The sequence below is a fragment of the Lacisediminihabitans sp. FW035 genome, assembly GCF_054880895.1.
This window is the reverse complement of record NZ_CM142187.1, coordinates 1128896-1185908: the sequence shown is the minus strand read 5'-3', so window position 1 is coordinate 1185908 and position 57013 is coordinate 1128896. Positions and strand designations below refer to the sequence as shown.

The 57013-nt window shown below is 67.4% G+C and carries 53 protein-coding genes and 1 pseudogene (2 of these 54 cut by a window edge); 11 read left to right on the top strand and 43 right to left on the bottom strand.

From position 1 onward, the window contains the following. The 8 genes from gatA to ACVXZ4_RS05645 all read right to left on the bottom strand — a co-directional run. Positions 1-69, bottom strand: the beginning of a protein-coding gene (gene gatA, locus ACVXZ4_RS05680) for an Asp-tRNA(Asn)/Glu-tRNA(Gln) amidotransferase subunit GatA (protein WP_461797263.1). Its footprint begins 1446 nt before the window's first position; only the first 69 of its 1515 coding nucleotides appear in the window; its start codon is at positions 67-69; its stop codon lies off the left edge, out of view. Continuing rightward, a complete protein-coding gene (gene gatC, locus ACVXZ4_RS05675) occupies positions 69-386 on the bottom strand; it encodes an Asp-tRNA(Asn)/Glu-tRNA(Gln) amidotransferase subunit GatC (RefSeq protein WP_461797262.1) in 318 nt (105 codons plus the stop codon). Before gatC ends, gatA begins: the two co-directional genes overlap by 1 nt. A gap of 82 nt (positions 387-468) precedes the next feature. Then, positions 469-2244 (bottom strand): alkaline phosphatase family protein, encoded by a 1776-nt coding sequence (locus tag ACVXZ4_RS05670; RefSeq protein WP_461797261.1) that lies wholly within the window; start codon positions 2242-2244, stop codon positions 469-471. 17 nt (positions 2245-2261) lie between these two features. After that, positions 2262-3719, bottom strand: a complete 1458-nt coding sequence (locus ACVXZ4_RS05665) for an alpha/beta hydrolase (RefSeq protein ID WP_461797260.1) — start codon at positions 3717-3719, stop codon at positions 2262-2264. A gap of 149 nt (positions 3720-3868) precedes the next feature. After that, positions 3869-6166, bottom strand: a complete 2298-nt coding sequence (ligA, locus tag ACVXZ4_RS05660) for an NAD-dependent DNA ligase LigA (RefSeq protein WP_461797259.1) — start codon at positions 6164-6166, stop codon at positions 3869-3871. A gap of 68 nt (positions 6167-6234) precedes the next feature. Continuing rightward, a complete protein-coding gene (mnmA, locus tag ACVXZ4_RS05655; protein WP_461797258.1) occupies positions 6235-7344 on the bottom strand; it encodes a tRNA 2-thiouridine(34) synthase MnmA in 1110 nt (369 codons plus the stop codon). Positions 7345-7509: 165 nt separating this feature from the next. Next, on the bottom strand, positions 7510-8046 hold the full coding sequence (locus ACVXZ4_RS05650) for a hypothetical protein (RefSeq protein ID WP_461797257.1): 537 nt from the start codon (positions 8044-8046) through the stop codon (positions 7510-7512). After that, entirely contained in the window at positions 8039-9247 is a 1209-nt protein-coding gene (locus ACVXZ4_RS05645) for a cysteine desulfurase family protein (RefSeq protein ID WP_461797256.1), read from the bottom strand. The genes ACVXZ4_RS05650 and ACVXZ4_RS05645 overlap by 8 nt, the downstream gene beginning before the upstream one ends. Positions 9248-9314: 67 nt before the next feature. Here ACVXZ4_RS05645 and glgX point away from each other — a divergent pair, with 67 nt between their 5' ends. Next, positions 9315-11405, top strand: coding sequence for a glycogen debranching protein GlgX (gene glgX / locus ACVXZ4_RS05640; RefSeq protein WP_461797255.1), 2091 nt, complete (start codon positions 9315-9317; stop codon positions 11403-11405). Further along, positions 11402-11875 carry a Cys-tRNA(Pro) deacylase gene (gene ybaK / locus ACVXZ4_RS05635; protein WP_461797254.1) on the top strand — a complete coding sequence of 158 codons (474 nt, stop codon included), beginning with the start codon at positions 11402-11404 and terminating at the stop codon, positions 11873-11875. The genes glgX and ybaK overlap by 4 nt, the downstream gene beginning before the upstream one ends. Before the next feature lie 13 nt (positions 11876-11888). On the opposite strand, the gene ACVXZ4_RS05630 is transcribed toward ybaK, so the two are convergent. The 5 genes from ACVXZ4_RS05630 to ACVXZ4_RS05610 form a co-directional block, all read right to left on the bottom strand. Continuing rightward, positions 11889-12533, bottom strand: coding sequence for a signal peptidase I (locus ACVXZ4_RS05630; RefSeq protein WP_461797253.1), 645 nt, complete (start codon positions 12531-12533; stop codon positions 11889-11891). After that, positions 12526-13221 carry a hypothetical protein gene (locus ACVXZ4_RS05625; protein ID WP_461797252.1) on the bottom strand — a complete coding sequence of 232 codons (696 nt, stop codon included), beginning with the start codon at positions 13219-13221 and terminating at the stop codon, positions 12526-12528. The genes ACVXZ4_RS05630 and ACVXZ4_RS05625 overlap by 8 nt, the downstream gene beginning before the upstream one ends. Next, on the bottom strand, positions 13221-14522 hold the full coding sequence (locus ACVXZ4_RS05620) for an RICIN domain-containing protein (protein ID WP_461797251.1): 1302 nt from the start codon (positions 14520-14522) through the stop codon (positions 13221-13223). The genes ACVXZ4_RS05625 and ACVXZ4_RS05620 overlap by 1 nt, the downstream gene beginning before the upstream one ends. Continuing rightward, positions 14522-15136 (bottom strand): hypothetical protein, encoded by a 615-nt coding sequence (locus tag ACVXZ4_RS05615; RefSeq protein WP_461797250.1) that lies wholly within the window; start codon positions 15134-15136, stop codon positions 14522-14524. The genes ACVXZ4_RS05620 and ACVXZ4_RS05615 overlap by 1 nt, the downstream gene beginning before the upstream one ends. 107 nt (positions 15137-15243) lie before the next feature. Then, positions 15244-15810 carry an alternate-type signal peptide domain-containing protein gene (locus ACVXZ4_RS05610; RefSeq protein ID WP_461797249.1) on the bottom strand — a complete coding sequence of 189 codons (567 nt, stop codon included), beginning with the start codon at positions 15808-15810 and terminating at the stop codon, positions 15244-15246. A gap of 440 nt (positions 15811-16250) precedes the next feature. Between ACVXZ4_RS05610 and ACVXZ4_RS05605 the strand changes: the two genes are divergently transcribed. Continuing rightward, positions 16251-16565 (top strand): hypothetical protein, encoded by a 315-nt coding sequence (locus ACVXZ4_RS05605; RefSeq protein ID WP_461797248.1) that lies wholly within the window; start codon positions 16251-16253, stop codon positions 16563-16565. A 79-nt stretch (positions 16566-16644) separates the two neighbouring features. On the opposite strand, the gene ACVXZ4_RS05600 is transcribed toward ACVXZ4_RS05605, so the two are convergent. Beyond that, complete coding sequence (locus ACVXZ4_RS05600; RefSeq protein ID WP_461797247.1) at positions 16645-16908, bottom strand: endonuclease domain-containing protein; 264 nt, start codon at positions 16906-16908, stop codon at positions 16645-16647. Between the two features lie 931 nt (positions 16909-17839). Continuing rightward, positions 17840-20398, bottom strand: a complete 2559-nt coding sequence (gene glgP, locus ACVXZ4_RS05595) for an alpha-glucan family phosphorylase (protein ID WP_461797246.1) — start codon at positions 20396-20398, stop codon at positions 17840-17842. 150 nt (positions 20399-20548) lie between these two features. On the opposite strand from glgP, the gene ACVXZ4_RS05590 reads away from it, so the two are divergent. Then, a complete protein-coding gene (locus tag ACVXZ4_RS05590) occupies positions 20549-22525 on the top strand; it encodes an alpha-1,4-glucan--maltose-1-phosphate maltosyltransferase (RefSeq protein WP_461797924.1) in 1977 nt (658 codons plus the stop codon). Beyond that, the gene (gene glgB / locus ACVXZ4_RS05585) at positions 22526-24901 is read left to right on the top strand and encodes a 1,4-alpha-glucan branching protein GlgB (protein ID WP_461797245.1); all 2376 of its coding nucleotides are present in this window, start codon (positions 22526-22528) and stop codon (positions 24899-24901) included. A gap of 626 nt (positions 24902-25527) precedes the next feature. Here glgB and ACVXZ4_RS05580 read toward each other — a convergent pair. Then, positions 25528-26448 (bottom strand): co-chaperone YbbN, encoded by a 921-nt coding sequence (locus ACVXZ4_RS05580; protein WP_461797244.1) that lies wholly within the window; start codon positions 26446-26448, stop codon positions 25528-25530. Continuing rightward, positions 26445-28211: a hypothetical protein gene (locus tag ACVXZ4_RS05575; protein ID WP_461797243.1), complete on the bottom strand. Its 1767-nt coding sequence runs from the start codon at positions 28209-28211 to the stop codon at positions 26445-26447. Before ACVXZ4_RS05575 ends, ACVXZ4_RS05580 begins: the two co-directional genes overlap by 4 nt. A 335-nt stretch (positions 28212-28546) precedes the next feature. On the opposite strand from ACVXZ4_RS05575, the gene ACVXZ4_RS05570 reads away from it, so the two are divergent. After that, positions 28547-30499: a DivIVA domain-containing protein gene (locus tag ACVXZ4_RS05570; protein ID WP_461797242.1), complete on the top strand. Its 1953-nt coding sequence runs from the start codon at positions 28547-28549 to the stop codon at positions 30497-30499. A 41-nt stretch (positions 30500-30540) separates the two neighbouring features. Then, positions 30541-31593, top strand: coding sequence for an AI-2E family transporter (locus ACVXZ4_RS05565; protein ID WP_461797241.1), 1053 nt, complete (start codon positions 30541-30543; stop codon positions 31591-31593). A 220-nt stretch (positions 31594-31813) separates the two neighbouring features. Here ACVXZ4_RS05565 and ACVXZ4_RS05560 read toward each other — a convergent pair whose 3' ends face one another. From ACVXZ4_RS05560 to rpsB, 10 genes are all read right to left on the bottom strand, one after another. Then, positions 31814-32539, bottom strand: coding sequence for an alpha/beta hydrolase (locus ACVXZ4_RS05560; protein ID WP_461797240.1), 726 nt, complete (start codon positions 32537-32539; stop codon positions 31814-31816). After that, the gene (locus ACVXZ4_RS05555; protein WP_461797239.1) at positions 32536-32835 is read right to left on the bottom strand and encodes a hypothetical protein; all 300 of its coding nucleotides are present in this window, start codon (positions 32833-32835) and stop codon (positions 32536-32538) included. Before ACVXZ4_RS05555 ends, ACVXZ4_RS05560 begins: the two co-directional genes overlap by 4 nt. Before the next feature lie 38 nt (positions 32836-32873). Continuing rightward, a complete protein-coding gene (locus ACVXZ4_RS05550; protein ID WP_461797238.1) occupies positions 32874-34670 on the bottom strand; it encodes a cation:proton antiporter in 1797 nt (598 codons plus the stop codon). Positions 34671-34713: 43 nt separating this feature from the next. Beyond that, positions 34714-35346, bottom strand: coding sequence for an aggregation-promoting factor C-terminal-like domain-containing protein (locus tag ACVXZ4_RS05545; protein ID WP_461797237.1), 633 nt, complete (start codon positions 35344-35346; stop codon positions 34714-34716). Between the two features lie 46 nt (positions 35347-35392). After that, positions 35393-35944, bottom strand: coding sequence for a DivIVA domain-containing protein (locus ACVXZ4_RS05540; protein WP_461797236.1), 552 nt, complete (start codon positions 35942-35944; stop codon positions 35393-35395). Between the two features lie 35 nt (positions 35945-35979). Continuing rightward, on the bottom strand, positions 35980-36960 hold the full coding sequence (locus ACVXZ4_RS05535; RefSeq protein ID WP_461797235.1) for a phosphatidate cytidylyltransferase: 981 nt from the start codon (positions 36958-36960) through the stop codon (positions 35980-35982). Further along, positions 36961-37515 carry a ribosome recycling factor gene (gene frr, locus ACVXZ4_RS05530; protein ID WP_461797234.1) on the bottom strand — a complete coding sequence of 185 codons (555 nt, stop codon included), beginning with the start codon at positions 37513-37515 and terminating at the stop codon, positions 36961-36963. A 54-nt stretch (positions 37516-37569) separates the two neighbouring features. Then, the gene (pyrH, locus tag ACVXZ4_RS05525) at positions 37570-38283 is read right to left on the bottom strand and encodes a UMP kinase (RefSeq protein WP_354574788.1); all 714 of its coding nucleotides are present in this window, start codon (positions 38281-38283) and stop codon (positions 37570-37572) included. 341 nt (positions 38284-38624) lie between these two features. Then, a complete protein-coding gene (tsf, locus tag ACVXZ4_RS05520; RefSeq protein WP_461797233.1) occupies positions 38625-39452 on the bottom strand; it encodes a translation elongation factor Ts in 828 nt (275 codons plus the stop codon). A gap of 14 nt (positions 39453-39466) precedes the next feature. Beyond that, complete coding sequence (rpsB, locus tag ACVXZ4_RS05515) at positions 39467-40567, bottom strand: 30S ribosomal protein S2 (RefSeq protein WP_461797232.1); 1101 nt, start codon at positions 40565-40567, stop codon at positions 39467-39469. 197 nt (positions 40568-40764) lie between these two features. Here rpsB and ACVXZ4_RS05510 point away from each other — a divergent pair, with 197 nt between their 5' ends. Further along, a complete protein-coding gene (locus ACVXZ4_RS05510) occupies positions 40765-41481 on the top strand; it encodes a M23 family metallopeptidase (protein WP_461797231.1) in 717 nt (238 codons plus the stop codon). A gap of 56 nt (positions 41482-41537) precedes the next feature. Next, positions 41538-41897 (top strand): hypothetical protein, encoded by a 360-nt coding sequence (locus ACVXZ4_RS05505; RefSeq protein ID WP_461797230.1) that lies wholly within the window; start codon positions 41538-41540, stop codon positions 41895-41897. A gap of 91 nt (positions 41898-41988) precedes the next feature. Here the strand turns inward: ACVXZ4_RS05505 and ACVXZ4_RS05500 are convergent, their stop codons facing one another. Both ACVXZ4_RS05500 and ACVXZ4_RS05495 read right to left on the bottom strand, forming a co-directional pair. Beyond that, positions 41989-42948 (bottom strand): tyrosine recombinase XerC, encoded by a 960-nt coding sequence (locus tag ACVXZ4_RS05500; RefSeq protein ID WP_461797229.1) that lies wholly within the window; start codon positions 42946-42948, stop codon positions 41989-41991. An 88-nt stretch (positions 42949-43036) separates the two neighbouring features. Further along, a complete protein-coding gene (locus ACVXZ4_RS05495; protein WP_461797228.1) occupies positions 43037-43996 on the bottom strand; it encodes a metallophosphoesterase in 960 nt (319 codons plus the stop codon). Positions 43997-44132: 136 nt separating this feature from the next. On the opposite strand from ACVXZ4_RS05495, the gene ACVXZ4_RS05490 reads away from it, so the two are divergent. Further along, positions 44133-44372 carry a hypothetical protein gene (locus ACVXZ4_RS05490; RefSeq protein WP_461797227.1) on the top strand — a complete coding sequence of 80 codons (240 nt, stop codon included), beginning with the start codon at positions 44133-44135 and terminating at the stop codon, positions 44370-44372. 19 nt (positions 44373-44391) lie between these two features. On the opposite strand, the gene dprA is transcribed toward ACVXZ4_RS05490, so the two are convergent. The 9 genes from dprA to ACVXZ4_RS05445 form a co-directional block, all read right to left on the bottom strand. Continuing rightward, the gene (gene dprA / locus ACVXZ4_RS05485; protein ID WP_461797226.1) at positions 44392-45612 is read right to left on the bottom strand and encodes a DNA-processing protein DprA; all 1221 of its coding nucleotides are present in this window, start codon (positions 45610-45612) and stop codon (positions 44392-44394) included. A gap of 41 nt (positions 45613-45653) precedes the next feature. Then, positions 45654-47183 carry a YifB family Mg chelatase-like AAA ATPase gene (locus ACVXZ4_RS05480; protein ID WP_461797225.1) on the bottom strand — a complete coding sequence of 510 codons (1530 nt, stop codon included), beginning with the start codon at positions 47181-47183 and terminating at the stop codon, positions 45654-45656. Continuing rightward, positions 47183-47539, bottom strand: a complete 357-nt coding sequence (locus ACVXZ4_RS05475) for a YraN family protein (protein ID WP_461797224.1) — start codon at positions 47537-47539, stop codon at positions 47183-47185. The genes ACVXZ4_RS05480 and ACVXZ4_RS05475 overlap by 1 nt, the downstream gene beginning before the upstream one ends. A 451-nt stretch (positions 47540-47990) precedes the next feature. Continuing rightward, complete coding sequence (locus ACVXZ4_RS05470; RefSeq protein ID WP_461797223.1) at positions 47991-50018, bottom strand: prolyl oligopeptidase family serine peptidase; 2028 nt, start codon at positions 50016-50018, stop codon at positions 47991-47993. Positions 50019-50154: 136 nt separating this feature from the next. Next, positions 50155-50478, bottom strand: a complete 324-nt coding sequence (locus ACVXZ4_RS05465; protein WP_097061390.1) for a DUF2469 family protein — start codon at positions 50476-50478, stop codon at positions 50155-50157. A gap of 17 nt (positions 50479-50495) precedes the next feature. Then, a complete protein-coding gene (locus ACVXZ4_RS05460) occupies positions 50496-51155 on the bottom strand; it encodes a ribonuclease HII (protein WP_461797222.1) in 660 nt (219 codons plus the stop codon). Beyond that, positions 51156-51914: a signal peptidase I gene (gene lepB / locus ACVXZ4_RS05455; protein WP_461797221.1), complete on the bottom strand. Its 759-nt coding sequence runs from the start codon at positions 51912-51914 to the stop codon at positions 51156-51158. It lies immediately after the preceding gene. A 69-nt stretch (positions 51915-51983) separates the two neighbouring features. Beyond that, positions 51984-52334: a 50S ribosomal protein L19 gene (gene rplS, locus ACVXZ4_RS05450; RefSeq protein WP_185201164.1), complete on the bottom strand. Its 351-nt coding sequence runs from the start codon at positions 52332-52334 to the stop codon at positions 51984-51986. A 121-nt stretch (positions 52335-52455) separates the two neighbouring features. Next, entirely contained in the window at positions 52456-53022 is a 567-nt protein-coding gene (locus tag ACVXZ4_RS05445; RefSeq protein ID WP_461797220.1) for a hypothetical protein, read from the bottom strand. Between the two features lie 72 nt (positions 53023-53094). Between ACVXZ4_RS05445 and map the strand changes: the two genes are divergently transcribed. Further along, positions 53095-53859, top strand: coding sequence for a type I methionyl aminopeptidase (gene map, locus ACVXZ4_RS05440; protein WP_461797219.1), 765 nt, complete (start codon positions 53095-53097; stop codon positions 53857-53859). A 449-nt stretch (positions 53860-54308) separates the two neighbouring features. Here map and ACVXZ4_RS05435 read toward each other — a convergent pair whose 3' ends face one another. The 5 genes and pseudogenes from ACVXZ4_RS05435 to rpsP form a co-directional block, all read right to left on the bottom strand. Next, positions 54309-54884 (bottom strand): GNAT family N-acetyltransferase, encoded by a 576-nt coding sequence (locus ACVXZ4_RS05435; protein WP_461797218.1) that lies wholly within the window; start codon positions 54882-54884, stop codon positions 54309-54311. Further along, positions 54881-55603 (bottom strand): tRNA (guanosine(37)-N1)-methyltransferase TrmD, encoded by a 723-nt coding sequence (gene trmD, locus ACVXZ4_RS05430; RefSeq protein ID WP_461797217.1) that lies wholly within the window; start codon positions 55601-55603, stop codon positions 54881-54883. Before trmD ends, ACVXZ4_RS05435 begins: the two co-directional genes overlap by 4 nt. A gap of 11 nt (positions 55604-55614) precedes the next feature. Continuing rightward, the gene (rimM, locus tag ACVXZ4_RS05425) at positions 55615-56268 is read right to left on the bottom strand and encodes a ribosome maturation factor RimM (protein ID WP_461797923.1); all 654 of its coding nucleotides are present in this window, start codon (positions 56266-56268) and stop codon (positions 55615-55617) included. After that, a complete protein-coding gene (locus ACVXZ4_RS05420; protein ID WP_185201169.1) occupies positions 56261-56497 on the bottom strand; it encodes an RNA-binding protein in 237 nt (78 codons plus the stop codon). Before ACVXZ4_RS05420 ends, rimM begins: the two co-directional genes overlap by 8 nt. Positions 56498-56668: 171 nt before the next feature. Then, positions 56669-57013: pseudogene (rpsP, locus tag ACVXZ4_RS05415) on the bottom strand (30S ribosomal protein S16); its annotated part runs 57 nt beyond the window's last position; the annotation flags it as partial.

The following is a 57013-nucleotide window of genomic DNA, read 5'->3' as shown; positions in this document are numbered from 1 at the left end:
CGAGACCTCGCGGGCGGTGAGCAGTTCGCCGAGGGACGCGGCGGAGAGGCGGGTGAGGTCGACGGCCATTACTGCTCCTCCCCCAGGATGGCGGAGACCTTGAAACGGCTTCCATCGTGCTCGGGCGCGCCACTGAGCGCTTCCTCCTGCGAGAGTGTCGCACCGATCACGTCGGGCCGGAACACGTTGGTCAGCGGGATCGGATGGCTCGTCGCCGGCACATCCGCCGTCGCGACCTGGGAGACCTTCGCGATCGAGTCGATGATCACCCCTAGTTCTCCGGTGAGCTTCTCGATCTCATCCGGAGTCAACGCGATTCGCGCGAGGTTCGCGAGGTGCGCGACCTGGTCGGTGGTGATGCGGCCATCAGGCTCGTTTTCAGACATGGAACTCCGTGCGTTGGATCGCTTGGGGGGACACCCGATTCTATTCGACCGGTCGCGAGCGCCGACCCAGCGGCGAACGGCGTCAGGATGCGGCCGGGTCGACCGTGCCGAAGAGTCCGGTGCCATGGCGTACCAGGGCGTCGTACGCGTCCGCGTAGGTGTGCGGGATCGGGGCATCCGGTTCGTATTTCGCCAGAAGGATGCCGAGCAGACCCTCGGCCGGCGGGGTGAGTGGCCGGCCGGCGTGCGCCTCGTGCGGCAGCATCTTCTCAGGGTTCGGGGGCACGTAGGACGCGTGGGTATCCGGCCAGAGCGCGGGCTGGCGGGGGCGGCTGAGATTGACCGCGGAGAAGATGCCGTTCGCGGTGTCGTCCCGCCGGGTGAGCGGGCGCAGTCCGTGGAGTTGGGCGAGGGTGTGGATGACGGCGCCGTGATGCATCTCGTCATTGATCACCGACCCCGCCCGGGTGTACGCCGACACGACGATGGCGGGCACGCGGCATCCGAGCCGGTCGAAGGTGAATCCCATCTCCCCCGGTCCCCCACCGGAGTGCGGCGGCACCGCCCGCGGCGGCGGCACATGATCGTAGGTGCCCCCATGCTCGTCGAAGGTGATCACGAACGCAGTGTTGATGGCGTTCGACCCGGTCGGTGAGGCCGAATTCTTGATCGACGTGTAGACCTGCGCGAGCAGCACTTCGCCGGCCCGCACATCGGAGAGGGCGCTGTCGTAGAAGGCCTGGCCGTCCACCGGCGACTCCCGCAAATCGCCGAAGGGCGGGTGCATGTCGTTGTGGTTGAACACCATTCGTGGCTCGATGAAGGAGTAGGCGGGGAGGTTGCCCGATGCGGCATCCGCGTGGAACTGCGCCATGGAACGGAAGTTCGTCTTCCAGTACCTCTCGAGCGCCGAGGCGTGGAGGATCCCGGTGAGCGAGACCAGCTGCCCCTCGTCGTAGTAGACCCGCCAGGACAGGCCCTTTTCTTCGAGGCTGTTGAAGATCGTGGGAGCCTCGGCATCGAGCCACTTGCGGTACCCGGCGCCCTCACGGTTGGTCACGTAGCCGTGCGAGGTGCCGGCATGGAAGAAGGACCGATTGCAGAACGTCTGCGAGGGCACTGCGGCATGCCAGTGGTCATAGACCGCGAAGCTGCGGGCGAGGGTGCTCAGCACGGGAAGCATCTCCGGCGAGAAGCCGCCCATCACCTGGCGGTACTCCTCTTCGGTCGGCGCCGCGCCATTCTTCGTCGCCGCGAAATTGGCGATGTAGTCGCGCACGAAGCCGCCCATCGTGGGTGCCGAATCGTCCTTCGGCGCGTTCCACGGAGCCGAGATGCCGTTGCGATGGATGTCGGCATTGGAGGGCGGATCCACCACGTCGTAGAGCTGGGTGTTCACGTGCGGGTAGAACTCGCCCGGATCGGGGTTCGGAAGCCCCATGATCCGATCCGTGCCGCCGCCGGAATAGACATGGGCTTCGACCACTGTGCCATCGGGGGCGAGGTTGCGGTACTCGCCCTGGTGCAGCCCGTCGAAACGCTGTCCCGGCGCGAGTTGCTCGTCCGTGTACAACCAGCCGAGCAGGTTGTCGAAGGAGCGATTCTCGAACATCAACACCACGACGTGATCGAATCCCGGCTCCGACCGGGCTTTCAGCGGCGTGAAGCCGTGCTCATCATCGGAATCAGAACGGCGTGCGGACTCGACGGCGACCGCGCCCCCGACACCGAGCGCGATCCCGGATGCCGCAGCGATCCCGGATGCCGCGAAGAATCGCCGACGGGAGGGATCGGCCGGCTCCTCGGGCGATGCGGACCCGGATGCCCGGGTGTCGCTGTCACGCGAACGACGAACCATGGCCCGGAGGGAACGTCTCAGCGCGCGTCGGCGAGGGTGCGGGATGCGTCGGCGGACGATCCGGTGGAGACGAGGGCGCCCTGGTCGAGGCCGATGAGCGCCAGGTTGCGCATGGCCGTCGTGCCGCTGTCGAAGTAGCCGAGATGGCCGACCGCGGCGGCGAGGGGCTTGTGCGTGATCGGGTCGGTCGCGGCCGCGACATCCATCCTGCGGGCGCCGAAGGAGCTGGACCCGGGGTCGCTGCCGTAGAAGGCGGTGTTCACGATGGGGTCCCAGGCGGCCTCGCCGACGAAGACGTTGCCGTTCTTGACCGCCAGGGCGGAAGCGGACTGCGCGGCGGATCCCGGCGAACCGATGATCGCGAGGGCATCGACGGTCATCCCGCCCTTGGCGAGTTCCATCATCGCGGCGGTCGACCCGTAAGAGTGGGTCACCAGGCTGACGAAGGGCTGCGAGCCGGCGCGGGCCGCCCGGATGCCCTGGATCGCGTGGCCGAGGAAGTCGGCGCCGCTCTGCGCGCGATCCAGCGACGCGATGTCGAGCACGCCCGGAGTCTGGTACCCGATCCAGGCCACCGTCGCCGCCGTTTTGCCGGCGAGGGTGGGGTCCGCGGCCGACAGAGTCTTGAGCCAGCCCGCCTGCTGTGTCTGCAGGTCCTGCGCGATCACCGTCCAGTCGTACATCTGTCCCTGCACGGTGAAGAACATGCCGGGCACGAGATAGCTCACGTAGTCCGCGGTCGAAAGATCGCCGACCACCACGGCCGCCCGCACTTCCCCCGAGGTGTCGAGGGTGAGCAGCTGGCGCTTCGGCTCGCCGGCAGTGCGCTCGAGGGTCTTGGTCACCTGGTTGAGGATGTCGAGATGGTGGCGCTTCTCGACGAGCTTCGCCCGGCCGGCACCCGACTCGATCGATTTCTCCAGCTGCGCGACCGAACGGGACAGTGCCAGGCGGTTGGCCCGGTCCCTCACCGCGAAAGGCACCCCGTCGAGGTTGCCGACCACTTCGGGTGCCGACGACGCGAGGGCCTTCCGGCCGGTGCTCGGCAGGGATCCCCACCAGGTCGCCACCGAGCTCGCTCGGGGCGGGCTCACGAGCAGTCGGTGGATGGCTCCCGGGTTGCCGGCGACGAAGGCGGCCATCTCGGAGCCGGAGAGGACGGTGAGCCGATCCAGGGTCTCATTGCCACTGGCTCGCGCAAAAAGGGACGGGTCGACGGGGGTCGAGTAAGGAGTGGAAGCGGTCACATCCGACGGCCGGGGACCTCCCGGCGCCAGCATCCCCGCGTCGGATCCGACGGGGCTGAAGAGCCCACCGAACAGTGATTGGTCCTGCGTCGACGGATCGACGGCGACTACGACAGCGGACACCTGGCGGCTGATTTCGTGTACGCCGAAAGCCTCTGCGACCCCACCGAGCGCGCCGGAGGGCGAGAGGACTGCTGCGACGTCGAACAGCAAAAGACTTGTATCCAATCGTTGTATCCGGAGTTCGGGGGAACACCGGGAGCAACGGGAATTGAGAACTACCCCCAATAGTAGGGTCGAATGGGCCTCTGACCTAGGTTTTTGCTGGTCCGCCAGAGATCGTCACGCGGTGTTTACACGCGAGACTATCTCGTTAATCAGCGATCTAGGCCATCCGGGCCGAACTCGAGCAACACCGCGAACTGCGCCGCATCGATGATGCGAAGCCCGAGTTCCTCAGCTTTCGTCAGTTTCGAGCCGGCGCCTGGGCCAGCCGCGACGAAGTCCGTCTTCTTCGACACGCTCGATGCCGCTTTGCCACCGGCGGCCATGATCGCCTCGAGCGCCCCTTCTCGCGTGAAGCCCTCGAGGCTCCCGGTCGCGACGACGGTGATGCCCGAAAGCGGTCCGCCCGCAGCCACGGCCGCACCGGGACCGGCGTGACCGGGGATGCTCAGCCGCACCCCGGCATCCGTCCACCGGTCGATGATCTCGACATGCCAGTCGACGGCGAACCAGTCGATGAGGGCATCGGCGATGATGCCACCGACGCCGTCGACGGCCGCGAGCTCCTCCCGGGTCGCCGCCCGGATGGCGTCGATCGACCCGAAGTACGCGGCGAGGGCGCGTGCCGCCACCGGGCCGACATGACGGATGCTGAGGGCGACGAGGATGCGCCACAGGTCCTTGGTCTTCGCAAGTTCGAGCTCGGACAACAGCTTCTCGGCCGCGGACGACGGCACCGAGTCTTCGTCGCCCGCGAATTCGGCCGCGTCGGGATCGAAGGCCGGATCTGCTCCCTTTCCCGTCTTCCTCCGCTTTTTGCGATACGGGGTCTCGGTGCGCTCCGTCCCGTCGGGGTTGAGCTTGACCAGGCCCGTCTCGTAGTCGCGAACGCGGACGGTGATCGGGAAGATGTCACGGAGCGTCAGTGAGAACAGCCCCGCCTCGGTCACGAGCGGCGGGTCGGCGGGGATGTCGGGCTGGGTGAGGGCAGAGGCGCCCACCTCGCCGAGGCCCTCGACATCGAGCGCACCCCGCGATCCGACGTGCTCGACGCGCCCGCGCACCTGGGCGGGGCAGCTGCGAGCATTGGGGCAGCGGAGGTCGATGTCGCCCTCCTTCGCCGGGGCGAGAAGCGTGCCGCACTCCGGGCAGTTCGTGGGCATCACGAACTCCCGTTCGGTGCCGTCGCGCAGTTCCACGACCGGCCCGAGCACCTCGGGGATCACGTCGCCGGCCTTGCGCAGGACAACGGTGTCGCCGATCAGCACGCCCTTGGCCTTGACGACATCCTGGTTGTGGAGAGTGGCCTGGCGCACCTCGCTTCCGGCGACGCGCACCTTCTCCATCACGGCGAACGGGGTCACCCGGCCGGTGCGCCCCACGCTCACCACGATGTCGAGCAGCTTCGTGTTCACCTGCTCCGGCGGGTACTTGTAGGCGATTGCCCACCGCGGGGCACGGCTCGTCGCCCCCAGCTCCTCGTGAAGTTCGAGCTCGTCGACCTTGATCACGATGCCGTCGATCTCGTGCTCGACGCTCGACCGGTGCGCACCGAAGTACTCGATGAATTCGGCGGCCTCCTGTGCGGTCTTCACCACGCGGAAGTGCGTGCTCGTCGGCAGGCCCCACTCCTTGAGCAGGCCATAGGTCGCCGACTGCGACTCGACCGGCGCCTCGTTCCCTTTGCGGGGGTGTGCCCAGGCGCCGATGCCGTGCACCAGCATGCTCAGCCGACCGAGCCGCTTGTGCATGCGTTCGAGCTGCACCGCGTTCTTGTTCTCCGCAACCTGGCGCAGACTGCCGGAGGCGGCGTTGCGCGCGTTCGCGAACACCCGCTCCCCCGCGGCCACCTGGTCGGCATTGAGCTGCTCGAAGATCTCCGACTCGAAGAAGACCTCTCCACGCACCTCGACGATCGGCGGATGCCCGGTGCCTGCCAGCTTCGTCGGGATCACCTTCACGAACGCGATGTTCTCGGTCACGTCCTCGCCGACGACGCCGTCACCCCGGGTCGCGGCGGTCACCAGCACGCCGTTCTCATAGCGCAGGTTGATCGCGAGGCCGTCGATCTTGAGCTCGCACAGGTAGTCGATGTGGCGGGCGGCGTTGCGCTCGACCTTCGCGGCCCACTCCGCGAACTCATCCAGCGAGAACACGTTGTCGAGGCTCAGCATCCGCTCGGCGTGGCGCACCGGCGCGAAGAGAGTCGTCTCGGCGCGTCCACCGACGGTCTGGGTCGGGGAGTCCTGGCTCTGCAGCTCCGGGAACAGGCGCTCGAGCTGCTCGAGCCGACGCAGCATCCGATCATATTCCTCGTCGGCTACGAGCACTTCGTCGCGTTCGTAGTAGGCATCCCGCAGTTCGAGGATGCGCGTCGTCAGCTCGCCCGACTCCTCCCCGGCCTGTTCGAGGGTGAGGTCTTCCACGCTGTCTACGTCCTGTTTGGCCACGGCTTCAGCTTAGGTTCGACCGCCGACGTGACGCACGCCCTGCCCACACGGGAGGACCGGGGCAGGGATCAGTGCGCGGGGAGGGCGACCGCGGATACCGTGCGGTCGATCGTGCACTGCCCGAGCACCCGGGTGCCGAGATAGACCACCGCGGTCTGCCCCGGCGCGACGCCGCGCAGCGGAACATCCGGGCGGATGACGAGCTCGCCAGCCCGAACCACCGCGACCGCCGGCACCGGGTCGGCATGGGCGCGGATCTGCACGTGGCAGGCGAACTCCGTTGACGGGTCGACGGGGGCTAGTCCGGCCCAGCTGAACTTCGACCCGGCGACCTCGGCCAGGTCGAGAGCCTCCTTCGGACCCACGACGACGGTGTTGCTCGACGGTCGCACCTCGAGAACGAATCGCGGACGCCCGTCCGGCGATGGAACCCCGAGGTGGAGGCCCTTGCGCTGGCCGACGGTGAATGCTGCGGCTCCCTCATGGCTGCCGACTACGGATCCGTCCCGTTCGAGGATGACTCCGGGTTCGGCTCCGACGCGGTCTGCGAGCCAGCCGCGGGTGTCGCCGTCGGGGATGAAGCAGATGTCGTGGCTGTCGGGCTTCGTGGCCACGCTGAATCCACGCTCAGCGGCCTCTGCCCGCACCTCCGCCTTGGACGGCGTGCTGCCGAGGGGGAACATGCTGTGGGCGAGCTGCTCGGTGGTGAGCACCCCGAGCACGTAGGACTGGTCCTTGGCCCAATCTGCCGCCCGGTGAAGCTCCCGGTTGCCGTTCTCGTCGGTGAGGATCGACGCGTAATGACCGGTCGCGACCGCGTCGAATCCGAGGTCGAGCGCCTTCTCGAGCAAGGCTGCGAACTTGATGCGCTCATTGCAGCGCATGCAGGGGTTGGGGGTGCGGCCCGCGGAATACTCGGCGACGAAATCATCCACGACGTCCAGGGCGAATCGCTCGGAGAAGTCCCAGACGTAGTACGGGATGCCGATGATGTTGGCCGCCCGCTGCGCGTCCATCGAGTCCTCGATGGTGCAGCATCCGCGGGCTCCGGTGCGGAGCGTTCCGGGCATCCGGCTGAGCGCGAGATGCACGCCGACCACGTCGTGGCCGGCCTCGACGGCGCGCGCGGCGGCCACCGCGGAATCCACCCCGCCACTCATCGCCGCCAGCACCTTCATGCCTTCCAGTGTAGGCGGGGCATTTCGGGCATCCCTGCACCGCCCTCCCCTCCCCCTTCATAACTCCTGCAGAATGCCGGCGACCGAGCACGGATTGCCGGAATTCCGGGGGGCGCCGGGGAACACCCGGCAGAGTGCAGGAGTTATGCGCGGGGGGCGGGAGGATCAGCCGGGAAGATCGGGACTCACCAGCTGGAGCTGGATCACCGATTGCCCGGACACCCGGGGATCGCCGCTCAACTGGAGCAGCCACGAGATATTCGGCTTGCGATTGCTCGAGAGGGTGACGAGGTGCACACCGGAGGCGTCGTCGGAAGACTGCCGCTCCGTCCATCCCGAGGCCTCGAGCTTCTGCACCATCGTCTTCGAAATCGCGACCGGGTCGTTGTCGGGGTCGAGCGAGATGATCCGCAGCACGCCGTAATACGACCCGGCGGATGCCGTCGCGGGCACGAGCTGGTCGGTGTTGTCGACGTGCACCACGATCGACGCGGGCAGCAGCGCCACGATGGCATCCGCGATCCGCACCGTCTCGGTCTTTGCCGAGTCGCCGGTGAAGTCGTCGGGGAAGACGGTCTTCAGCGCCGGGTCCGCCGGCACGCTCTCAGTCGGCGTCGGGCGCGTCGCCTCCGTCGTCGTACAGCCGCTCACGGCGAGGAGCACCACGAGCGCCGCGGCCGCTATCGCCCCACGCCTAGGCATCGAGACCGCGCGCATCCGCGCCGGCCGTTGGCACGGTTCGCGGCATGACCTCCCGGTCGTTCAGACCGGCTCGAGTCGCGCGGGCGACGGCGTGCGGCAGCGCGTGCAGGAAGGCATCGATATCGGCCTCGGTGGTGCTGTGGCCGACGGTGATGCGCAAGGCGCCGCGGGCATCCGCCTCGCTGAGTCCCATGCCGAGAAGCACATGGGACGCCTCGGGGATGCCTGCCCGGCAGGCCGAGCCGGTGCTCACCGACACGCCCGCGGCATCGAGCAGGAACAGCAGGGAGTCACCCTCGCACCCGGGGAAGGTGAAGTGGGCGTTGTTGTCGAGCCGCGCCTCCGGGTCCGGGTCACCGCGAAGCACCGCGGGCGGCACGGCCGCGCGCACCCCGGCGATGAGGCGGTCGCGAAGCGGCGCGAGTGACGAGACCGGATGCTGCGCCGCGACCCCGAACGAGATCGCGGCCGGCACGTCCTGGGTGCCCGAGCGAACGTCGCGCTGCTGCCCTCCCCCGTGGATGAGCGGCACGACGACTGCGGATCGGTCGAGCACGAGGGCACCGATGCCGAGAGGCCCGCCGATCTTGTGGGCGGAGACCGAGAGTGCCGAGAGGCCCGACCCGGCGAAGTCGATCGGCAGGTGCCGATAGGCCGAGATCGCATCGGCATGTACCGGCACGCCGTGACGCGCCGCGAGCGTGGTGACTTCGGCGACCGGCTGCACAGTGCCGACCTCGTTGTTCGCCCAGAGAAGGGTCACGAGTGCGATGTCATCATGCTGCGCGAGCGCCTGGGCAAGGGCCTCCAGTCGTACGCGACCGAATTCATCGATGGGCAACCACTCGATGATCGCGCCCTCGTAGCGTTCGAGCCATTCGACGGTGTCGATGGTGGCATGGTGCTCGCCGTGGGGCACGAGGATGCGCGGGCGCCCACCGCCGGCGTTGCGCGCCCAATACAGCCCCTTGACGGCGAGGTTCACCGCCTCCGTCCCGCCGGAGGTGAAGACGATCTCGATGGGGTCGCAGCCCAGCGACTCGGCGACCCGCTCGCGGGCCTCCTCCAGCATACGCTTGGCGTTCTGCCCCTGGGAGTGGATCGACGAGGGGTTTCCGACGATGCCGAGCGCGGCGGTGTAGGCGGCGATCGCCTCGGGGAGCATCGGGGTCGTCGCGGCGTGGTCGAGATACACGGGCACGGACGACACCTCCACTTGCGCACACGCCGTAACCTGAACGACTCACGGAGTCTCTACTCTAGAACCCATGCCTGTGACCGATCCGACCGTCGATTCGCCGATTGCGGCAGCCACACCACGTGTAGATCCGCTGCGGAACCTCGGCGTCAGCGCCACCGCCGGCGGCGGCATGCTGCGGGTCTGGTCCGCGAGCGCCACCGCGATCGAGCTCTGCATCTATGGGAGCAAAGACCCCAGCTGGGTCGCCGAGAGCATCCAGTTGCAGAAGGATGAGCACGACGTGTGGTCGGGCACCTCCGCCAGCCTGGTAGCCGGCACCCGCTACTCGCTGCGGGCCAGCGGCCCCACCGGGCCGACCCACGAGTTCGACTCGAACCTGCACCTGATCGATCCGTATGCGCGCGGTCTCGCGCGCACCCCGTCCGGTGACTGGCGGTCCTACGTGCAGGATGACGCCTTCGACTGGGCCGGTACCACGAAGCCGAATGTCCCGCTCGATCACACCGTGCTCTACGAGGCCCACGCCAAGGGCATCTCCAAGCTCAACCCGGCCGTGCCGGAGGAACTCCGTGGCACCTATGCGGGGCTCGCCCATGACACGGCGATCAGCTATCTCAAAGACCTGGGCGTCACAACCATCCAATTGCTCCCCGTGCACCAGTTCGTCAGCGAACAGCGGCTGATCAAGCAGGGCCTCAGCAACTACTGGGGCTACAACACCCTCAACTTCTTCACCCCGCATGCGGCCTACGCCAGCCGGGAGGCCCAGTTCGGTGGCACCGGCGCGGTGCTCCGGGAGTTCAAGGGCATGGTGAAGCTGCTTCACGAGGCCGGGCTCGAAGTCGTGCTCGACGTGGTCTACAACCACACCGCCGAGGAGGGCAGGGGTGGCCCGACCACCTCGCTTCGCGGTCTCGACAACGCGTCGTATTACCGGCAGGACGCCAAGGGCAATTACATCGACGTGACCGGATGCGGCAACACCGTGAATTTCGCACAGCCCGCCGCCCAGCGGCTCGTGCTCGATTCGCTACGCTACTGGGCCAACGAGGTGCAGATCGACGGCTTCCGGTTCGACCTCGCGGCCACCCTCGGGCGCAACGAGCGGGTGGAATTCGACCCGCATCATCCGCTGATCGAGGCGATCGTCACCGACCCGGAGTTGCAGGGTGTGAAGATGATCGCCGAGCCGTGGGACGTCGGGATGGGCGGATGGCAGGTGGGCAACTTCCCGAAGCCCTGGTCGGAGTGGAACGACGACTATCGCGACCGCACCCGAAATTTCTGGCTCACCGACATCGGCGCGGCGCGCGCAAACGGCGTCGCACCGATCGGCATCGGGCAACTCGCCTCAAAGCTCTCCGGCTCGAAGGGCGTCTTCTCCCAGGAGCGCGGCCCGCTCGCCTCGGTGAATTTCGTGACCGCCCACGACGGGTTCACCCTCGCCGACCTCACCGCCTACAACCAGAAGCACAACCTCGGCAACGGGGAGAACAACCGCGACGGCACCGACAACAACCACTCCTTCAACTACGGGGTGGAGGGTCCGACCCACGACGCGACGATCCTCTCCGCTCGCGAGAAGGCCATCCGCAACCTACTCGGCACCCTGCTGCTCTCGGCGGGCCTTCCGATGATCACGGCCGGCGACGAGTTCGGCCGCAGCCAACGTGGGAACAATAACGCGTACTGCCATGACAGCGAGCTGACTTGGCTGCCCTGGGAGCACGAGGACTGGCAGGACGACCTCCTCCTGATCTCCCAGAAGCTGCTGCGGCTGCGCAGGGCGAACCCGGCCCTCCGGCCCATCCGCTTCGGCATCTTCGGCGAGACCGTGCCCTCGGCGACCCAGATGGACTGGTTCAACAAAGAGGGTCTCTCGATGTCGATCGAGGACTGGGATTCGCCGACGGAGCGCACGCTGCAGTACCTCGCGGCATCCACTCCCGAGTTCGAGGAGTTCAACCGCATCCTGCTCGTCGTGCACGGGCTCGAGGCGCCGGAGACCGTCTGCCTTCCGGAGCACGAGGGCGTGGCATCCTACGAACTCCTCTGGAACAGTGCGGATGACCACGCGGCAACGGCCACGCACCTCCCCGGGTCAGAGTTGATCCTCGCCCCGGCGTCGATGCAGTTGTTGCTCGCTCACTCGTCGTGACCGCGACCCCGGCGACCCTCGCGCTCGCTGCCCTCGGGATCCCGTTTGTGGAGCACGACTACGCTCACGACGCGGCCACCACGGCGTTCGGGGTCGAGGCGGCATCCCTGCTCGGGATCGATCCGGAGCGGGTGTTCAAGACACTGATGACGGAGGTCGACGGCGGTCTCGCCGTGGCGATCGTGCCGGTCTCCGGGAAGCTCGACCTCAAGAGCCTCGCCGGGGTACTCGGCGCCAAGAAGGCCACGATGGCCGATCCCGCATTGGCAGAGCGACGCACCGGCTATGTCGTCGGTGGAATCAGCCCGATCGGGCAGAAGACCGCACTTCGCACGGTGCTCGACGAGACGGCCGAACTCTTCGACACCGTGTTCGTCTCCGGGGGTCGACGGGGATTCGACATCGAGTTGTCGCCGGCGGATCTCATCTCCGCGACCTCCGCGATCGTGGCCGCGATCGGTCGCGACTGAGTCGAGGAGCAGGTCAGGGCGCGGATGCCGTCCGACGAGCGCGCCGACGTTTCTGCCGGCGCGACGACACGATCGCCGACGCCACCGTGTAGGCCGCGTAGGCGAACAGAAGGCCGGCGATCACCGGCACGATCCAGACCCGGTTCTCGCCGTTCACCGCATTGTTGACGTAGCCGATGTACGGCAGCGAGTACCAGACCCTTCCCTGCACCTGCTCGGCGAGGATCTCCCCCGCATCAGGCTGGCTGTTGTTGTCCCCTTTGAACTGGAAGGTGCGGGTGCCGTCCGAGGCATTGTGGATGGCGATGATGCGGTGGGTGATCACGCCCGGCTTGCCCGAGACGATCTGATAGGTGGCGACGTCGCCGATCCTCAGTTCGTCGGTCTTCACCGGGACGTCGACGATCAGCGTGCCTGGCGGGAACTTCGGGATCATCGAGCTCGTGAGCACCGTGAGAGGGATGCCTCCGGCCACCTTCGGGATCACCACGACGAGCGCGGCCAGTGCCAGGACGAGCACCAGGATCGCTCCGCTCAGGGCGAGCCCCAGGTAATGAGCGAGGCCCTTCTCCGTTGACCGTGGCTTTCGTCCATCCCGCGGTCGGCGCGCGGGCTCGACCCCGTTGGTCGCACCGTCGGAGCTCGGGTGGTCAGTCATCCTCTGATTGTCGCCGACGCCGGGCCACAATCAGGCACATTCCCACGCCGAGCAGCACACCGCCACCGACGATGAGCGGCACCGGGAGCGTGCCGCCGGTGAACGCGACGGTGCGGAATGTGCCGGTGTCGGCCAAAAGGGTGCCGCCGTCGCCACACGCCGAGCCGGAGAAAGAGCCGGCCGCGGCATCCCGCATGGCGACCATGATGTCGATCGAGGCCCGCTCGGACTGCGCCACAGTGGAGACGAGGTCTGCCATCGTGAGCGTGAGAGAGAGTTTCACTGTGCCGCCGGGCGCAATGGCGGCCGCCGAGCTCATGACTTGGCACGCCTTCAGTCCGGACAGGGAGAACGAGGATCGGGCGGTGCCCGGGAGGGAGTCGATCCAGCTGAGGTCGATGCCGTTGGCAAGGTCGGCAGACGTCGACGCGAGATTGCGGATGCTCACGCGAAAGGCCGCCGGGCTCGACGAGGGGTTACGGATCCAAAGCGACCGGCTGACCGTCTCGCCCGGTATCAGCGCGCCGGCGCCGTCGAACAGGCCGCCACCGAGGTCGGAGGCGAAGGTGATCCCGTCCCGACTCAGCAGCACGTCACCGGTGGCAGCGGATGCCGGTGCCGCCGCTCCCAGCGCCATAATGAGCGTCGAGGCGACAATTGCCACGAGTGTGACCAATTTGGAGCGCATCACGGCACCTGGGTGAGGGTGAAGGTCTGCGTCGCGGTGCCGTCGCAGGTGTACTGCTGAACCTGCGAACCAGAAGCGTTGCTCTTGAGGGTTAGGCACTTTCCGCTGTTGACGCTGGCGACGTGCACCTTTCCGTTGCCCTCGGAGGTGATGGTCCAGAGTTGGTTGTTGCTACCCGACCAGCCCCAGGTGATCGCCGGCGAGCCGTCGGTCGTGCTCGCTCCGCTGATGTCCCATACCAGCGACGGAGACGCGGTAGAGACGATCTTGTAGTTCGCGCCCGACACGTTCGCAAACTGCCAGGTCTGGCTTCGACCGGTCTGGCAGGCCAGGGTCACGAGACTGTTGCCATTCGCGCCAGGCGAAGCTCCGCCGTCGACGCAGAAGTTCGCGGCGGTGAAATTCACCTGGTAGTTCACGGAGGTGTCGAAGACTGCCGTCGTGACATTGCGCGCCGCGGATGCCGTCGAGACGTTGCCCGCCGCATCCCGCGCCTTCACCGTGTAGGCGTTGGTCGTCCCACCGGTCAGGCCGCTATCGGTGAAGGTGACCGTCGGGGCTGACACAGTGCCGGCCAGCGTCCCCTTGCGGTAGACGTCGTAACTCGTGACGGCGACGTTGTCGGTCGAGGCCGCCCACGAGAGGGTCGTCTTCGCGGCGGTCGTTCCCGATGCCAGGGGGGTTCCCGGGGCGCTCGGAGCCAGCGTGTCGGCCACGGTCTGGGACGCTGTGGCGGTCGATGTTCCGCTCCACGAGCCCTGGGTGTAGGTCAGCAGGACGGTCGGCACCGATGGGGGCCCGACGGTTGTGGCGTAACTCGCCGGGATGGTCGTGCGCACGCAGAAGATGTCGACGGCGCCGACTGCCACGGAATCGGCCGTCGAGAGCCCGGTCGACAGCACGGCGCTTCCGGACTGGGCTCCCACCGCGGACGCCGCGGTGCACTGGGAGAGGGATGTGACGATCCAGCCCGTGAGCGTCGTCGCGTTGGAGAGTCCATTGCTCGCCGCCTTGATCTGCACGGTGTAATTGGCGGGAACAGTGCCCGAGTTGGTGACCGACACCGCGGCGGTATCGGAGAGCACTGCCGGCGAGTACGTGGCGTTGAGATTCGCGACATCCGCCGGGGTAACGGTGACGGAGAGGCGCCCCGAGCTCACCGTGGAGCTTAGCGGCGACAGGGCGGTCCAGACCGCGGTGGCCACTCCGGCTCCGGCCAGCACCAGGAAGAGTGCGAGACCGCCGGCGATCGCGGCCCGCGGCAACCGCACGCGAGTCGAGCGACGACGAGTGCGCGGCATCAGCCCTGGATCCCGTCGATGGAGGCTACGAAGGCCGTAGCGCTTTGCCCCTGAACCGTGTTGTCGGGTGAGTTGCCGAACTGGGTAGACACGCAGAGCACGGCCGTGTTGCCGACCGCAAGTGGAGTTCCGATGGTTGCAACGGTAGGCGATGCGAAGGTGCTGTACACCCATGCGGAGGTGACCGCGCCGGTACTGCAGCTCGCAGAATCCGCCGCCGTGGCGAACCCGACCTTGAGTGCCTGCGTGAAGGCGTTGGACGTCGGCACTGTCAAACCGCTTGTGCGGAGGGTGAGGGGGATGGTGCCCGTGTTCTTGAGGGCGGCCGATCCGTAGAGCACGAGGCCCGGATATATCGCTGTCGTCGGCATGGCGAGGGCGGTGCTCACGGTCAGCTGGGCGTTGCCCGAGGTGATGATCGCGTTCGAGGCGGTCGGTTGTGACTTGTTCCACAGGGCGTAGGTGCCGCCGGTGGCGACACCGGCGAGGCCGATCGCGAGGACGAATGCGAGGGTCGTCATGATCAGCGACCTCACCGAGACGAGAGAGCGGATGCTTCGGCGGGCGAGGTGTCGTCCCCGGCGGGAAGAGGCGGTGCGAGTGAGGTTCGTCATCAGTGGCACCGCCTTTTCCGAAGGTGTGAGCGAGTAGGGGGAGAGTGTGGCCAGAGCCACTCGCACGTGTGCCCGCCTTCGGGTGGCGGGCACGCGCGCGGATCTGACTAGTTCTGGGTGAGAGTGACTGTCAGGTTATTCAGGTTCACCGAGCCGAGCTTGGCGTCGTTCTCGGCGCCGGCGGTCGTTGATTTCGGGAAGGTGATGGTCGCCGTCACGGTGACCGGGGAAGCGCTGATTCCGGCAGTACCCGGGGTGACCGTGTACGTGGGTCCGGCGCCGGTGATCGCGGTTCCGGTTGCCGCCAGCACGGTGTTGGCCGTGAGGTAGCCCGCGAGAGCGGTGTCGGCTGCGGCTGCGGTGGCTCCCGTAATGGAGGCGGTTCCGAGGCCGAGGGTCGCGACAAGGTTGTTGCCCGAGGCGGTGACGTTCACAGTCTTGGTGAACTTGAGTACGTCACCGGGAACGGCCTTGAAGGACGAAAGGGTGATCGTGGAACCGTTCGCGGTCCAGGTGCCGGCCGTGCCGGAGTCGGCGACGAGCAGGTTGCCCGCGACGATGTTGCCGCCGGTGACCGATGCGCTCGAGTTCCAGAGTGCGAAGGTGCCCGCACCGCCGAGGAGGAGGGCGACACCAGCTGCGCCGGCGATTGCGCCTTTGAGGAGCTTGTTCATTTTCGTTCCTTTCGCGACACCTGGGGTGTCGGGTGAGGGCGGGCCGAAGCTCGCCGATCGTTTCCTTTTGCCGCGGGGCGGCAGGAACCTCGTGATCGGCACGAGCTTCCGAGTCTGTGTGGCCGGTGGGATGTAATTCACCGGCTTTCATGTCCGTCGACTTCGCCTTGCGGCCTGTCGTCGGGCACCTTCCCCATAAAGAACATTACGTGGGACAGACCAAGCTGTCTATCCTCCATGCACCCCCAGAGTAGGGCACAGCGATATACCGGAATCGCTACTCGAATAATCGTGAAGACCTCACATAGCGACGAAATCGATGGCATTAAAGCAAGATCGCGACTGAATCCGCAGAAGTGTGATACCCGGAGCCTTCGGGATGGGGTACAGGACCGAGGAGGGAGGGTACAGACGGGATTCCGCGCGATAGGTGCGTATGCATGGATTTGTTGCGCGCTCGCCCGGGCGCGCTCGCGTTGGCGCGCTCGCCCGGGCGCGCTCGCGTTGGCGCGCTCGCCCGGGCGCGCTCGGCCCGGAGCGCTCGTCCCGGCGCGCTCGTCCGCCGCTGGATCCGGGAGTTGCGATCCGTGTTCGCGGCATCCGTGTTCGCGGCATCCGTGTTCGCGGCATCCGTGTTCGCGGCATCCGTGTTCGCGGCATCCGTGCTCGCGGCATCCGTGCTCGCGGATCAGGACTTCTTGACCGGCGTCGCGTGTCGCGCCGCAGATGTGCGGCGTGTCGTCGAAAACTCCTGATCCGCGAACGCGGACGAAGCCGCCGGCGCTGTGCACACGAGAAAAGAGGGCCCCGCGCGGGCCAGGAGCCGAGGCAGTGTCAGCTCAGGTGAGAGGCGGGCGCCGGGCGACCATGGAGATGAACAAGGACGATCGTTGAGAGCACCGAGGGCCAGTCGTCGAGAACCTGCGTGCGCGAGAAGTGCAATACGCGGTACCCCCACGCGTTGAGGGGCGCATCCCGCACGCGGTCCCGCTCGAAGCCCACGGCGTTGCCGTGGAATTCCTCACCATCGAGCTCGATCACGAGCCATCCGTCGATGAGGAGGTCGACGCGGATGCCGGGAAGGACTTCGACCTGCACCCGCACTGTGAATCCCGCGGCGCGCAATCCAACTCGACTCGTCGACTCGAGCCCACTCCCGGCACGGCCGTCGGTACGCTCGATCAGATCGCGCTGCCGGTGCGAGCCCGTCTCACCGATTTTCCGGAGCTGCGAGAGGCTCAGCAATCCGCACGCCAGGGCCGAATCGAGAACTGCAATTGCAAGGTCCTCAGAAAGACAGTCCATTACCGCGAGGAGGCACTGCTCGAGATCGACGATCGGTCGATCCACTGCTCCCGGCCGGTTGTGCCAGTGCAAGACCGTCCGTGACGGGTGCCCGCGGTCGAATCGCACACGCGCAGCCGTCCGAGATCGAAAGCGAGAGGAATTCGATGGAACGAGGATGTGGAGGTCGGGCACCGGGGGCACCCACAGTCCCATCAGCGAAGCGGCCGATACGCACGCGACACCGCCGCCGACGCGGATAGCCTCGACCATCGATCGATCGGCGAAGCGATCTACGTACCATCCGATCCGAACCCGCTGGATCTGGCCGGTCGCGACCATCCGGGCCAGATCTCGAGCGCGAAATCCGGCTGCGACGAAGTCCTTTCGTTGGGCGAAACCGCCGCGAGCCGCGAATACGTCTTCGAGATCCTGCATAGGAGCAGGATGCCTCCCGCCGACGCGGGACGAGTCCCGCTGGGCTCTTCTGTGCACTTGTCGAGCCCGGAGGCCCCCACGAAGGAGAGGACGGTGTTCACGGATCAGGAAGCACGGACGACACGCCGCGAATAGGGGCTGTGAACCGCGGCGGGTCGCTCGCAACTCCTGATCCGCGAACAGGAGGCCTTCGCGGGCGGCCAGGCCGGCGAAAGGCATGCCGCACCGCGACGAGCGCCCCACCGCGACGAGCGCCGCACCGCGACGAGCGCCGCACCATCACTCCAGCGGGGCCGCCCCGCCGACCCTACGACGCGACGGCGATGAGCCCCAGTTCGGCGGGGCTCGCCAGCAGGGCATTGCGCGGCACGACTCGCACGTTGTAGCCGAAGCTGCCCGCTCGGGAGAGCGTGACGGTGCCGGCGAACTGGGCCGGGTCGCCGACGGTGGGAGAAGGTGCGAGCTCGACGCTCTGGGGGTTCTCGAGGCGGTCGTTCTCGCGGGCCCGCCCGAAGACGACCTCCACAGCGACATCCGCCGGGGAGAGACCGGCCAGGTTGACGTGGGCGCGTACGTGCAGCTCGTCGCCGACCTGGGGCACCGCATCCACTCCCCCGGATTCGACGTGCGCGACCGACACATGGGGCCAGGCCGCGGTGACGCGCGACTTCCACGCGGCGAGCGCGCGCGCCGGAGCGTAGCTGTCGGCCGAGATGGTGCGGTGTGCCGCGGCCGATGGCACGTAGAGCCGCTGCACGTACTCGCGCACCATGCGGTCCGCCGAGAGCTCGAACGACAGGGTCGACAGGGTGTGGCGGATCGACTCGACCCATCGTGTCGGCACCCCGTCGGTACCGCGGTCGTAAAACCGCGGGGCGATCTGGTGCTCGATGAGGTCGTACAAGGAGTCGGCCTCGAGCTTGTCGCGCTCGGCGGAATCCCCCGCGGAGTCTGCGCTGGGGATCGCCCAGCCGTTCTCCTCGTCGTAGAACTCGGCCCACCAGCCGTCGAGGATGGAGAGGTTCAGCGAGCCGTTGAGGGCCGCCTTCATACCGGAGGTTCCGCAGGCCTCGAGCGGCCGAAGGGGGTTGTTCAGCCAGACATCCGTTCCGGGGTAGAGCAGCTGCGCCATCGCGATGTCGTAGTTGGGCAGGAAGACCATCCGCTTGCGGATGTCGGGGTCCTGCGAGAACTCGACGAGCTTCTGGATGAGGCGTTTGCCTTCGTCGTCGGCCGGATGCGACTTGCCGGCGATCACGATCTGCACCGGATGCTCCTTGGAGAGCAGGATCGAGCGCAGGCGCTCGGGATCGTGCAGCATCAGGGTGAGGCGCTTGTAGGTGGGCACGCGACGGGCGAAGCCGATGGTGAGCACATTCGGGTCGAGAACCTGCGAGAACCAGGAAGGGTCGCCGAGGCCGGGATTCTGCTCGGCCCAGGCGGCGGATACACGGGCGCGGGCATCCGTGACGAGCTGCTGGCGCATGCCGTTGCGCACGTTCCACAGGTCGGCATCGCTCACCGCTTGAGAGGCCCAGTCCGCCGTAGTGGTGTCGGACGTGCCGAGGCGGTCGGCCGCCAGTGCGACGAGCGATGGGTCGGTCCAGGTGGGGGCGTGCACGCCATTGGTCACCGAGGTGATCGGCACGTCGTCGGCGTCGAATCCGGGCCAGAGCGCCCCGAACATGCCGCGGCTCACCTCGCCGTGCAACTGAGAGACTCCGTTGGCGCGCTGCCCGAGACGAAGTCCCATCACCGCCATGTTGAAGGTGTTGGCGGTGCCGCCCTCGTAGTTCTCGGCGCCAAGCGCGAGCACGTCATCGACCTCGACCCCGGGAAGGAGGTCGGTGGAGAAGTACTGCTGCACGAGCGAGGAGTCGAAGCGGTCGATGCCGGCGGGAACGGGCGTGTGGGTGGTGAAGACCGTGCCGGCGCGCACCACCTGGAGGGCCTCGTCGAACGACAGGCCCTCGCCGATCAGGTCGCTGATTCGCTCGAGCCCGAGGAAGCCGGCGTGGCCCTCATTGGTGTGGAAGAGCTCCGGCGTCTCGGCATCGGTCAGCTCGGTGAGGAGCTTGATGGCACGAACGCCGCCGATTCCGAGCAGTAGCTCCTGAAGCAGGCGATGCTCGCCGCCGCCGCCATAGAGGCGGTCGGTGACCGAACGGAGGGAGTCCTCGTTCTCGGGGATGTCGGTGTCGAGGAGCAGGAGGCGGATACGACCGACAGCGACCTGCCAGATGCGCGCGTAGAGTGCGCGACCACCCGGGAGGGCGAGCGCGACCTGCGCTGCCGTGCCATCCGGGTGGCGGAGCACTGAAAGCGGGAGGCCGTCCGGATCGAGCACCGGGTAGGACTCCTGCTGCCAGCCATCGGGCGAGATGGACTGGGCGAAGTACCCCGAGCGGTAGAAGAGACCGACCCCGATGATCGGCACCCCGAGGTCCGAGGCGCTCTTGAGGTGGTCGCCGGCGAGGATGCCGAGGCCGCCGGAATACTGCGGAAGGGCCGCGGCGATCCCGAACTCCGGAGAGAAGTAGCCGATCGCCTTCGGCGCGTCATCCGTCACCGTCTGCTGGTACCAGCGCGGCTCGGTGAGGTAGGTGTGCAGGTCCTGGGACAGGGATGCCGCCCGAGCGACGAAGCCCTGATCTTCGGCGAGCTCCTTGAGCCTGGCCGGCTCGATCTCGCCGAGGAGGCCGATCGGATCATGACCACTCGACTCCCAGAGCTCCGGAGAGATGTCTTCGAACAGTCGGCGGGTCGGCAGGTGCCAGGACCAGCGGAGATTGGTGGCGAGTTCTTCGAGGGGCGCGAGCACATCGGGGAGAACGGTGCGGACGGTAAATCGACGGATAGCCTTCACCGTTACACCCTAGGGGCAGAAAGTGACGGTTTGAACCCGCGACTGCAACCGTTTCCACAAAAACGCGAAGAGTGGGTCGCCAGTCAAGGGGGAGAGATTCTTTTGCTGAGCCGCTACGGTCGAAGTGTGACGAATGTCTACGAACCAAAGATGGGCCGCATCCCGATTCGGGACCTCGCTCCCCAACAGCCCGAGAACAACTGGCCCGCGAAAGCATTCGTCGGAGAGGTCGTGCCGTTTCAGGCGACCGTATTCAAGGAGGGGCACGACATCCTGGGTGTCGACCTTCTCCTGACTACCCCGGACGGAGTGCAGTCCAAGCACCGGATGCACGAGGTCGGGGTCGGATTCGACCGCTGGGAGGTCGAAGTCCTCCTCGACGTGCAGGGCACCTGGGTCTATAGCGTGCAGGCCTGGAACGACGACTGGGCCACCTGGCTGCACAACGCCGAGATCAAGATCCCGGCCGGAATCGACGTCAAGCTGATGCTGCTGATGGGGTCCGGGCTCCTCGCCCGGGCGGTGAAAGCAGACCCGACGAACAAGATCCTGACGGATGCCGCGAAGGTGATGGGCACCAAGAGCCTCTCGCCCGCCGCACGGTTCGAGGTCGCGCTCGACCCCCGCGTGACCGAGGAGATCGAGAAGAGCCCCCTCGCCAGCCTGACCACGCTGAGCCTCCCCCTCGAGGTACGCGTCGAACGCACCCGCGCCGGAGCCGGCAGCTGGTACGAGTTCTTCCCGCGGTCGGAAGGCGCGAAGAAGGGCAAGGACGGCACCTGGACCAGCGGCACCTTCCGCACCGCCGCCCGTCGGCTGCCCACTGTGGCCGGCATGGGATTCGACGTCATCTACCTTCCCCCCATCCATCCGATCGGGGTGAGCTTCCGCAAGGGACCGAACAACACTCTCAATCCGGGACCGAACGATCCGGGATCTCCCTGGGCCATCGGGTCGAAGGACGGCGGGCATGACGCCATCCACCCGGATCTCGGCACGGTCGAGGACTTCGAGGCGTTCGTCGACACCGCGAAGAAGAACGGGCTCGAGGTTGCTTTGGATCTCGCGCTCCAGTGCTCGCCCGACCACCCCTGGGTCGTGGAGCACCCCGAGTGGTTCACCACCCTTCCCGACGGGTCGATCGCCTACGCCGAGAACCCGCCGAAGAAGTACCAGGACATCTACCCGATCAACTTCGATAACGATCCGATCGGCATCCGCACCGAGGTGCTGCGCATCGTCCGGTACTGGATCGGACTCGGGGTCACCATCTTCCGGGTGGACAATCCCCACACCAAGCCGCTCCAATTCTGGGAGTGGATGCTGCACCAGGTGAACTCGGAATTCCCCGACGTCGTCTTCCTCGCGGAAGCGTTCACCCGCCCGGCGATGATGTACTCCCTCGGCCAGGCCGGATTCCAACAGTCCTACAGCTACTTCACCTGGCGAAACACCAAGGAGGAACTCGAAGAGTTCTTCACCGAGATCTCCCACGAGCACGCGGCCTACTTCCGCCCGAACCTCTTCGTGAACACCCCGGACATCCTCACCGAATTCCTGCAGTTCGGCGGACCGCCGGCCTACAAGATCCGGGCGGCGCTCGCGGCGACGGCCTCGCCGAGCTGGGGTGTCTACGCCGGCTACGAGCTCTTCGAGAATGTGGCGAGAGCCGGCTCCGAGGAGAACGTCGACAACGAGAAATACGAGTACAAGGCGCGCGACTTCGGCGCGGCCGAGGCAGCCGGGCGCTCGCTCGCGCCATACATCACCCAGTTGAACAAGATCCGGGCAGAGCATCCGGCGCTTCGGCAGTTGCGCAATCTCGACATCCACTGGAGCGACGACGGCTCGATCCTCGTCTACAGCAAGTATCTCGATGGTAAATTCACCCGCTCCGGACGCGGGGACGCGATCATCGTCGTGGCCAACCTCGATCCGCACTCCGCGCGCGAGACCACCGTCTACCTCGACCCGACCCGATTCGGTGTCGACCCGGACGAGCCCTTCGAGGTCACCGATCTCATCACCAGGCAGAAATTCACCTGGGGACAACAGAACTTCGTGCGCCTCGACGCGTTCGTCGAGCCCGTCCACATCCTGCGTGTCGAACTCCCGAGAGGCAAGTAAATGGCGAAGGACCCGTCCAAGACCCCCAAGAAGTCGGTGCCCGAAGCTGTCGGTGCCGAGGCCGCCGAGATCGCTGCGGCGGTGAAGGCCGAGGCCGAGGTGCTTGCGAAGACCGTGAAGAAGGTCGTCGCTCCCCGCGCGGCAAAGAAACCCGCCGCGAAGAAACCCGCCGCGAAGACTGCTACGCCCGCGAAGAAAGCCGCCGCCGGGCTCGCCGTCACGCTGCCCGAGCTGCACCCCGACCACGTCGCGGCGCTTGTGGAAGGCCGTCACCCTCAGCCCCACGCGACCCTCGGCCAGCACGCCGTCGGGGATGGCTTTGTGATCCGGGTCATCCGTCCCCTCGCCGAATCGGTGACGGCGATCCGCGCCGATGGCAGCCGCGTGCCGCTCGTGCACCTTGCCGACGGCCTCTGGCAGGGCTACTATCCCGGCGCCGGACAGGCGTACACGGTCGAGACCACCTACTCCAACGGTCCGGACTGGATCGCGGAAGACCCGTATCGCTTCGTCTCCTCCGTGGGTGAGGTCGACCTCTACCTGTGGGGCCAGGGTCGCCATGAGCAGCTCTGGCAGGTCTTCGGATCGCATTTCCGGCCGCACGAAGACGTGGTCGGCACCAGCTTCTCGGTCTGGGCGCCGCACGCGAAGGCCGCGCGGGTGCTCGGAGACTTCAATGGCTGGTACGGCCTCGGGCACGCGATGCGGCGCCTCGACGACAACGGCGTCTGGGAGCTCTTCGTGCCCGGCCTCGCTCCCGGCACCTCCTACAAGTTCGAGCTCCTCACCGCCGATGGCCGCTGGGTTCAGCGCGCCGACCCGATGGCCCGCTACACCGAGATCCCGCCCGCGACCGCGTCGAAGGTGGGCCAGACCCTGTACGAGTGGGGCGACGCCGACTGGATGCGTCGTCGCGCCGAGCGTGACCCGCACAATTCGCCGATGAGCGTCTACGAACTGCACGTCGGCTCCTGGCGTCCGGGCCTCGGATACCGTGCGCTGGCGGATGAACTGATCGCGTACCTGCAGGAGACCGGCTTCACCCATGTCGAGTTCATGCCGCTCGCCGAGCATCCGTTCGGCGGGTCCTGGGGCTACCAGGTGACCGGTTACTACGCTCCGACCAGCCGTTTCGGGCATCCGGATGACCTCCGCTACCTGATCGACCGCCTCCACCAGGCCGACATCGGCGTCATCATGGACTGGGTTCCGGCCCACTTCCCGAAAGACGAATGGGCCCTGGCCAACTTCGACGGCCAGCCGCTCTACGAGCACTCCGACCCTCGGCGCGGCGAGCAACGCGACTGGGGCACGCTCGTTTTCAACTTCGGCGACTCGCAGGTGCGCAACTTCCTCGTCGCGAATGCCAGCTACTGGCTCGAGGACTTCCACATCGACGGCCTCCGGGTCGACGCCGTGGCCTCGATGCTCTACCTCGACTACTCGCGGGAGGCGGATGACTGGCTGCCGAACGTCAACGGTGGTCGGGAGAACCTCGAGGCGATCAGCTTCCTGCAGGAGGTGAACGCCACCGCGTACAAGCGAAACCCCGGAATCATGATGATCGCCGAGGAGTCGACCGCGTGGCCGGGAGTCACCAAGCCGACGGGCGGTTCCGGCCTCGGCTTCGGCCTGAAGTGGAACATGGGCTGGATGCACGACAGCCTGTCGTACATGGCGGAAGACCCGGTGAACCGCTCGTATCATCACAACGAGATCACCTTCAGCATGGTCTACGCCTTCACCGAGAGTTTCCTGCTGCCGATCAGTCACGACGAGGTCGTGCACGGCAAGGGCTCGCTTCTGCACAAGATGCCCGGCGATCAGTGGCAGAAGCTCGCAAATCTGCGCGCGTATCTCGCGTTCATGTGGGCGCATCCCGGCAAGCAGCTGCTGTTCATGGGCTCCGAATTCGGGCAGCCCTCGGAGTGGAGCGAAGAGCGCGGGCTCGACTGGTGGATCCTCGATCAGCCGATCCACCGTGGGCTGCTCACCCTGGTGAGCCAGATGAACCGGGTCTACCGCGACCAGCCGTCTCTGTGGTCGCGCGACAACGATCCGGGCGGTTTCGAGTGGATCGACGCTGGCGACGCCGAGCACAACGCCGTCTCGTTCCTCCGCTGGGACAACCACGGCAATCCGATCGCCGTGCTGATGAACTTCGGCGGCAATCCGGTCGGACCGTATCGCGTGGGGCTTCCGTTCGCGGGCACCTGGGACGAGATCCTGAACACGGATGCCTCGGAGTACGGCGGCTCGGGAGTGGGCAACTTCGGCGCGGTCGAGGCCTCCGACACCCCGTGGGCCGGACGCCCGGCATCCGCGGAGGTCACGCTGCCCCCGCTCGCGGGCCTCTGGCTGAAGCTCCGGCGGTAGCGGCCTCGCCACGCGAGCGCCAGCCCTGTGCCAGTCGAGTAGCGAGCCCCAGCCCTGTGCCGGTCGAGTAGCGAGCGCCAGCCCTGTGCCGGTCGAGTAGCGAGCCCCAGCGAGCGTGTCGAGACCCACTCCCGGTCTCGACACGGGCGCGGAGCGCCCTACTCGACCAGCAGAACCTCCCCGGCCTCGCCACGCGAGCGCCAGCCCTGTGCCGGTCGAGTAGCGAGCGCCAGCGAGCGTGTCGAGACCCACTCCCGGTCTCGACACGGGCGCGGAGCGCCCTACTCGACCAGCAGAACCTCCCCGGCCTCGCCACGCGAGCGCCAGCCCCGTGCCGGTCGAGTAGCGAGCCCCAGCAAGCGTGTCGAGACCCACGCCCGGTCCCGACACGGGCGCGGAGCGCCCTACTCGACCAGCAGGGGTCGGGCGGGGCCGGGCGGCAACTCTGCTGCCATAAGTGCACTCTGCGACGAAACGTGCGACCGCACGGTCAACTTTCGGCCGCAGAGTTGAATCCCGGCCGGACTTTCGGGCGCAGATTCAACTGCGCTACGCACAGTCGCCGGGCGCGTCCGCAAGCGGGCCAAGCGACACCCGAAGACCCCGGGCATGCGACTAAGCCGTGCTCAGTACAGAAGGCCCGTCAGGCGGCGCCGTGCGGCGACCACGCGCGGATCGTCGACCCCCGCGATCTCGAAGAAGTCGAGCAGGCGGGTGCGAACGCGGTCCTTGGCCGGCTGGTCCAGCGTCGGGAAAAGATCGAGGAGCCGAGCGAATGCGTCGTCGAGGTGTCCACCGGAGACGTCGAGGTCGGCGACAGCGAGCTGGGCATCCACCCCCGTCGGGGCAGCGGCCGCGGCATCCCGGATCTCCGCGGCGGACGCCGTGCCGAGCCGGGAAAGCAGCGAGACCTGGGCGAGTCCGGCCACGGCGAGCTGGTCGCGTGGATCCTGCGCGATGGCAGTGCGGTATTCGCGGATGGCCGTCTCGAAGTCGCCCGCGGCGATGGCGTCGTAGGCTTCCTGGTGGTGCGGCGGCAGCGGCTCCTCCACCGGCTCAGCCGGCTCGGCACCCGCATCAGCCGGGGTGACCGTCCCGGTCACGTTCTGCTGTGCTGAGAGGGTGAGCAACTGGTCGAGCACCTGCTTCACGTCCGCCTCGGGGAGCTCGCCCTCGTACAGCGCGATCGGACGACCTCCGACCACCGCGGCGACGGTCGGGGCGGCGACCGCGTGGAAGGCCTCGGTGAGCTGGGGGTTGGCCGCGGCATCCACCGTCGCCAAGACGATTCGCCCGGCATAGCTCGTCACGACGCGGATGAGCGTGGCCGAGGGCTCCCCGACGTAGAGCTCCACGACAACGGGCACGGTCTGCGAGAGATCGAGGATGCCCGTGAACGCCGCATCGGACGACTCGACCACCAGCGACGGCACCGTGGTACCGGCCCCCGGTGCCCCGCCGGCCGGTGCCGCGGGCGGCCGCACCAGCGAGGATAGGTCGACGGCACCGCGCAGATTAGCGCGGCTGGCGGGGGGAATCGAGGTCACGGGAGCTCCTTGGCTGAGGTGAGACCGGTCGCGAATCCGAGCAGGGAGATCTTCTGCTTGCTCGTCGAGGCCGGAACGTAGAACAGGAGCTGGTCACCGTAGACCGCAACTGTTCCCTTGGTCGAGCCGGTGACGCCGGAGAGCGACTTCACCTGGCCCTCGGGGTTGACGGCCGCGCCGGCTTCGACGGGGGTCACCGTGACGGTCTCGTTGAGATACACCGCGACGATGGCACCGGAGTCGTTGCTACCGAGCGAGATGCTGTCGTAAGGCCCGACCGCGTTCGCGAATTCCATCTTCGCGGTGGCTGGCAATGCGGCCTGCAGCGACTTTCGGTATTCGAGCCCGATCAGTCCGATCAGCTTGTCGTCCGAGGTGTCGAAGTATTTGGCGGATTCGCTCGTCGGCCCCTTTTCGAGGATGTCGCCGTAGGCAAGCGCGATCTTCGACGGCTCGAGCTCGAGAAGCTTCACATCGGGGTCGAGGCGCGGGGCTCCGACCTCCTTCGCGGCGAGCTTCGGCAGCACCACCCCGGCTTCGAGAGCCGTCGCGTACTGCACCTTGTAGTCCGACCGGGGCGTCTTCTGCTCGAGCATGAGTCCCACCGGCGGCACCTTCTTGTCGGTGGGGTTCACGACGACCGTGAACACCACTCGCGGCCACTTGCCGGCCTTCTGCTGCTGCGGAAGGATCACCGTCGCGGTACTGGCCGGGATAGCGGCGAGAGCGGCCTGGGTATCGTCCACCTTGCGGATGGCGTAGTTGGCGGAGCGCAGGTCGAGCGCGGGGCCGTCGAAGCGGGTCTTGGCGAGCTCGACATCCTTGTCGGCATCGGCCTTCGCGGCGACCGCAGAGATGCGCGCGATGATCACCTTGAGCTGCGGGACCGTGACGGCCGGAGGCGTGGGATCTGCCGCGGCGGCCGTCGTCGAGGCGGTCGGGGTGGGCGTCGCGGAGGAGGCGCCGGTGACGAAATCTGGCCAGGAGTCGGGCGAGCAGCCACTGAGGGTGAGGCCACCGATCAGCAGCACGGGAACGATGGTGACCATCCGTCGTCGGCTGGAGCGGCGCCCCCCGACCGGCGCGACGGCCTTCGGCTTGCGCGGGCGATAGCTGCGCTGGCGGGGCACCTTCGGCATCTTGGGGGTCTTCCGACGGGGTCCGCGGGATCGACGCAGGTGGGCGAGGCCCCAGAGGTACAGCGCGAGGCCGATGATCAACAGCACGATCCCGCCGACGATCAACGGTCCGGACCACGGGGTGCGGTTGTCGAGCGGCCAGCGGATGGAGAGGTTGCTCGGGGCCGCGCTCTTGCCGTCGGAGACGATGATCACCGAGATGTCGTCCGGCACGTTCACCGTGAAGTCGAGGCTGTCGGTCTCGCTGAATTCGTCAAGCCAGAGGTCGGAGCCCTGCGGGTTCGGCACTTCGGAGGCCTTGCCGGCCATGAGTTTGGAGGTGAGCGTCGATTTGTTCCGATCGAAGCCGACCCGGTTGTAGCTGGTGTCTCCGACCCACGCCAGGACATCCTCGGTTCGACCGTATGCGGCGAAGATCTTCTTCGATCCACTGATCTGGATCTCCTGGCGGCCCGGAAGCGACTTGAGGGTCGAAGAATTGACGATGGTGACGGGAGCCTTGGTCGTGAAGGTCTCCGAAGCGGTGACGCTGTCGGCTTCGGCGAGCACGGTGCGCTGGGCGATACCGTAGGCGATGAGCCCGAAAGCGATCACGAAACTGATGATCGCGGCGATGAAACGCACGTTGGTTACTCCTCTCGTGTTGCCGTGGGCGACCGGCGGTCGGTATCCCCCGCGACACCGCCAGACCCGACGCGGAAGCGACGGAAGATGGCTACGGGTGACGCCGGGAGGCCCGTGGACTGACTGGAAAGTCGTCGTTGGCAACAGGCAAAGACGTTCCAGAATAGCCTAGTGACCCTGTGAAGCACCCCACCATCACCCACAAAATACGGGTGAACAGGGCGTTCTGGCCCCCGAATCGGCCCGCCGGATCCGTGTCCCTCTCAGGCTAAACTCGGAGGGTTCCGGCCACGACTCTGCGCGCGGCCGGGCGAATTGACTCACGAGGAGACAACGTGGCCACTGACGACGAGACCTTCACCACTGCGATGCGCGGGTACAACCGCGACGAGGTGGACAGTGCGATCCAGGACCTCCGGCGCGAGCTGATCAAAGCCAACAGCGACAAGGCCGAGGCCGCCAAGGAACTCAAACGGCTCCACGCGACCGTCGACGATCTGCAGGCGGAGATCGAGGAGACCGGCAGCCCGACCTACAGCGGTCTCGGCACGAAGCTCGAGAACACGCTCCGCGTCGCGGAAGAGCAGTCGACCCGGCTCATCAGCCAGGCGGATATCGACGCCGAGAAGCTGCGCAGTGGCGTACAGGCCGAGGTCACCAAATTGCGCACCGACGCGATGGAGAGCGCGGAGAAGAGCGTCGCGGATGCCCACGCCACCGTCGGCCGCATCCTCGACTCTGCGAACTCCGAAGCATCCGAGCTCCTCGAACGCACGAGGGCCGAAGCCGAGACGATCACCCAGGACGCCCTCCGCGATGCCGCGGCGATCCGGGGCGCGGTCGCCACGGAGGCCGCCGAGGCCCGCGCCACCGCCAAGCGCGAATCCGCCGCCGTGCGGGCCGAGGCCGAGCGCGAAGCGGCAGAACTCAAGGCCGTCGCCACCCGCGAGATGAGCGAGGCACGGGATGCCGCTGCGGCGCTCGCCCGCGAGACCGAACTGGGTCGCGCCGAGTTCACCAGCGAGGCCGAGAAGCAGTGGGGCGACCTGGCTCGGGACACCGAGCAGCAGCGCACCGACCTCGAGCGCGACACCGAAGCGGCCCGCATCGAGCTCGCACAGACCACCGAGACCCAGCGGGCAGAACTCACCCTCGAGATCGAAGAGGCCCGCACGGCATTCGAGCTCGACAGCGCGGAGAAGCGCAATATTCTCGAGAACGAGACAGCGGATGCCCACAACGCCCTCGCGCGCCGCACGGCCGAGACCCGTGCCGCGATCGAGCAGGAGACCACCGCCGCCCGCACCGCCCTGCAGCAGGAGACCGAGGCCGCCCGGGCCGCCCTCGCCCAGGAGACCGAGGCCACTCGGGTCGCGCTCGAACAGGAGACCGAGGCCGCGCGCGCCGCGCTCGAGCTGGAGACCACCACCGCGCGGGACGCACTCGCGCTCGACACTGCCGCCACTCGCGATGCGCTCGAACAGGAGACATCCGCCGCGCGCGCCGCCGTCGAGCAGGAGACGACCGAGGCGCGCGCGAAGGTGCAGCAGGACCGCTCCGCCGCCGCCGCCACCATCACCCAGGACGCGAAGGCGGCGAAGGCCAAGCTCGCCCTCGAATCGAAGCGAGCCCGAGCCGAACTCGAGCAGGAGACCACCGAGGCGCGCGCGAAGCTCGAGGCGGAGCTCGCCGCTGCGCGCGCGGAACTCGAGCACGACGTCGAGGAGCAGCGCACCAACGTCGCCCGCGAGGTGGAGCAGCTTCGTGCCGACGTCACCCGCGAGGTGGAGCAGACCCGCGCGTCCCTCACCCACGACACCGCCGAAGCCCGCACCCGCCTCGCGCTCGATTCCGAACAGGCACGCACCGACCTCGACGTCGAGCTGAAGGCCCGCCGGGACGAAGCCGAGAAGGAGTTCCTGGCCAAGCACCAGGAGGCCGTCGCCCAGACCCAGAAATACCTCGACGAAGCACAGGCGCAGCTCGCCGAAGCGGTGCGGATCACCGGCGAGAAGCGAGCAGAGGCCGACGCGATCGACATCGATGCCAAGGCCGAGGCGCGCGAACTGCGCGATCGCTCCGGCAATGAGGCCGCCGAGATCATCTCGAACGCCGAGGCCCGGGCGAAGGCGATGGTCAAGGACGCCGAGAAGCGCACCGCTGATCTCGTCGCGGATGCCGAAGAGCGCCTCTCGCAGATCCGGATCGAGCGCGAGGCTGTGGCGGGTTACTTCGAGAGCCTCCGGACGGTACTGTCACAGGCAGAGAAGGTTGCGACCGATAAGTAGCCTCTGATCAGGCAGCCTTTCACTTACTTTCGGGAGTCGCAGTGAAGATCCAGAACGCCTTCCGCCTTGGCCTGCTCGGCGGCCTCGGAGTGCTCGTCGCCGTCGGCATCGGGGGCGCCGTTGCCTCGCTGTCGACCATCCTGACCTACATCGGGGCGGCACTCTTCCTCGCGCTGGGCATCGACCCGGCGGTCTCCTGGCTCGAACGCCACAAGTTTCCGCGGTCGCTCGCCATCCTCACCGTCCTGGTGGGCATCCTCGCCGTCTTCGTCGGGCTGATCTTCGCGGTCGTGCCGGTGATCGTGGACCAGGTGAACAACCTCATCTCGAACCTGCCCGACTTCATCGCCACCGTATCGAAGGCGAGTTGGATCAGAGACACGCAGAAGAACCTGCCGGACTGGATCCAGCTGAACGACCTGATCACGCAGTCCGGCAACTGGTTGCGCAACAATGTGTCCACCATCGGCGGAGGGCTGCTCTCGGTCGGCGTCGGAATCGCCAGTGGCGTGACCGGGTTCGTGATCATCCTGATCCTCACCCTCTACTTCGTCGCCTCGCTCTCGAACATGAAGCGCGGGCTGTACCGCCTCGTGCCGGCGTCGAAGCGGGCCCGCTTCTCCGACCTCGCGGAGCAGATCAGCGCGTCGGTCGGGCGTTACGTCGTCGGACAGGGCACCATCGCCCTCGCCAACGGTGTGGCGAGCTTCCTCTTCCTGTCGATCGGCCAGCTCTTCGGCGCCAAGTATCCGGCACTGTTCGCCTTCATCGCCTTCCTGTTCGCGCTCGTTCCGCTGGTGGGAACGCTGTCCGGCAGCATCCTGATCACCCTCAGCACCCTCCTACTCGCCGGTCCGGGACCGGCGCTATGGGTCGGCCTCTATTACGTGATCTACATGCAGATCGAGGCATACGTGATCAATCCGCGCGTGATGAACCGGGCCGTGAAGGTGCCGGGCGCAGTCGTGGTGATCGCCGCGCTCGCCGGCGGCGCGCTGCTCGGCATCCTCGGCGCCCTCATCGCGATCCCGGTAGCAGCCTCGGTGCTGCTCATCATCGACCAGGTGATCGTTCCCCGGCAGAACGAGCTGTAGCGCCTCCTCGCGGCATCCAGGTCTCCGGGCCGAGCACGTCACGGTACCCAGTTCTGCGGGCAGCACATCGGGCGTGGCCCCTCGCGGCGGGGAAACCGCGTCGCGGAGGGAGGCGTGCGACCCTCCGCGACGCCGCAGGAGCGCCGCGAGGGCGCGTATCCCCCGCCACGACGACTTCCCGTTACGCAGCCACCCGGGCACACACGCGCGCTCGGGTCTCTCAGGCCGTCGCCGGCCAAGTCTCCGGCAGGGGAAGCGCCGATGGATTGAGGCGCTGCACCACCTCGGTGAGCACGCGCCGGGTCTGGGACTCCCCCACCCACAGGTGTTTGCCCCCCTCGACCGCCACGAGGTCGATCTGGGGCACGAGCGCGAAACGCGCGATCGCTTCCGCCGGGCGCAGGTAGTCGTCCAGTTCGGGAATGAGGGCGACCAGTCTCTTGCCGCTTCCGGCCCAGGCGCCGATCTCGGCATCCGTCGCCCGGTGGAGAGGCGGCGAGAGCAGGATCGCGCCGTCGATCGGATGCCCGAGGCCGTACTTGAGCACCACCTCGGTACCGAACGACCAGCCGAGCAGCCACGGGTGGGGCAGTCCGCGTACCGCGACGAGGTCCATGGCCGCCGCGAGGTCGTGCTCCTCGTCCACCCCTTCGCCGAAGGATCCGCCCGAGGTCCCGCGGGGCGACGAGACTCCGCGGAAGTTGAAGCGCAACACCGCGAGGTCGGCGAGGGCCGGCAGCCGCCCGGCCATCTTGCGGATGATGTGCGAGTCCATGAAGCCACCGGCGGTGGGCAGCGGATGCAGGGCCACGATCGTCGCGACCGGGTCGCGGTAGAGCGGCAGGCTGAGCTCGCCCACCAGGGTGAGCCCGTCGGTGGTGTGAAGCTCCACATCTTCGCGCCGGGCGGGCAACTCCACCCCGCCACGGATCTCGATGCCTGTCATGCGATCTTCCAGCAGTGGGTGTGCCAGTGCCGACGAGCGGCGAGGTCTTGCGCCTCGCCCATCAGCCCATCCGCCCGCCAGGCGACGAGGTGCGGGGTGCCCGGAGCGATCTCGAGGCCGCATCCCGGGCAGGTGTAGGTCTTGCTCGCGGATGCCGCGGAGATCGATTGCACGTTCCAGAGGCCGTCTCGCCGGGTCTCGCTGCGCAGGCTGCCGAACAGTGCGCGGGAGATGTCGTACTCCTCCTCGTCGCCACCCCCGGAGCGCGGTCCACGGGGTCGGTTCGAACGGGGCATACTTCCACCCTAACCAGTGCCGGGGACCGCGATCGCCCCTAGGACCCGCTCGGATTGTCGATCTGTTCGAGCCGGGTCTCCTCGAGGTCGAGCATGGCCTGGGCGCGGGACAGGATGCGGGACGCATAGGTCCCGGCGCTGCGCGCGTCGAGCAGCGCCTCCCGTTCCGCCTGCAGCACCTCGCGGCGCAGGGCGCGGTACTGCTGGTGGGGCGAATTCACCAGCGCATCGACCCCGGCACCGTGTTCCGCCCGCTCCCAGGCGGACTCCGCACCCAGCAGAGTGTCGTGGCGCACGCGGTCGATGACCTCCGGGTCGACGACATCGTCCCCCGGCAGTTCGAGACGAGGATTCTCCAGTACCGCGATGCCCGCTTCGCTCATCGCGTCGAGCAGAGTCGCGAGCTCGCGGCGGTCGGCCGCCCGGTCCGTTCCACGGATGCCGCTGGCTCGGATCAGCCACGGCAGAGTGCTGCCCTGCAACAGCAGCGTACTGATCGCCACCGTGAAGGCCACCAGGATGAGTTGCTCCCGGTAGGGGAAACTGCCGTCCGCCGGCAGGGACTGTGCTGCGGCGAGGGTGACCACCCCGCGCATCCCGGACCAGGAGAGGATCACCCCGCCCTTCCATCCGAAACCCTCCCCGCGCAGCTGGGACAGGTCGGTCGCCCTCCGGTTGTGCACCCGTTTGGCACGCTCGCGGCTGCGATTCAGCCGCTCGTCCTGGCTCGCCCGGCCGCGCACACGCTCGATGGCGAGGGCGAACCGCCGATTGTTGCGTTCCCGTTGCTCGTTGTGGCGCTGCAGCCAGTAGAGCAGCGGTCCGACGAAGAGGAACCGCACGGCGATGATCACTCCGGTCATCAGCAGGCCGACGTAGAAGGCGTCGATGGCCGGGAAGACCTGGGGATCGACGGACTCCACGATCCGCCGGATCTGCAGCCCCATCAGCAGGAACACCCCGTTCTCGAGCAGGAACTGCACAGTGCGCCAATTGAGACGCTCACTGATGCGCGCCTGCGGGGTGAAGTGCCGGGCGCTGCCATGGCCCGCATAGAGCCCTGCTACGACCACCGCGAGCACCCCGGAGGCGTTGAGCTCCTCGGCGGGGATGAAGGCGATGAAAGGCACCGCGAACGAGATGGCTGTGTCGAGCACCGGATCGAGCACCGGATCGTGCAGCTTCGAGCGCAGGAACACCGTCACGAATCCGATCACGAGCCCCACCACGATCGCGACGACGACGGCGTAGCCGAAGTCGGCGATCACTCCCCCGATGTTCACGGTGGTCACTCCCGCGACGATGGCTGCGGCGGCCGCGACCGCCGAACGCAGAAGCACGAGCGCCGTCGCATCGTTGACGAGGCTCTCGCCCTCGAGGATCGTGACCAACCGGGGCGGGAGGCCGAGGCGTTTCCCGAGGGAGGTCGCGGCGACCGCATCCGTCGGGCTGATCACTGCGCCGAGCGCGACGGCGGCGGCGAAGTTGAGGTCGGGGAAGATCACAAAGAGAAGGGAGCCGGTGATGAAGGCGGATGCCACGACCAGCAGTACCGACAGCGCCGAGATGGTGTTGAGGTTGCGCCGGAAATCGACGAGCGGCACGTTGATCGCTGCCGAATACAGCAGCGGCGGAAGAATGCCGACCAGGATCACCTCCGGGGGCACCGCGAAATCGGCGGGGAATCCGGGAAGGTAGCTCCCACCGAGGCCGAGGACCACGAGGATGAGCGGCGCGGCCACTCCGAGCTTCTTCGAGAAGGCGGCGACCGAGACGATCGTGATGATGCCGATGACTCCCAGCAGCGCGTACTGGGCGAATTGCTCGGAGTCCATCAGCCCAGTTTACGGGCGGTGATCGGGCCGATTCCGGGGCGGGTCAGTACCAGCCGGTGGACTGGCTGTGGGCCCACGCGCCACAGGGAGTGCCGTAGCGACCCGTGATGTAGTTCAGCCCCCACGTGATCTGGGTGGCGGGGTTCGTGGCCCAGTCGGCTCCGGCCGAAGCCATCTTTGAACCGGGGAGGGCCTGCGGGATGCCGTAGGCACCGCTGGGGTTCGCCGCATAGACGTTCCAGTGAGACTCGCGGTTGAAGAGAGCAACGAGGCAGGCGAACTGGTCTTCGCCCCAGCCCCTTGCCAGGACCATCTCGTGGCCGATGGCCTGCGCTGATCCCGGATCCGGCGTGCCGACGGCCGGCGCACCCGCCGATCGCACGACGATCACCGGTTCCTTCTTCTTCTCGGTGACCTTGTAATTGTCCCGCACGACGGTGCTGCTGGTGACATCCGCGATCTCGAGGGTCTGCACCACCCGCTGTGTCGGCTGGGTGACGGCGAACGAGGTCTGCACCTGTTCGGGAGCTATCGTGAGCGCCAAGATGAGTCCCGCGGCGGCCAGGAAGGAGAAGATCGGCAGAAGGCGACGGGTGCGCAGCTTGTGCCCCTGAGCACCGGCCCCGGCTCCGCGCGATGCGGCCTGGGGCGAGAGATCCTGCGGTCGCCTACCCATAGAAAGAAGAGTTTAGCCGAAGGGATGGCAAAAAGCCCATCCGCGGTCAGCGGACCGCCAGCATCACGTTGACGACGGCGTCGAGAAGCAGGTCGACCTGGGCCTCGCGGTAGCCGCCCTTCTTCGGCCGGAACGCCACCGTGCGCACCTCGTCGATGCTCATCGGCCGGCCATCCTGGAAGTAGTTCGTGAGGCGCGTGGCGAAGGCATCCACGTCCTTGCGGTGATAGCCGTTGCTCAGGAAATTGACGCGGTCGAAGCGGTGCCCCACGGGGCGGGCGAGGCGGTCGAGGATCTCCCGGGCGATGCTGCGGGCCTCCGTGTACCAGGCCTCGTCACCGCGTTCCTGGATGGCGCGCTCGCGCTCGCGGCTCGCGAAGGCGTCTTCCAGGCGCTCGAGCGCGGCATCCACGTGCACAGGCGAGTAGCCGCCCTTCTGCAGGGAGAACGCCATGCGACGGATGTTCGTCGCGTTCACGACAGCGGGCTCGGTCGAGTCTGCCGAGTAGGCGCGACGTGCTTCTTCGAGGAAGTCCTCGACCTGGTCGACGCTGTAGCCGCGACGGGACTTGCGGATGCGGGGGAACGTTGTACTCACGCGACCATTGTGCCCTACGAGTCGGGGCGAACGCGTCAGCTGAAGATGACGAACAGCACGTAGGCCGCCGCGGCACTCGGAAGGATCGAGTCGAGACGGTCGAGGAAGCCGCCGTGGCCCGGGAGCCAGGTGCTGATGTCCTTGATGCCGAGGTCGCGTTTGATGAGCGATTCGGTGAGGTCGCCGATCGTGCCGGTGAACACCATGACCGCCCCGAAGACGAGTCCGAACCACCACGGCTCGTGCAGCATGAAGACCGAGACGACGATCCCGGCGATGAGCGCGGTCACCACCGATCCGGCGAAGCCCTCCCAGGTCTTCTTCGGGCTGATACGGGGGGCCATCGGATGCTTCCCGAACAGGAGCCCGGACGCGTAGGCCCCGATGTCGACGGAGATCACCACGAGGAGGAAGGCGAGAGCCCACCATTCCCCACCGTCCTGTGCGGCGAGGAGCACCGCGAAGCTGCCGAGGAATGGCACGTAGACCTGCACGAAAGTGCCGGCCGCGACATCCTTCCAGAGGTCTTGCGCGTTGGCCTTGTGGTTCTTGCCGAGGCTCTCGGCCAGCCGCCAGAGGGCGACGAAGACGATTCCACCGAGCACCACGAGCCAGCGCCCCTGGTCGTCGAGATAGAAAGCCGCCGGCACGGAGGCGAGCCCGGCGACGACACTGGGCCAGCGAGGCACGTCGCGGCCGGCAAACCGAAGTGCGCTGGCGAGCTCGAAGGTGGTGAACGCGATGAGCGCGCCCGTGAAGATCATGAACAGCGCCTTGATGAAGATCAGGCTTCCGATGAGCAGCACGCCGAGCCCGACGCCGATGAGGATCGCGAGCGGCAGGTTGCGCCCGGTGCGCGCCTCGATCTTCACATTGGTGGCGTCGATCTGGGCTCGAGTCGCGGCGACCTGCGCCTTGAACTCCTCCTCGAGCACATGAGCGCGTGCTTCGATCTCGTCGCGCCTGGCGCGACCGCGACTCTTCTTCGGCTGGGCTCTCTCGGTTGGCTCAGTCATTCAAACCTCGAGGAGCTCGGCTTCCTTCTTCTTGAGGGCATCCTCGATCGCGTCGATGTGGGCTTTCGTCACGGATTCGAGTTCTTTCTCGCCGCGCGCCACCTCGTCGTCCCCGACCTCTGTCTTCAGGGCATCCAGGTCGTCCTTCGCCTTGCGGCGGATGTTGCGGATCGAGACTTTGGAGTCCTCACCCTTGGCGCGCACGATCTTCACGAACTCGCGTCGACGCTCTTCGGTGAGCTCGGGAAGGGTGGCCCGGATGATCGTGCCGTCGTTGCCGACGTTGGCTCCAAGGTTCGGCGCGGTGGCGATCGCGCGCTCGATGTCCTTGAGTGCACCCTTGTCGTAGGGCGTGATCACGAGCGTGCGCGCCTCGGGGTTGTTCATCCCCGCGAGCTGGCCTAGGGGCGTCGGGGTTCCGTAGTAGTCGACCAGGATCTTCTGGAACAGAGCCGGGTTGGCACGGCCGGTGCGCACATTGCTGAAGTCGTCTTTCGCGGCTTCGACGGACTTGTGCATCTTGTCTTTGGCTTCTGCCAGGACATCGGAAATCACGAGCGGTCTCCTTCGAGGGGGATGGGACTGGATTGAGTTTAGTTGGAGACGACTTCAGTTCGAGACGAGCGTGCCGAGACGGTCTCCGCGGATGGCGGCCGTGACGTTGCCATGCGGCTCCATGCCGAAGACGACCATGGGCATCTTGTTGTCCATGCAGAGACTGAACGCCGTCGAGTCCACGACCTTGAGGCCCTTCACGAGGGCCTCCTGGTAGGTGACGTGCTCGAGCTTCTTCGCGTCGCTGTTCGTGCGGGGGTCGGAGTCGTACACGCCGTCGACGCCGTTCTTGGCCAGCAGCACGACATCCGCGCTGATCTCAAGCGCTCGCTGGGCCGCGACCGTGTCGGTGGAGAAGTACGGGAGCCCGGCACCGGCGCCGAAGATGACGACCCGGCCCTTCTCGAGGTGACGCTCCGCGCGACGGGGGATGTAGGGTTCGGCGACCTGGGTCATCGAGATCGCGGACTGCACCCTGGTGGCCGCTCCGGCCTGCTCGAGGAAGTCCTGGAGCGCGAGGGCGTTCATGACGGTTCCGAGCATGCCCATGTAGTCCGCGCGGCCCCTGTCCATGCCGCGCTGGCTGAGTTCGGCGCCGCGGAAGAAGTTGCCGCCTCCGACGACGATGGCGACTTCGACATCCGTCGCCGCGGCCGCGATCTCCTTCGCGAGGGAGCTCACCACGTCGGGGTTGACCCCCAGCGAGCCGCCTCCGAATGATTCACCCGAGAGCTTCAGCAGAACCCGTCTCTTGCGCGCGTCCGTCATGTCTGCTCCTTCAATCGTGGCCCCGTTCAGGCTACCGGATGGTCGGGCAGGGGGTGGGCGTGCGGTCGCGGCGGTGCCGTCCGATCGGCGCTGCGAGCACGCGCACCGCCTCCGACTCCAATCGACTTGGTAGTCGTTGCGACTTTCCGGCCGAAAAAGCCGCAACTACTACCAAGTCGATTGGGTGGGAAGGTCGCGCGGAGCGTGATCCTGAGCCGGTGCGCGGGAGGCCTCGCCCGACGACTGCGAACCGCGGGTGCAAACGGCCGGTCCGAACCGCGCACACGAAGGAGCCCGGACCGCATTCGCGATCCGGGCTCCTTCGTGGTGGTGCGTGAGTGTTAGGCGCCGACCTTGAAGCGGGCAAACCCGCTCACGGTGAGGCCGGCATCCTTCAGCACGGTGGCGACGGACAGCTTGTTGTCGCGCGCGTAGTCCTGCTCGGGCAAGACGACCTGCTTGAAGAAGCCGTTGACGCGACCCTCGATGATCTTCGGAAGAGCGGCCTCGGGCTTGCCCTCGCCGCGGCTGATCTCCTCGACGATGCGACGCTCGGACTCGACCTGCTCGGCCGGCACCTCGTCGCGCGACAGGTACAGCGGGTCGGCGAACGAGATGTGCTGCGCAATGCTGCGAGCGGTCTCGGCGTCGTCTCCCGAGTATCCGACGACCACTCCGACCTGCGGGGGCAGGTCCTTGTTGGTCTTGTGCAGGTACACGGCGAACTTCTCGCCCGAGATGACGGCGACACGGCGGAGGACGATCTTCTCGCCAAGGATGGCCGCTTCGTTGCTGATCAGGTCGGCGACTGTCTCCGACCCGACGGGAGCCGCGAGGCCCTCCTCGGGAGTGGATGCCCCGGCGGCGACGATCGCGTCGAGAACCGTGTTGCCCAGGGTGACGAACTTCTCACCCTTGGCGACGAAGTCGGTCTCGCAGGACAGCTCGATGAGCGTCGTGGTCGATCCGTTCTCCTTCGCGGCGACGAGCCCCTCGCTGGTGGAACGGTCGGCGCGCTTGGCGTTGCCCTTCGCGCCCTTTAGACGAAGCAGCTCGGTGGCCTTGTCGAGGTCACCGCCGGCCTCGACGAGGGCGTTCTTGGTTTCGACCATGCCGGTGCCGAGGCGCTCGCGCAGGGTCTTGAGGTCTTCAAGGCTGAAATCTGCCATGGAGGGACGTTCCTTTACTTCTTGGCGGCAGCAGGCTTTGCTGCAGCAGGCTTGGATGCGGCGGGCTTCTTGTCGTCGGCCTTCGCGTCGGCGGGGTGTGCCTTCTCGGCAGCGGTGGCTTCGGCTTCGAGCTTGGCCTCGGCCTCCTCATCGGAGATGACGTGGTGCTCGGGAACGAGGGTCGCGTCAGCGGCGGCCTCGTGCTCGGCGACGACGGCATCGGCGTCGTTCTCTTCGACCGGCACCTCGGAGGCGATGACCTCGGCCACGGCTGCGGTGTTCGACTCGGTCGAGGTGATGAGGCCGTCTACGGCCTCGATCTTCTCGGCCTCGGTGGACGGGGTCTCGGATGCTCCGAGGAGTTCCGCTTCCCACTCGGCGAGCGGCTCGACGGCGGAGACGTTGCCCGTGCCCTCTTCCGCCTTCTGGTGACGCTGGATGAGGCCCTCGGCCGCGGCATCCGCGATGATGCGGGTGAGCAGTCCGACGGAACGAATCGCGTCGTCGTTACCCGGGATCGGGTACTGCACCTCATCGGGGTCGCAGTTGGTGTCGAGGATCGCGATGACCGGGATCCCGAGCTTGTGCGCCTCGTCGATCGCGAGGTGCTCTTTCTTGGTGTCGACGATCCAGATCGCGGACGGGGTCTTCGTGAGGTTGCGGATACCGCCGAGCGAGCGCTGCAGCTTCACGAGCTCGCGGCGCTGGATGAGCAGCTCCTTCTTGGTGTAGCCGCGCGTGGTGTCGTCGAAGTCGATCTCTTCGAGCTCCTTCATGCGGGCGAGACGCTTGGAGACCGTCTGGAAGTTGGTGAGGAGGCCACCGAGCCAGCGCTGGTTGACGAACGGCTGGCCGACGCGCTGCGCCTGCTCTGCGATCGATCCCTGGGCCTGCTTCTTGGTGCCGACGAAGAGGATGGTGCCGCCGTGGGCGACCGTCTCCTTGACGTAGTCGTAGGTCTTGTCGATGTACTGCAGCGACTGCTGCAGGTCGATGATGTGGCTGCCCGAACGCTCGGTCAGGATGAATCGCTTCATCTTCGGGTTCCAGCGACGCGTCTGGTGGCCGAAGTGGACGCCGCTGTCGAGCAGCTGGCGGATGGTGACAACGGCCATGAGCCGTCTCCTTTTCTGCGCGCACGGACGACGCCCGCGAGCACTGTTTCAGTTCGTTATGGCCGCCGGTCGGTGGCCAATCCTGGTGCCCGACACACGTCCGCCCGACCCGTCGAAACGGGTGGAGACTGGTGGAGGAGTGCCGCATCCGAAGATGCAGTGGGCACGCGTAGTCACCCCGCCAGAGCGGAGTGCTGGTGAAAAGTGTATCACCGGGCACGCTTCGCCCGCTCCCCTCCTCCCCCACCGCTCCGGCCGCTGCGCTGCTCCCAGATTCTCGGATGCCGGAGGCCTTCGCCTCTCTCCCGGCGGAAGCTATTCAGGTGTTGTCCCCGTCTGCGGCCGCCTGGCCGACCCGGCTTAGTCGCCTGGTGATCCTGAGTGTGCTTCTGTTGGTGTCGGTCTCCCCCGCACCGACGGTGGTGCACGCCGCGGCGGGGGCGACCGCCAGCTGGGCCTGGCCCGTGCCGGTCCCGCATCCGATCGCCCGACCGTTCGTCGCCCCGCAGACCGCGTACGGCGCGGGGCACCGCGGCATCGACATCTCGTCCACGGCCGGAGTGGTGGTCTCTGCCCCGGCCGATGGGGTCGTGTACTTCGCCGGAGTGGTGGTCGACCGGCCGGTGTTGTCCATCCAGCATCCGGACGGTCTCGTCTCGAGCTACGAACCGGTGGAATCCGAGCTCGCGCCGGGTGCGCCGGTGCGGCGCGGGGAGGCGGTCGGTCTCCTGCTGCCGGGCCACTGCGCAACAGCCTGCCTGCACTTCGGAGTGCGGCTCCACGGGCAGTACGTATCGCCGCTCAACTACCTCGGAGGCATCCCGCATTCGGTGCTGCTACCGACCCGGCCGCTGGCCAGGCCGCTGGCCCGGCCGCAGGCTCAGCCGCTGGCCCGGCCGCAGGCTCAGCCGTAGGCCCAGCCGCAGGCTCAGCCGCCGTGATGGCCCGCCGGTGACTTATCGTTGGAACAATGATCAGCCGACGCGATGCCGCCAAGCGCCTCGACATCTCCCTCGATATGGCACAGCGCCACGATATCCCGGGCTGGATCTCGGAGGAGGCGCTCGCCGCCCTCGAGCAGGAACCGCCACCGTGGCTCCTGCAATCCCGCGCGAATCGGAGCTCGGGCGGGCGGCCCGTGTGGGTGACCCTGACCTGCGACATCTGCGGGCACAGCGAGTCGGTGCGGCCGAAGAAGTGGTGGCCGGAATTCACCTACCTCAGCTGCTCCGACCATGACATCTGGGATCTTCCCGAGCCGGCAGCGGGGCTCGCCCGCCAGGAGTTCGACGAGATCGGCGGGTTCTTCGTGGGGGTCGTCGACGGCTGACGCGTGTCTTCCGTCGACGAGAGCGGTCGGACGCGCGGCATGCGGACGCGCGGCATGCGGTCGCAGCGCGGGTCTCTGTCGATGCGAGCCGTCAGGCGCGTGGGTGGGCCGAGCGGTAGCTCTCCTTGAGCCGCTCGGCTGAGACGTGGGTATAGATCTGCGTCGTGCCGAGACTCGCGTGGCCGAGCATCTCCTGCACCGCACGCAGGTCGGCGCCGCCGTCGAGCAGGTGCGTCGCGGCGGTGTGGCGCAGCGCGTGAGGTCCGCTGGGGCCGCTGCCGGGGATTACGGAAAGGAGCCGCGACACGAGGGTGTAGACCGCGCGGGTGCCGAGCCGTGCCCCGCGTGCGGAGAGGAACAGGGCATCCGTCGGATTCGCGATCAGGATCGGCCGGGCCTCTGCGAGGTAGCGTTCGATCGCGAGCCGGGCCGGAACTCCGAACGGCACGACCCGTTCCTTAGATCCCTTTCCGGTGACCCGCACCGTGAGGCGCCCGAGGTCGACGCTCGCGACATCCAGGCCGGTGACCTCGCTCACCCGCAGCGCAGACGCATAGAGGAGCTCGACCACCGCGAGGTCACGTATCGCCTCCGGGGCGTCGGCCGTCGCTCGCGCGCCGAGGCCCGCGATCATCGCCTCCATCTGCGGCTCGGTGAGCACTCGCGGCAGGTGGTGGTCTGGGCGCGGGGACTTGAGCCGGGATGCCGTGTCGACCGCCATCCGGTCGGTCTTCGCGAGCCAGGAGGAGAGACCGCGCGCCGCGGCGGAGCGACGGGCGAGGGTGGATCGCGCCAGTCCCGCCTGCGAGCCCTGCCAGAGCCAATCCCTCAACAGCTCGAGCGACACGTCCTCGACGTCATCGACCCCCCGCGACCGCGCGAACGCACTGAGCTGGGCGAGATCCGAACGGTAGGACCGCACGGTGTGCGCACTGAAACCGCGCTCGGCGGCGAGATACACCGCGAAGTCGTCGACAGCGCGTTCGAGTTGCACGTTTCCATCGTGCTGCACCGCCGTGCTTTCCGGCGGATGACCCGCTCGGGGTGGCATTAGTGCGCTCTTCCGTGACACCCGCGCCCGAAATTGCGGCCGCGGGTGTCGCTCACGGCCGCGGAACAGCCAACGGTGGGCGGGAGGCTCAGGCCCGACCCTCCTCGACATCCGCGATTGATACCGTCGAGGACTTGTTCGAGAAGATGTCGAGCCGCCGGTCCGGGTCGAGCGCCGCCATCTTCTCCACGAAGCCGGCGCTGAAGCCGCTCACCTGCGCATGGTCGCCGATGGGAACGACTGAGTGCACCACCTGCCGCTCGTAGACCTGAAGCAGATTGAACGACTGTCCCCCGTCGATGCCCGAAAGGGAATGCGCCGGCGCGCTGAGGTCCATGGTGTAACAGGTCGCCGCGGCGACCGAGACCGGGATTCCGGCGAAGGTGCTGTGCGTGGCGTAGTGCAGGTGGCCGGCGAGGATGCCGCGCACGTCGGTACCCCGGATCACCTCGGCCAGCGCCGGTTGGTTCCGCAGTTCCAGCAGCGCCATGAGGTCGATGGGTGTCGGGATCGGTGGGTGATGCAGGGCGAGAAGTGTGCCGTGGGGGGCGGGGGTCGAGAGTTCGCGCGCGAGCCATTCGAGCTGCTTCACGGTGATGTCACCGTGGTGGTACCCGGGCACCGTGCTGTCGAAGGCGATGATGCGCAACCCGTCGATGTCGTGGACACGGTCTTGCGGTCGCGGGTCGGCATCCCACATCGAGCGTTCGTCGTAGAGGTCCGTGGCGAACCGCAGCCGCTCGTCGTGATTGCCCATCACCCAGATCACCGTGGAACCCATGCGCGCGGCGGCCGGTTCCACGATCCGCCGGAGGGTGCGGTAGGCATCCTCTTCAGCGAGGTCCGTGAGGTCGCCGGTGAAGACGATGGCCGCGGGAGTGGATCCGGAGCGCTCGAGCTGCTCCAGTGCCCGCCGCAGATTGCGGTGGGTGTCGATTTTCCCGTAAAGGGCTCGATCGCTGCCCCGTTCATCCGCGCCGAGGAAATGCGTGTCGCTGAGGTGGGCGACCACGTGTGTGGGTGCGGGGTACTGTCCGAACTGGGTCACCAGTCCACCCTAGGGCGGCGACTTGCGGGGCGGGGTCCTGTCGTCGACCTCGAACTTCTGCAGTCCGGTCGACTCGCGCGGTCTGCGGGCGGGGACGATGCACGCCTTCTCCTCGATTGCAGGACATGATTGGCCCATGTTCGAACCGACCGGAAACACAGACCGATTCAACCCGGTGCTCTTCACCGCGCCTGTCATCCTCATCGTCGTGGGTGTTTCGATCGTCCTGCTGGTGCCGGGAAGGGCGCTCCTCGGATTCATCGCCATCGCGCTGGCGGTGGTGAGCGCCGTCACATCAGTTCGCCGGCATCGGAGAGACCGATATAGGAGGGAACAGCGAGCCTCGCCACCGGCTGGCCCCCCTCCCGAGCGCTGACGAGATGGAGCCGTCGCGGTCACGGCCGCTCTGCGACCCACCCCCGTTCCCGTTCCGCGGCCCCGCCGTCGATCTGCAGCGATCCGAGTTCGGCCTGCACCTCGGCGACCGACAAACCCGAGCGGGCAGCGAGGTCATCCACCGATCGTGGGGCGCGCAGGCTGAGCGCGTCGGTGAGGCGAACACGCGCCGAGCTCGCGCTGGGAGGATTCTCCGCCGCGACCGGGACGGCCGGCACCTGCGCTCCGGGCACAAGCTCGGCCATCTCGGCGGCGGATGTCACGAGAGTGGCCAGGTACTCCCGGATGAGCCGGTGGCAGCCCGCGGACGCCGCCGAAGTGACCGGCCCCGGCACCGCCCCGATCGGTCGACCGAGCGATGCGGCGTGACCGGCGGTGTTGAGCGAGCCGGAGCGCCAGCCCGCCTCGAGCACGATGGTCGCCTGGCTCGCCGCCGCGATCAACCTGTTGCGTTGCAGGAAGCGCCACTTGGTCGGCGGAGAGCCGCACGGCAGTTCGGAGATCACGGCGCCCGCCTCGACGATGCGGGCGAGCAGTGCGTCGTGGCCGCTCGGATAGAACCGGTCCACGCCCCCGGCGAGGATCGCCACGGTCTGGCCGGAACTCGCGAGGGCAGCTCGATGTGCCATCCCGTCGATTCCGTAGGCGGCACCGGAGATGATCGCGAAGCCGCGATCGACCAGTCCGGCGGATGCTTCCATCGTGACGTGCTCGCCGTAGCCGGTCGCAGCACGCGCTCCGACGAGCGCGATCGAGTGGTCGGCGGCGGCCAGCGCCGTGCCGTTACCTCGAAGCCAGAGCGCGATCGGAGCATGAGCGCCGAGGTCGTCGACCCCGGTCGGCCAGGAGGGGTCACCCGGCACGAGAAGCTGTACCGCGAAACGGACGGCCTGCCGGAGGGCGACGAGTGCCACCCCGGACTTGAGCCGAGGGCTCCAGCGGGCTGCGGCGGCTTCGATCTCTGGGGCCGCAAGATCCGATCCGGCGGCGGAGGCGGCATCCGCAATCCGCGCCACGGACCAGCCCTCGACCAGTGCCGCCAGCGCTCCCTCCGCCCCGAGAGCCGCCACGAGCTCGCCGGCCGCGCGATCTCCGGGTTCGGCGATGCCCGTCCAACTGGCGCGGGCGAACAGCTCCGGCACGGTGCCGCGATCGGGATCGGGACAGAGGATGCGTACAAGTCCCGTGATCTCGGCGCCGTCCAGTCCGAACATGCTCATGGTGGTTCCTTTCTCCGTGGTCGTGATCCTGGTGAACGGGGTCACAGCGCCCTCCGCAGGTAGAGCGCGCGACCGATGTGGTCGGCTGTGGGGATCGCCGCGCCGGCAAGGTCGGCGATCGACCATCCGAGCCGCAGCACCCGGTCGTAGCCGCGCATCGTCAGACCTCCGCGTTCGAGAGCACGGTCGATCGACGTGGTCGTCGTCGGCCCGAGCCGTCGCTCCCTGCTGCGCAACCACGCGCCGGGCACTTCCGAATTGAGGCGCCAGGGAGTCTGCGCGAGGCGCTCGGCGGTGGCGAGTCGGGCATTCGTGACCCGTTGTCGGGCCGCGGCCGAGGTCACGCTCGGCGATTCGTCCCCGAGCCTTAGCCGCACGGCAGTCACCCGGCTCACCCTCATTTGGATGTCGATGCGGTCCATCAGGGGACCGGACAGCCGTGCGAGGTACTTGCGCCGCACGTGAGGTGTGCACACACAATCGGAGTCGGCAGCGCCGTACTGGCCGCAGGGACACGGATTGGCGGCCATGACGAGTTGGAACCGGGCGGGGAAATGAGCCACCGCGTTCGCCCGGTGGATGGTGACCACACCGGCTTCGAGCGGCTGGCGCAGGGCGTCGAGGGCCGCCGGCTGGAATTCCGGCGCCTCGTCGAGAAACAGCACGCCGTGCGAGGCGCGCGCCGCCGCCCCCGGTCGGATCACTCCGCTCCCGCCGCCCACCAGGGATGCCGCCGTCGCCGTGTGATGGGGAGACTCGAGGGGAGGCCGCACCGCGAGGCTCGTGCCGACCGGGAGGCCCGACAGCGAACGGATCGAGCTCACCTCCAGCGCGTCCTCGGCACCGAGGTCGGGAAGCAACCCCGGAAGCCGGGCGGCGAGCATAGTCTTGCCGGCACCGGGAGGCCCGAGGAGGAAGAGGTGGTGCCCTCCGGCCGCGGCGACAGTGAGTGCCTCGATGGCATCCTCGTTGCCCACGATGTCGGAGAGGTCGAGTCCATCATCGATCGGGTCGTCGATGCGGGGCGACTGAATCGCTTCGACCACGATCGGCTGCAGTTCGCCCCCGTGCCAGATCGCGGCATCCCGCAACGACGCGACCGGCACGACGCGGATGCCGGGGACGAGCCCGGCCTCGCCCGCGTTTCCGGCCGGAACCATCACGATCTCGGCTCCCGCCCGCGAGGCCGCCAATACCGCCGGAAGGACACCGGCGATCGGTCGGAGGCGCCCGTCGAGACCCAGCTCGCCGAGATGCACCACGCGCGCGACCGATTCGAGCGAGATGAGGCCCGCCGCTGCGAGCACGGCCATCGCGATGGCGAGGTCGAAGCCGGACCCGTGTTTCGGCAGCGCGGCCGGGGACAGGTTGACGGTCAGCTTGCGGTTCGGGAGCGGGCATCCGGAATTCGTCGCGGCGGCGCGGACGCGGTCCCGGGCCTCGTTGAGCGCAGCATCCGGAAGCCCGATCAGCACGAAGGACGGCAGGTTGCTCGAGATGTCGGCCTCGACGTCGACGAGGGTTCCGGTGAGCCCGAGAAGGGCGACCGCGGCGGTATGCGCGATCGCCATCAGAACACCCGGAGCAGGTGGTCGATCTGAGGAGGCGCGTCGGACGGCGCGATCACCGAGATCGCATCGATCCGGATGTTGCGGTGATCGCCCGGATTTTCGGCGCACCATGCTGCGGCGAGGCGTCGCAACCGCGCGAGTTTCTGCGCGGTGATCGCTTCGAACGGATGCCCGAACGCCACGCTCGATCGGGTCTTGACCTCGACGAAGACGGTTTCGGCACCGTCCGTCGCGACGATATCGATCTCGCCCTGGCCGCATCGCCAGTTGCGATCGACCACAAGGAGACCGGCCTCGGTGAGGAACGCCGCGGCGAGGTCTTCTCCACGTCGGCCCAACAGGTCTTTCGCAGCCATGGCTACCTCCGGGGAAGAGGATGCCTCGGGTGGGACTCGCGGCGGGCTTCAGGTCGTCGATCTGGGGAAGGCCGGGGAAGGCAGGTGGGCTGTGCGGGAGGGGTGGTCGTGGGCGGGCAAGTTGCGCCCGTGCCAGGCGAGTCGCGCGCTAAGGAGGGTCGAGACGCCGCACGGGTCTCGACACGTCGCTGGCGCTCCTACTCGACCGGTACGGGTCTGCCAGCGTTGTCGACGAGGGAGTCTTCTCGGGCGCAGATTCCGGTGACGTCGTGTTCACGGATCAGGAGATCCACGACTTTCGCGGCGTGTCGGCCGTCGGGGTGCGGCGTGTCGCGCGCATCTCCTGATCCGTGAACACGGGCGGGGATTCGGGAGGGTAGATCGGCAGCGAAAGGGGAAAGGGGCGCAGGTGCCCGGCGCTCCTACTCCACCCGCACAGACCAGCCCGCCCCTACTCGACCGTCGGTGCCGCCAGGCTCCGCCAGAGGAATTCATAGATGAGGGCCTGCAGCCGTGCCGTATGCGCGTTGTCGACAGCGCCGCCGTGGCCGCCGTCAGAGTTCTCGTAGTACAGCACGTCGTCGATGCCCATCGCCTGCATCCGCGCCGCCATCTTGCGGGCCTGCACCGGGCCGACCCGGTCGTCGCTCGTGGCCGCGTAGAACAGCACCGGCGGATAGTCCGCCTCGTCGTTCAGCAGCTGGTACGGCGAGAAGGTGCGGATGTACTCCCACTCCTCCGCGACATCCGGATCACCGTATTCGGCGATCCAGGACGCCCCGGCAGAGAGGTGCGTGTACCGCTTCATGTCGAGCAGCGGCACGCCGCAGACCACGGCGCCGAAGAGCTCCGGATACGTTGTCAGCATGTTGCCGACGAGAAGGCCGCCGTTGCTTCGGCCTTCGCAGCCGAGGCGCTGGGCGGTGGTGACCCCGCGGGCGACGAGGTCCCGTGCGATGGCAGCGAAGTCTTCGTAGGCACGCGGTCGGTTGGCTTTGAGCGCCGCGGTGTGCCAACCGGGGCCGAACTCTCCCCCGCCGCGGATGTTCGCGAGCACGAAGACACCGCCTCGCTCGAGCCACGCCCGGCCGACGATTCCGCTGTATTCGGGCAGCCGGGAGGCCTGGAAACCGCCGTAGCCGGAGAGCAGGGTCGGGTGGGATCCGTCGAGCACCAGTTCCCGGGGCGCGACCTGGAAGTAGGGCACGCGCGTGCCGTCGTCCGACACCGCCCAGTGCTGCTGCACGTCGATCCCGGCCGCGTCGAAGAACGCCGGGGAGGAACGGATCACCTCCGGCTCGACCGACCCGAGCACGCCACGGAGCACCGTGGACGGCGAGGTGAACCCCGTGGCGTGCACCCAGAACTCGTCGGATTCGTCGGGATCGGTGTCGATCACGCGCACCGTGCTGAGGGCGGGCAGTCCGTCGATCGGTGACCGCGCCCATCCGCGACTCGGATCGAGCACGACGAGGGTGGATGCGACGTCCACGAGCAGAGTGAGGATGAGGCGGGTGTCGGTGAAATCCCACTCCTCGAGGGCCGTGTGCGCGTCGGGCAGGAACAGCACGTCGAATTCGCGTCCGCCGGCGAGGAATGTGTCGAGCTTGATGGCGAGAAGCGCCCCGGTGGGGTGCACCACTCCCCCGACCGTCCAATCGGAACGCGGATGAACGAGCAGCCATTCGCGGCGCAGGGAGAGGTCCGCGTCATCCGGCACCTCCAGCTGCACGAGCTCGCCCTCGACCACGAGGAAGGTGCGACTGCGATAGAAATCGAAGTACTCGACGATGAGATCCCGCTCGAACCCCGGAGTGTGGTGGTGGATGCCCGACACGCTGAGATCAGCGGCCGAGACCTCGTGCACGAGCGTCGCCTCCGAGAGCGGCTGCCCACGATGCAGGCGGCGGACCGTGCGCGGATAACTCGAGTCGGTCATGCTCCCCGGGCCGAAATCGGTTCCGAGGTAGAGGGTGTCGCGATCGATCCAGGAGTACTCGCTCTTCGCCGTCGGAACGATGAACCCATCGGGCACGAAACTGCGCGTCGGCAGGTCGAATTCGCGCACTGTCACCGCGTCGCCACCGTCCGGGGAGAGCGCAACGAGCGCCCGCGTGTAGTCGTGCGGCAGAAGCTTCGCCCCGGAGAACACCCACTCCGCGCCCTCTCGCCGCCCGAGGTCGTCGATGTCGAGCAAAAGCTCCCAGTCGGTCTCGGCCGAGCGGTAGCTCTCGAGGGTGGTGCGCCGCCAGAGGCCGCGGGGATGCTCGCGGTCGCGCCAGAAGTTGTAGTAGTGCTCGCCGCGCCGGCTCACGATCGGGATGCGGTCGTCCGAGTCGATCACTTCGAGCAGGCGGTTCGAGAGTTCGTCGAATGCGGGGGAAGCGAACCCGGCCAGCGTCGCTGCGGACTGCTCGGCGGCCCACTCGAGAGCAGCGTCACCATGGATGTCTTCGAGCCAGAGATTCTCGTCGGTCATCTGACAAGCCTAGGTGGGCGTCGATGCGCGGTCTCGACAGGTGGGTCTCGACACGGGCGCTGAGCGCCCTACTCGACCAGCAGGGTCTCGACAGGTGGGTCTCGACACGGGCGCTGAGCGCCCTACTCGACCAGCCCTACTCGTCGAGCGCGAGTTCCTTGGGCAGTTCGAGCTCTTTGGCCGAGAGCTCCTCCACGTTGACGTCCTTGAACGTGAGCACCCGCACGGATTTCACGAAACGGTCGGAGCGGTACACATCCCACACCCACACGTCGTTCATCGTCAGCTCGAAGTAGAAGTCGTGCTCGGTGTCCTGCCGAACGAGTTCGACCTCGTTCGCGAGGTAGAAACGACGCTCGGTCTCGACCACATAGCGGAATTGGGATACGACGTCCCGGTATTCGCGGTAAAGGGCCAGCTCGACCTCGCGGTCGTAGTCTTCGAACTCGTCTTCGTCCATGCTCCGATAATCCTAGTTCAGTCGGGAAGGGCGGTTTCGCCCGCGTGGAGCCAGGTGCGGCGGTGAAAATCGGTCGGACCGAGCTCGGCGATCGCCGCGAAGTGGTCGGCGCTGCCGTAGCCCTTGTTCGACGACCAGCCGTAGCCCGGGGTCGTGTCGTGCGCGTCGATCATCAGCCGGTCGCGGTGCACCTTCGCGACCACGGATGCCGCGGCCACCGACGCGCAGTCCCGGTCGGCCTTCACGCGGGTCGTGAGGCGCAACGGGCTCTGCAGCGCGGGCGTGAGCCAGTCGTGGCTTCCATCCAGCAAGATCACTGAATCGCGGATGGCCGCCCCCGCCTCATGCAGAGAGACGAGTGCCCGCTTACCCGCGAGTCCGAGCGCGGCGATGATGCCGACCTCGTCGACCTCCCTCGCCGTCGCGAGCCCCACGGCGCTGAACAGGGCCCAGGATGCCGCGAGCGGGGCGAGCACTTCCCGTCGCTTCTCGCTCAGCAGCTTCGAGTCACGCAGGCCCTCCGGCATCGCCCCGACCGAGACATCCACCACACAGAGACCGACGGCCACCGGGCCGGCGATCGCACCGCGCCCCACCTCATCACAGCCGATGACGAAGCGGGCGCCGCCGTCATGGAGCTGCGTCTCGAGGTCGAGGGTCGGCGAAGCGACGACCACCTATTTGGAGGTGCCCGGGTTGGCGGCCGAGACGCCCCCGAACACATTGGGGTAGTCGTCGAGCCAGGTCCAGTGGCTCGACGGCCAGCTGATGAGGAAGGCGCGGCCCACGACATCGTCCAGGGGCACGAAGCCCTTGGTGGGAGTGGTGATGTGCGCGCGGGAATCCTCCGAGTTGTACCGGTGGTCCCCCATCACCCAGAGCGAGTTCTTCGGCACTGTGACGGAGAAGTCATTGGCAGCGACCTTGGTAACGCCGTCGGGAAGCTTGAGATAGGGCTCCACCAGCGGGATGCCGTTGACGGTCATCTGGCCGAAGGCGTTGCAACAGGCGACCTTGTCGCCCGGCAGTCCGATCACTCGCTTGACGAGGTGGTCGTTGCTGTCCGGGGCGCTGAGGCCGACCACCGAGAGCACCCAGTCGACACCCGCGACGAAGCCGTTCTGCTGAACGACGGGCTGGGCATCGAGCCATCCGCCCGGATCCTTGAACACCACGACATCGCCGTGCTGCAGCGGCACCATTCGCGGCACCAATTCGTTCACGATGATGCGGTCGTCGATCTGGAGCGTGTTCTCCATCGAGCCGGAGGGGATGTAGAACGAGCGGATGAGGAAGGCCTTGATCCCCACGGAGATCACGATCGCGGCAAGCACGATCAGCACGATGTCGCGGATGAAGAGTTTCACCCCACGCGACTTGCGGCGCCGAGTTTCGGCCACGTCCTCGGTAGACGTGGCTGGATCGATGTCTGTCATTAAACCCCTGAGCTCCCCATCATTTTAGGTGGTGGGGAGCTCGGGGAAAACTTCAGTGGAACGGCGCGTCTAGTGGGCGTCGCGCTTTTCCTTGATCTTCGCCTTCTTGCCGCGGAGGTTGCGGAGGTAGTACAGCTTGGCGCGACGCACGTCACCGCGGGTGACGACCTCGATGTGGTCGATCACCGGGGAGTGCACCGGGAAGGTGCGCTCGACGCCCACCTGGAAGCTGACCTTGCGCACGCAGAAGGTCTCGCGAACGCCCTCGCCGGAGCGGCCGATGACGACGCCCTGGAAGACCTGGATACGGGAGCGGGTGCCTTCCACGATGTTCACGTGGACCTTCACGTTGTCGCCGGCACGGAAGGCCGGGATGTCCGATCGGAGGGAGGCCGCGTCGACGGCGTCGAGGATATGCATGGTGGATCGCTCTCTGCAACCGCCACAGGTCGACCGCGAATTAGGGTGTTACGTGAGAAGGAGTGGTGCCGGTATCGATGACGACTCCCCTGTGGCAGAGTCGTGCGGTAGGCACAAGTCGCTATTCTGCCACATCGCCCGGGACTAAGCCACTCGGACGTGAGGGCGCGGGGTTGTCCGCTTCCCGGCGGAGCCTCAGCTCTTCGTAGTCGAGGCCCGTGAGACGCGTGACCGCCTCCTGGCGGGTCTCCACGAGATACTCGATCAACACGACCCACAGCGTGGTGAACGCGATGATGATGATGACGCCTCCGGCGATGTCGGCGATCGTGAACGAGGCATCCCGAAAGCCCTGCCCGAAGACGTGGGTCGCAATCGAGGTGCCCGGCTCGTAGCTGTGCACGGAGTCGACGACGAAGAAGCCGTAGCAGAGCACCGCGAAGTACCAGCCCGACAGGAGCACGGCATCCACCCGGGAGACCGCGCCCGATCGGCGGGCACTCTTGCGCGCCCAGGTGATCGTGGTGACGACAGCGAGGAAGATGAAGAGCAACGGAGCAAGGAACAGTCCGATGGCATAGTGCCAGCCGAGGATGACGCCGAAGAACACCCGTCCGATGAGCAGCCACAGCGGCAGCACAATGGTTGCGGCGAACTGGGTGTTGAACAAAACCCGGCGATACCACATGAACGAAAGTTTACGCTCGACGGAGAAGGCCGACCGCCCACGCGGTCTCACAGACAAGTGGAGGACAGACGGATGATCGAGCTCAGGACCCCCGCGGAGATCGACGAGATGCGGGCCGCCGGCCGGTTCGTGGCGAACACGCTCACCGAGCTCGTTGCGGCCTCGAAGGTGGGAGTCAATCTGCTCGCCCTCGACGCCCTGGCTGCGCAGCTCATCCGCCGGGCGGGGGCAATCAGCTGCTACGTGGACTATCACCCGTCATTCGGGGCGATGCCCTTCGGAAAGGTGCTCTGCACCTCGGTGAACGATGCGGCGCTACACGGTCTCCCCCATGACTATGCGCTGAAGGACGGCGACGTGCTCAGCCTCGACTTCGCGGCATCCGTCGACGGTTGGGTCGCGGACTCCGCCGTGACCGTGATCGTGGGCACACCACGCCCCGCGGATGTCGCGCTCATCGAGACGACGGAACGCGCCCTCGCCGCGGGAATCGCTGCCGCACAGGTGGGGGCGCGCATCGGCGACATCTCTGCCGCGATCGGCGAGGTGAGCCGGGCCGCGGGCTACTCGGTCAACGTCGACTTCGGCGGGCACGGCGTCGGCCGCACGATGCACGGGGATCCGCACATCCCGAACGACGGTCGCCCCGGACGCGGGCTGCCTCTGCGGGCTGGGTTGGTCTTCGCCATCGAGCCGTGGCTCCTGGAGGGCACCGACCGCATCTTCACCGATCCGGACGGCTGGACCCTTCGCAGCCTTGACGGCTCCCGGGCCGCCCACAGCGAACACACGGTCGCGGTCACGGATGCCGGGCCGGTGGTGTTGACGGCCCGCTGAGCCGCATGGCCGGTGTGGGTCGGCGCCCTCTCCGCGCCCGCGAGTGACACGTGCGCCCGAATTTTCGCGGGCGCGTGTCACTCGCGGGCGCATCACCCTCACCGGAACGACAGTGTCCGGTCCGCCAGCCGGTCGCCGCCAGCGCGGCCGTCCGCCCCACCCCGGCGTCTCCCCGCTCGCGCCTCGGGTCGCCGCACCCGTCCATCCCGTCGCAAATGCAGGTGTGCACGGGACAGAAGTGGCGCGTGAGGCACACGTGCAACATCCGTAAGACGCGGTCCTGCATTTGCGACAGGGCCGAGCGACACGGGCAGTGCGACAGGGCCGAGAGACACGGGCCGAGCGACACTGGCAGTGCGACAGGGCCGAGAGACACGGGCCGAGCGACACGGCCGCGGCCCGCTGAGCGTCATCGCCGGTCCCGATGGCTGAGGCGGCCGAAGGTGCAATTACTGCGCGTCGCGCCACTCGTCGGCGAGCATGGCGTACGCGAAGCCGTCGAGCCATTCTCCGGAGCGATGGAGGGATCCGCGCACATCGTGGGACTCGCGTCGCATGCCGAGGCGCTCCATCAGTCGCCAGGATGGCTCGTTGTCGGCGAAGCACTCGGCGACCACGCGACGCAGGTGGAGTTCTTCGAAGCAGATTCGGATCAACCCGGCGACGGCTTCCGTGGCGTAGCCCATGCCGGTGTGGGCCGGATCGAGGCTCCAGCCGAGCTCTGCTTGAACCGCGCGGGCCTGTTCCCGTACCTCGGTCTGCGCCCAGGCATCCTCGATGGCCAGCATCAGGTCGCCGATCACCCTGCCCTCGAGCTCGATCACCAGCGTCTTGCCCAACCGTGCCGGCTCCGTGAAGTCGGCGAGATAGTGCTCGCTGTCGGGCTGCGCACTGGTGATCCAGCGCGAAACGGATTCCTGCCGGCGATACAGCCAGGTCGCCGGGCCGTCTGCCGCCGTCGCCGGTCGGAGTTCGAGCCGCTCGGTGCGAATGGGCCAGGCGACTCCATCGATGCCCTCGCTCACGGTCGAGCGGCCGCACTATCCGGGGGAAGGAGGTCGGGCCTGACCGTGCGCGTGCGCTCGAGCTGCTGCTCGTGGCGCCACTTGGCGATCGCTCCGTGGTTGCCACTCAGGAGCACGGGAGGAACCTCGAATCCGCGCCACTCCCCCGGCTTGGTGTAGCTCGGATATTCCAGAAGGCCATCGGAGTGGGACTCCTCGACCAGGCTCTCCGGGTTGCCGACGACGCCGGGGATGAGTCGCCCGATCGCCTCGATCATGGCCATCGTCGCGACTTCACCGCCGTTGAGCACATAGTCGCCGAGGCTCACGAGACGCACCCTTGCGCGGGTCGCGGCGTAGTCGACGACCCGTTGGTCGATTCCTTCATAGCGTCCGCACCCGAAGACCAGCCGGGGCTCGGTCGCGAGTTCGTGCGCGAGCTTCTGGGTGAAGAGCTCCCCGGCGGGCGAGGGGAAGATCACGACCGGGGCATCCGCTCCCTGAGCCTCACCGGCATAGAGGATGCTGTCGAGCGCCTCGCCCCAGGGCTCCGGCTTCATCACCATGCCGGCTCCGCCGCCGTAGGGCGTGTCGTCAACCGTGCGGTGCCGATCGAAGGTGAAGTCCCGCAGGTCGTGCACACCGAGGTCGATGAGCCCGGTCTGGCGTGCCTTGCCGAGCAGGGAGACATCGAGCACGGAGAAGAACTCCGGGAAGATCGTGACGATGTCGATGCGCATCGCGAGGCTCCTCAGCCTACGGACGCGGGGCCGGGCTCGACTTCGGGCTCGACTTCGACGACCTCCGGCAGCGGCTCTGCGTCGTCCTCCGGGAGATCTTCGAAGAGTCCGTCCGGAGGCGTGACGACCAGGGTGCCCGCGGCGATGTCGACGGTCGGCACGATGGCCTTCACGAAGGGCACGAGCACTTCGCCGGCATCGGTGGCCACGTGGATGAGGTCTTGCGAGGGCAGGTGGTCGACCTGGCTGACCGTGCCGACACGGATGCCGTCGCGCATGACCGCGAGACCGACGAGCTGGTGGTCGTACCAGGCGTCTTCCTCATCCGATGCGGCGGCGAGATCATGGTCGATCCAGAGGATCGCCTTGATCAGGCCCTCGGCCGCGGACCGGTCGGAGACGTCTTTGAAGAATGCCACCGGCTGCAGGTTGTACCACTTGAGCTCGATGAGCTCGAGGGTCTTGCCATGCCAGGGGGATCCGGTCGGCACCTGGAGGGTGAACACGGCGCCCGGAACGAAACGTCGTTCCGGGGCATCCGTGTAGAGCTCGACCTTGATCGCTCCCTTGAGGCCGTGGGCCTTGGTGAGTCGACCGACCCGCAACTGGTCGGACCCCGAAGGGGCCGGCGCGGGCTGTGTGCTGGGTTCCGAGTTGTTAGAAATCGGTGTCCACCACGTCGACGCGCACCTTACGACCGTCGGCGATGGCCGAAACGAGGGTGCGGAGCGCCTTCGCGGTGCGACCAGCGCGACCGATCACGCGGCCGAGGTCCTCGGGGTGCACGCGCACCTCGAGAACCTCGCCACGCGGTGAGTTCTTTGCTACGACCTGAACCTCGTCGGGGTTGTCGACGATCCCCTTGACGAGGTGTTCGAGGGCGGCGGCGAGCATTGCCTACGCCTTGTCGGCGCTGGCAGCCTCGGCGTCAGCCTCGGTCGCGTCGTCGGCCTTGGCCTCGGCGGCGTCGGAGACGGCCTCGACCTCGGCGGCGTCAGCCTCGTTCAGACCTTCGACCGCCGGAGCGATCTCTTCGTCGGGGGCCTCGACGGCCGGAGCGTCGACAGCCGCGTCAGCGGATGCCTCGGCCGGAGCCTCGACCTTGGGCGCGGGCGCCTCGGCCTTGGGCTTGAGCACGGGCTTCTTCTTCTCGTCGGCGACGAAGTCGACCTTCGATTCCTTGGTCTTCACGGTGCTGACAGCGTTCTTGTCGCCCTTGAAGATTCCCCAGTCGCCCGTGAGCTTGAGGATGGCGGCGACCTGCTCGGTCGGCTGCGCTCCGACTCCGAGCCAGTACTGCGCGCGCGCGGAGTCGACCTCGATGAACGAGGGCTCCTCGGTGGGGTGGTACTTGCCGATCTCCTCGATGACACGACCGTCACGCTTGGTGTGCGAGTCGGCGACGACGAT

Excerpts from the sequence above, each read along its gene's own strand:
- gatC (WP_461797262.1), bottom strand. The coding sequence starts at position 386 with ATGTCTGAAAACGAGCCTGATGGCCGCATCACCACCGACCAGGTCGCG.
- ACVXZ4_RS05670 (WP_461797261.1), bottom strand. The coding sequence starts at position 2,244 with ATGGTTCGTCGTTCGCGTGACAGCGACACCCGGGCATCCGGGTCCGCA.
- mnmA (WP_461797258.1), bottom strand. The coding sequence starts at position 7,344 with ATGAAGGTGCTGGCGGCGATGAGTGGCGGGGTGGATTCCGCGGTGGCC.
- ACVXZ4_RS05650 (WP_461797257.1), bottom strand. The coding sequence starts at position 8,046 with ATGCCTAGGCGTGGGGCGATAGCGGCCGCGGCGCTCGTGGTGCTCCTC.
- glgX (WP_461797255.1), top strand. The coding sequence starts at position 9,315 with ATGCCTGTGACCGATCCGACCGTCGATTCGCCGATTGCGGCAGCCACA.
- ACVXZ4_RS05630 (WP_461797253.1), bottom strand. The coding sequence starts at position 12,533 with ATGACTGACCACCCGAGCTCCGACGGTGCGACCAACGGGGTCGAGCCC.
- ACVXZ4_RS05625 (WP_461797252.1), bottom strand. The coding sequence starts at position 13,221 with ATGCGCTCCAAATTGGTCACACTCGTGGCAATTGTCGCCTCGACGCTC.
- ACVXZ4_RS05620 (WP_461797251.1), bottom strand. The coding sequence starts at position 14,522 with ATGCCGCGCACTCGTCGTCGCTCGACTCGCGTGCGGTTGCCGCGGGCC.
- ACVXZ4_RS05615 (WP_461797250.1), bottom strand. The coding sequence starts at position 15,136 with ATGACGAACCTCACTCGCACCGCCTCTTCCCGCCGGGGACGACACCTC.
- ACVXZ4_RS05610 (WP_461797249.1), bottom strand. The coding sequence starts at position 15,810 with ATGAACAAGCTCCTCAAAGGCGCAATCGCCGGCGCAGCTGGTGTCGCC.
- ACVXZ4_RS05605 (WP_461797248.1), top strand. The coding sequence starts at position 16,251 with ATGGATTTGTTGCGCGCTCGCCCGGGCGCGCTCGCGTTGGCGCGCTCG.
- ACVXZ4_RS05590 (WP_461797924.1), top strand. The coding sequence starts at position 20,549 with ATGGGCCGCATCCCGATTCGGGACCTCGCTCCCCAACAGCCCGAGAAC.
- glgB (WP_461797245.1), top strand. The coding sequence starts at position 22,526 with ATGGCGAAGGACCCGTCCAAGACCCCCAAGAAGTCGGTGCCCGAAGCT.
- ACVXZ4_RS05560 (WP_461797240.1), bottom strand. The coding sequence starts at position 32,539 with ATGACAGGCATCGAGATCCGTGGCGGGGTGGAGTTGCCCGCCCGGCGC.
- ACVXZ4_RS05555 (WP_461797239.1), bottom strand. The coding sequence starts at position 32,835 with ATGCCCCGTTCGAACCGACCCCGTGGACCGCGCTCCGGGGGTGGCGAC.
- ACVXZ4_RS05550 (WP_461797238.1), bottom strand. The coding sequence starts at position 34,670 with ATGGACTCCGAGCAATTCGCCCAGTACGCGCTGCTGGGAGTCATCGGC.
- ACVXZ4_RS05545 (WP_461797237.1), bottom strand. The coding sequence starts at position 35,346 with ATGGGTAGGCGACCGCAGGATCTCTCGCCCCAGGCCGCATCGCGCGGA.
- ACVXZ4_RS05535 (WP_461797235.1), bottom strand. The coding sequence starts at position 36,960 with ATGACTGAGCCAACCGAGAGAGCCCAGCCGAAGAAGAGTCGCGGTCGC.
- pyrH (WP_354574788.1), bottom strand. The coding sequence starts at position 38,283 with ATGACGGACGCGCGCAAGAGACGGGTTCTGCTGAAGCTCTCGGGTGAA.
- tsf (WP_461797233.1), bottom strand. The coding sequence starts at position 39,452 with ATGGCAGATTTCAGCCTTGAAGACCTCAAGACCCTGCGCGAGCGCCTC.
- rpsB (WP_461797232.1), bottom strand. The coding sequence starts at position 40,567 with ATGGCCGTTGTCACCATCCGCCAGCTGCTCGACAGCGGCGTCCACTTC.
- ACVXZ4_RS05505 (WP_461797230.1), top strand. The coding sequence starts at position 41,538 with ATGATCAGCCGACGCGATGCCGCCAAGCGCCTCGACATCTCCCTCGAT.
- ACVXZ4_RS05500 (WP_461797229.1), bottom strand. The coding sequence starts at position 42,948 with ATGCCACCCCGAGCGGGTCATCCGCCGGAAAGCACGGCGGTGCAGCAC.
- ACVXZ4_RS05490 (WP_461797227.1), top strand. The coding sequence starts at position 44,133 with ATGTTCGAACCGACCGGAAACACAGACCGATTCAACCCGGTGCTCTTC.
- dprA (WP_461797226.1), bottom strand. The coding sequence starts at position 45,612 with ATGAGCATGTTCGGACTGGACGGCGCCGAGATCACGGGACTTGTACGC.
- ACVXZ4_RS05480 (WP_461797225.1), bottom strand. The coding sequence starts at position 47,183 with ATGGCGATCGCGCATACCGCCGCGGTCGCCCTTCTCGGGCTCACCGGA.
- ACVXZ4_RS05475 (WP_461797224.1), bottom strand. The coding sequence starts at position 47,539 with ATGGCTGCGAAAGACCTGTTGGGCCGACGTGGAGAAGACCTCGCCGCG.
- ACVXZ4_RS05470 (WP_461797223.1), bottom strand. The coding sequence starts at position 50,018 with ATGACCGACGAGAATCTCTGGCTCGAAGACATCCATGGTGACGCTGCT.
- ACVXZ4_RS05465 (WP_097061390.1), bottom strand. The coding sequence starts at position 50,478 with ATGGACGAAGACGAGTTCGAAGACTACGACCGCGAGGTCGAGCTGGCC.
- lepB (WP_461797221.1), bottom strand. The coding sequence starts at position 51,914 with ATGACAGACATCGATCCAGCCACGTCTACCGAGGACGTGGCCGAAACT.
- rplS (WP_185201164.1), bottom strand. The coding sequence starts at position 52,334 with ATGCATATCCTCGACGCCGTCGACGCGGCCTCCCTCCGATCGGACATC.
- ACVXZ4_RS05445 (WP_461797220.1), bottom strand. The coding sequence starts at position 53,022 with ATGTGGTATCGCCGGGTTTTGTTCAACACCCAGTTCGCCGCAACCATT.
- map (WP_461797219.1), top strand. The coding sequence starts at position 53,095 with ATGATCGAGCTCAGGACCCCCGCGGAGATCGACGAGATGCGGGCCGCC.
- trmD (WP_461797217.1), bottom strand. The coding sequence starts at position 55,603 with ATGCGCATCGACATCGTCACGATCTTCCCGGAGTTCTTCTCCGTGCTC.
- ACVXZ4_RS05420 (WP_185201169.1), bottom strand. The coding sequence starts at position 56,497 with ATGCTCGCCGCCGCCCTCGAACACCTCGTCAAGGGGATCGTCGACAAC.